Below are 56328 nucleotides of genomic sequence, written 5' to 3'. Positions count from 1 at the left end.
CTTTAACAACATCAGAAATTATCAGTATTGATCTTAACAGGGGAATTATTCGGCTTACTTTTATTGACGCGAACGACAGCACTCCCGTATTGGATATAAAGCCATATACGCCGAGTTTTGACAGAGTGGAGACCCCCGGCGTTCCCGTATGGTGCAGTGAATGGCCGAGAAGCACAGAAGCGTCCGGCTACTTTAATTTGGAACAAGTATTCAATTTCTAAGAGGGCTTTATGAAACTACAAGATTATATTCAGAACAAACCGATACTTGATACAGAAAGGCTCCTATTACGTCCTTTGCAGTATGATGATATTGATGATTTGAAAGAATGGTTGGGTGACAAATCGTTGTATCAATATTGGGGGAAACGTCCCGGAAAAAGTGACTTAAACCCGGAATTGTTATTTCAAAAAAAGGAACGACCTACAAAGAGCTTTCATTGGGGAATTGTTTATAAAAAGGACAATAAAGTAATTGGTGAGATGTGGGTATATCTCATTGAAAATGATCGTATGGCAAAGGTGGCGTTCCGGCTTTCCCCGATTTATCAAGGAAACGGTTTTATGGCAGAAGCATTAACTGAAGTAGTGATTTTCTGTTTTGAAAAAACAGAATTGCGACGATTATGGACTGATGTCCATGTTCTAAATATCGCGTCATATAAAACACTGGAAAAAGCAGGGTTTAAGCGTGAGGGACATATCCGCGACGGTAAAATGGTGAATACCTATTGCGATTACTATTTATATGGTATGACGAGAACCGATTATTATGAAACAAAGGGTATGGCACAGCTGCAAAACGGGTAATAGAAAAACCGTTGTTGTGGTGACGGGATTTTCATGCGCCCAAACAAAATAAAGGTAGCCTACAGCAGCCCTCTTTTCATGCCACATTTACCGAGTATGTACTATACCATGTAAATCAACTTCATAATACTTCTATATTCGCCCGATTGGCCTACGACCTGCCGGGCGAAATTTGTTGTTTTCTGCGGTCTGCTCTATACCCTGAAAATCATTTCAAAAAATTTCCCCAGAGGAGGCGTTTAGCGGGCAGGCAGACATCGTGTCCTCTCTAATCCTATTACGGATTTTTCTCCCACAAAGAAAGAATATGAGCCATTCCATATTACTTGTTACTCCCATCTGAAAAAGCGAAAAGACACACCGATACAAATGACAGCAAGTACCGCCATGACAATAAGCGGAACAAAAATATTTTCGATTGGAAGTCCTAACGAAGCAGCTTTCAAAATCTTTATCCCCTGTGTCAAAGGCAGAATATCCGCTATCTTTTGCAATGCACTCGGCATTTCCTCATACGGCAGGGTTGCTCCAGAAAAAATAAGCATTGGGAAATAGAGCAGGCTTGCAATTACGCTCGCTGTCTGAGAGTTGGGAGATATTCCCCCAACCATCATTCCGATGCTGAATATGGAGAGCATTACCAATATATATCCGCCAAGGAAAGCAGGCAGAGAACCAAGCAGGTGGAAGCCAAAAAAGAGCGTTGATACTATATAGAGCAATGCAAGCGATGCAACGGAATAAATTATGTAAATCGCCACCTGCACCGTTAAAATCATTACGGGGCTGACAGGAGTGACCTTAAAGCGTTTCAATATCTTTCTGCTTCGGTAATCGGATACCACAAGAGGCAACCCCATAACGCCGCCTGAACAAATCGCAATCGTTGACAACGCTCCAAAGGACTGATCGAGAAATGTGTACTCTGCACCTTCAAAAGCTGGTTTGTCGCCGTAAATAACGCCAAGTATAATCAAAACCACGAGTGGAATACAGATTGCAAATATGACCATGTTCATATCCCTCAGGGACAGTTTCATTTCGTTTTTCAGTATTGTTTTAAATGTTCTCATTTTCGCTTACCCCCTCGTCAGAATACCATAAGTACGCATCTTCAAATTTGTCATAAGGACTGCCTGCAATGGCTTCTTCTACTGTTCCATAAAAGACGGCTTTCCCCCTTTTTAGTATGCAGATTGTGTCGCATAATGCTTCTACCTCATCCATAAAATGCGAGGTCAGAAAAATGGTCAGTCCTTTTTCTTTGAGGTCAGATAAGATTTTCCATACCTCTCGTCTGGCTTTTGCGTCAAGCCCCGTGGTCAGCTCGTCCAGAAAAACAACTTTAGGCTGCGGTATCAAAGCCAAAACAATAAACAGCTTTTGCCGCTGTCCTCCTGAAAGCTCCTTTACCATACTTTTTGCTTTATCAAAGATGCCAAACTGTTTCAGAAGTTCCCCATAATCTGCAGCATTCTTATAGAGTGACTGTGTTACTTCGCACAATTCGGAAACCGTCACTTTATCTTGATAATTCGCTTCCTGGAATTGAACACCGACATTTTCAAAAAGCTGTTTTCTTTGCAGGAGTGGGTCCATCCCTAAAATGGAAACCGTACCTGCATCGGGTTTTCTTGTGCCTAACATACATTCGATTGTGGTGCTTTTTCCTGCACCGTTTGCCCCAAGCAACCCGAAGACCGAACCTTGTGTTACTGACAAATCCAGGCCCTGCACGGCATTCAATCTGCCATAAGATTTTGAAAGTTGTTTTACGCTGATGATTTCTTCCATCAACCTGTCCTCCTTTTTCGTTTTTACTACATTATTTTAGCAGTTCAAAAAAGGTTGGTGTAAAGGTGGAGGGTTAGGAAAATATACTTTTCATATCATTAAGAATGCCTATCATTTTCTTGGCATTTTCCGCTGCCTTTTGCAATGAGATAATCAGTCTGTCGCATACGGATATAATATCCGTATCGTCTTTTGGAGTATTAAGTACCCGTTTTATATTGGTATGAGGGTCGTCTGAGAGCGCATGGAGCATACGCAGGATTGCTTCCAATGAATAATTGGCACACCGAAGTGATCTTATTATTTTTAATCGCTTTATGTCTTCGTCTGTGTAATAGCGATAGCCATTTTGTTTACGTTTTATTCGCATCAGCCCGTTTAGTTCCCAATTTCGGAGTGTATCCATGGAAATATTCAGATATTCCGAAACTTCTTTACGTTTCAAGCAAAGCGGCGGTGTTTCGGATATTGCTCTTCCCTCTAAAATCTGCCGTGTTATAGCAATGGCTTCTTCCGCATTTCTTACTTCCTTTTGTATCTGACTCAGATATTCATTTGCCAAAACAAGTGCTTGATCAAAGTCTTTCTTTGCTGAAACCTTAACCGTTTCCACAATCTTTTTTCTCAGTCCGTTCTGAAGGACCTCTATTTGAAATGCGGTACGGGCAAGCCGAAACTGTTCGATATGAAAATCGGTAAATACACGATAACCGTTTGCTTTACGTTCTGCCTTTGGTATCAATTCCCATTCTTCATAAAGCCGTACAGTATTCGGATGTATGCCTATAATCTTTGCTACTTCCGAAGTAGTATATGTATTCATTTGTAACCACCTCCGTTCTGTTAAGCATACCATATATAAAAAGTATGGTGTTAAAGTGGAGGGTTTATTATAGCAAAATTTCTTTGTATTCGCAAATATGCCAACGCCGACAAATGGTTCAACTCACAAGTCCACTGATTCTGTATCTTTGCATCTGGCTCGGATTCAGCCCATGGAAACAGGCCCCTCAAGGCGCAAAAAAACGGTGCAATCATCAGACTGCACCGCTTTTTCATTCTACTTTAGAACATTGGATCAGAAGCGTATTCTGCTTCTCCCTGATTCTCCTGATACTGCGGGTTTTCCTGTGCCTGTGCTGTTCGCTGGCTGCCCGGATGATATTGGTTTGCATACCATGCACCCAGCCATGCTGAATAGTGCAGTCTTGTCGTAAGCAGCAGTTCACTGAATGTTTCAAATGTCATACTGACTGCCACATGATTTTCCGGCTTGCTTCCGAACTTGGGAACGATTAAACCTTTCTGATCTGTTTCACCAGGCCCGCTGTCCGCTACAAACAAGAAATCCGATTTGCTTCCTGCCAATAGCTGTGCTGTTCTGGACAGGCTTTTTCCATCTGCCCGAGAACGCCCGTATTTTGCAAGCTTTTCGGCAGAAGTGCCACCTAGGCACTGATAAAGCGGTGTTTTTTCCCCACTTGTCTTCTTATTCTTCAGCAGATAACGAAGTTCCCCGCCTTCCAGCTTGCGGCATAATTCCAGAAACTCGTCCACCGCAATGTAAATATGGATGTTGTTTGTCTGCCGTTGTCCAATCGGACGGCTCAGATCGTAGGTCGCAAAAGCAAGATGGATTCTCCCAATCTCAAAAGCGTCATTCAGGCTCTCCACAAAGCAGTTGCGAGCATCCTTTCGGATAATCTGATGCTGGTTACGATCCTCATTCATTTGCTCTACCGCCTTCCTTTATGGGCGCCATCTGCAGCAGTGCAGTGATTTCCCGGACATTCTTTTCAAACTGCGGCAGAAATTCCTGATCAGTTTCATAATGCAGATATAAGCCGACAAAAGCCGCTGTCCATGACAGCTCCATGATACGCCCACTGGCCGTCTTTTCCGCTTCACGGAAAAACTGCCCGAATTCCATGATTGCCTGCTGCCACTTGACAAAAAACTCATCCTCCAGTGACATTCCAAACTCTCCAAGCCATTCCCGCACCGTATGGGTTTCAGCATTATCACCGCACCCAGGATTGGTAAAAATATACTGTATCTGGCTTGCTGAAATTTTCTCTGAAGGATTTGAATCCTTTTCAAACATCAGGCATCTTCCTATCGGGAACAGAGCACATACCGCCGGTTTTGCCTTATGGACAGAGCATTTTCTGTCTTTCAGCAGCGGGCATCTTTTTATGGATCCACGGGGCTTCAATCTAACTATGGGCATACGGGAATCGCAGCCGACATAAGTTTCGCAGTAGGTTTTAAACAGTTTTGCGGTCGTTATCCCAAGCTCCTTTGCCATGTTATAGATATCTCGCGGCGTCAAAAGGATATCCTCCCGATTGATGCAGCATTTGCCGCACATGGTGCAATGAAACGGAAACGGCTCATCCACACCGATTTTCATTGCCTCAAAATTGTCTACGATATTTTTTAATCTTTCATCCATGGTATTTCCTCCTAAAAATAATTAAGGCGCCGGATTCCGACGCCTTGTTGTTGTGTCATACTGACTTGAAAATTTAGTTGTCTTTGTCATCCGCCATTTTGCGCAGAACCTCCAGCAGCTTATCGTTATTGTTTTTAAACTGTGGAAGGAAAGACTTATCCAGATCGTAATCCGAATACTTGTAGAAAAGGAACATCATCACGGCCCTTGTCCGGTTATGCTCAGGAATCTTCTTCAGTAATTTTTCTATCTCCTGTGCTGAACCGATATCCGTGTTCAAAAATTCAAAATCCTGTTTACTACAGCGCTTTTGAATCCATTTTTTCACGGACATCTGCGGACCCGAATAGTGATGTGGCTGCTCCATACTGAGATACTGTTCATACCCGCCAAGTTCATATGGTCCGACAGCAATGGGATATGTACGGCACGCCCGCGGATGAACAGAATGAATCGTACACCGATTATCCTTCAGAAAAATGCACGCATCATCCGCTCCAACCGTTTTCAGCATAAATACCGTATATCCGTTTTCACTAAGTAAGACAGGCTCTGCGTAGGCAGCAAGCACATCTTCCACACAGCTCACGTTTTCACCTTTGTCCCTCAGATGTTTGGCAAGCCGAAAAGCATCCAGACTCTCCAGCGGCACGCTTTCCCTGACATGCCGGCAGCAAGCGCCGCACATCCTGCACTTGAATGGAAATCGGTCTGACAGATTGACAGGAACCATTTTTGTCATGAATTCTTTCATACGTCCTCCTCGCTTACCAGATATCCCGGCACGGAACAAACTCCACAACGGTATCTTCGGCAATCGGCGTATCCGGCTCTCCATCAAACTCATTGTTGTATTTCGTACAAATATTCGGTTTCCAGCCTTTGCGTGGATCCACATCCACATACAGCCGGCCTTCCGATTCATAAACCGGTCTGTCCCAGCTGTCGCGCCCTTTATAGTTCAATATCAGTTTCTTCATGATTGTATCCTTTCTGCGCCCTACAGGCGCCCCAAATCAGCTTTTTCCTTTTCAAACGCAATCTCCTCAAACCCGAACCGGTCGCAGAAGTAAAACCTGCTTTCCTTTTCAGAACGGATGACCTCGACTACATCCGACATGGTCATAGACCGTCCACGGAAGCCTTCCGGATGCGATACGTTAAAACGTACATATACCGCTTCCAGTTCGGCAAGTTCTTGATCCATTTTGTTTTTGGCATTCCGAGACACAGCGATGTCCAGATCCCCGCTGAATACTGCTTCGTAAATCTCAGCCGGAACATGTCCGCCGCTTGCCGCCCGGATGCTTCTCAAATCGCTGAATATCAAGTATCTGTTTTCCGGTTCCGGGATGATTTGATACAACGTGATTTTCATGATGGTATCCCCCTTTCTACGCAGAGCTCATCTGTCTTCAAGAGCTGCAGACAGTATGGGAGTATACAATCTCCTTCCCCTGGGAAGATATTGTTCGCATCCGGTAAGATGACCCGCAAAACCTTGCGCCCGGTTTCCTCATACTCATCCAAGCGCACATCGCAGTCTTCATAAATTCCGGAAACCATATCTCCAGACTGGAAGCGTTCTCCAGACTGAACTCTTAGCCCCAAAGTATTGAGGATTCGTCCAATCTCTTCCGTCGGCAAAAAAAGTACCATTTGGAAATCCAAGTGCCCATAGCGTTCCAGCCCGTGGGTGTGGGCATTGCACATATAGGGCAAAAAGTCTGTTTCTACCTCACCACATTCATCACAGGCGCCATTGGCCACCAGATGGATGAGCCAGTCAATTTTCTGATCCATGATGCTCCTCCTCTCTGCGGTAAAATGCCATCATCCCCCGCATGGCGGAGCGTAAATCCTGGTCGAAGCTATCCCACTCCGTTATGAGATTCTCCATAGATTCTCTGTCACACATTTTGGCATCGTCCAGACAAAGCAGCTCATAGTCCACCTTATCTGCATCGTCATAAGGAAGAGCCAGAACGCCTTCCTTTACGAGAACGAAAAACGTGCCAAGATGCAGCCCATCAGAGATTGGATAGTTCCAGCAGAGTTCGTTGTGATACCGCTCCCTGTAATCCGCGCAGAAATCCATCAGCGTGGAATGCGTTGGACCGTTTTCGTGGAGATAAGCAATCAATTCACTTTTGCTCCTAAGATTATCCAAGCAAATATCATGCGGGCTGATCTCAACAATCCGTTTATAGACTGCCGGCCGTTTTTCCCGGACGTTGACCAGCCAAAGAGCCAATTCCGTGGTACTCTCATGGCACCATGACAGTCTTAAAGCTTTTTCCAACAGAGCACGGGACAAACGCTCTCCGATTGCGGCTGATTTGTCTGAATCCTGAGGAATTGCTTCTTGCTGCATCTCCTCATCCCCATTAACAAACCGGATAAGCTTGTCTATTTCGGCAATGGTAAAACGACCAGTGGTCGCCTGAAAGCCCCAGTAATGATCATCCTCATAACCCGCTGTGCCATGAATGGTTCTGTCTAAAATTTTGCCTGCACATTCTGCGATCAGTCTGGACACTTCTTTCCAGTCCAATTTGAGTGTGCGGCAGTATATGTAATTACTCATTTGATTCCCTTTCTGCCATATATGGCTTGTAATAAACTGTGTCTTCCTTGTCAGACTGGTAAGCTCCAATGCAGACCTCGTGGCAGGGGCCGCGCTCAGGGTTGTATTCTGCAAAACAGATTGGCCCATCAATCTCCGGCTTTTCTGTATCCCAGTAAACATTGATTGCAGGAAAATTCTCATCGTCGATTGCAACTGCCCTAAGACTGCTTCCATCCGGCAGAGGCAGTACGATGGTCGGATATTTCGGCAGGGAAGCATACTGTTCGTCCGACAGCGAAAACCTTTTCTTGTAAGACCGGGTATATCGCTTCTGTGCTCTGTCCAGTTCATCCCGCAATGTAGCAAAAATCTGCTGTACCTGCTCTTGCGTAAAAGCATATACGGCAGGATTGGAACAATTTCCAAGCAGTCTTACCATTTTGATAATCTTGTTGACCCGGGCTTCTGCCACACGGCGGAAGCGGTCTGGCCTTGACTCTCTCATGCTGTGACACCTCCGTTCTGTACGCATTCGATTTCAAATGCGTATCCTGAAAAGAAATTTTGATTGCTGTCCAAATAGTCCTGTGCCGCCTTTTCGGTCTTGAACTTCCGAATCATCTGTGATTTCGGCTTTTGAAACCTTGCAAACCAGATCTTTCGGCTGCTCCGCTTCACAAAATACCCCTGCGCTGCCCGCAGCACATAAAACTCCGGCAGTGTGCCGAAATCAAAGGGCGTTCCCTTGCGCCGCATGGGCGGGTGGGTAACATGGCGGTCGTCCCAGAAAGATACTGTAATGCTGTGGCCTGAAAGCTCCTTGATCTTATCCAGCAATTCCTCTGTCGTAGACACACAGTGCCTTTGCCAATAGTCACGCTCATAATCAACTACTGTCACGGTATTCCCGTGTTTTCTGTAGTCCTCCACGGTATGTGCCGATTTCATCCCTGCCAGGATCCAGCGCCCAAACTCGCCTTCTTCAAAAGACCGATTTCGGCTTTTGCGTGTCCCGCCCCGGTTATTCCTATTGGCTTCCTCATGGACGGCTGCTATCTCCTGCATTTCTTCTGCAGTAAACAGCATCCTCCCTGTATGAGGGTAGTTCAGAACCGACCAATGCTTTTCTGGGATCTCACGGCCCCGACTATCAAAGTCAAAGCAGTTTGACGAGCCATGATTTACAACGGGGATATATTTCTCCCCGACAAGGATGAATGCCTTGTCATAAAAAATTTCACTGCTCATGCCGTCACCTCCTGCCGGATAAGATGCAGGCGGTAGTTGGTATTACAGGTCTCAAAACGGATCTCATCAGGAGAAATCCTCACCATCCGAAGAACATTACTTGTCCTGCGTATCCCACCATTTTCTGCGATAAAAGCTGCAGTTCCAACAGACAGTGGACAGATAAGCCTGCCAGTGATTTCAAGATTCTTTTTTTGTGGGTTCATATCCATTGCCTCCTTTATATAAATCTAATTTCCAGTGCAGCGATTTCATCGTCCTGCTGATATGCGAACATCCCATAGCCGCCATCACCATACCCAGACGAGCTGTAAAAGCCATCTTCTGTAAGCCAGGCGTCTCCACGGGAGATTCTGTCGCAAAAAGCACTCCACTCTTCATCGCTGTAATCCGGTTTGTTATGGAAGAATCCGGCAAGTCCCGCGTCAACGCCAATACTGCCGATTTCCTTCATTGATTTTTGCGTAGGGATTACGCCGTTAAGATAGATACCGATGATTCCAACCAGTCTATATGAATATGGCTTTCCGTCACACTCACCTTTGTCAGCTTGATACCAGACCATGCAGGTATACTGCCCCTCTTTGATCTTCACATCGTTCATCCGGCACCAGGTATCCCTGTCGTAACAAGAATCCGTGATATCCACGCTGCCATGAAAATCCATAATGCCAATTTTCTTGCGTCTCATGTTGTCGCCCCTTTCTGTCCCTCAGGCTGATTTCTAAACTCACGTCCCACTGCGCTGAAACCACAATCGGCACAATCCCAGATGTCATTCTCATCAGGATAATGCGTAACCTCCACGCACTCATTTAGAGATTCCAGAAAGGTTCCGTTACAGTCAATCTTCCAGTCCTGCGTGACATGAGCTGTCACCTCAAAGCTTTCTGCTCCGCAAGCAGGACAGCGATATTTTGAATTCATCTTCTTTTCCTTTCTATAAAAAGCGAAAAGCGGAGCAGAAAATCTGCCCCGCCACTGTTATTCCGGCGAATTTACGCCAGCATTGCTTCAAATTCTTCCTCCGTCAGTGTTCTGATACCGAGCTGCTGCGCTTTCGCAAGCTTACTGCCGGCCTTTTCACCAACAATCAGATAATCGGTCTTTTTCGTTACCGAACTTGCCGGTTTTGCCCCCAGCTGTATCAGCTTCATCTGGATGCCGTCACGGGTGTAATTCTCCAGTTTGCCGGTTGCCACTACGGTCTTGCCATAGAAGAGATTTGCTGTATTTGTATTCATATCAAAATTCTCCTTTTCAAATTCAATTTTTTCAAGCAGCGGGCGCCAGAGTTTTTCTTCCTCTGTATCCGCATACCATGTATAAATGTTGTTGTGCATCGTCTCGCCGAAATCAGGAAGCTGTGTGAAGTCGAAGCCATCCTGAATCGCCTGTTCAAACGCTTCCCACGATCCATGGAAATAACTGTCCAAATCACGCCCGGCATGTCTGCCGACCATGGGGATCCCCAGACCGGCAATGAACTTCGCCAGCGTGCAGTGGCGGCTTTTCTCAATGGATGCCTGTAGACGTTCAAAGGATTTCTCCCCAAAGCCTTCCGTCTGGATAATCTCATCACGGTGTTGATCCAGCGCATAAAGATCTGCAAACGTCCGAATCCAGCCATGACTTACAAACTGCTCCAGAGTTTTTTCCGACAGGCCCTCGATATTCATCCTCGTTTTCTCACAAAAGTGGACAAATTTTCGCACCAGTTTGGCAGAACAATGCGGATTTTCACAGAACAGCTGGCGAATACCGCCGCTGCTTTTCCGGAAATTCAGCATCTTGCCACAGCAGGGACAATTGAGCGGAACACAGCAGGTTCCGGTCTTATTGAGGTTCTCTGCAATCTGCGGAATGATCATGTTCGCCTTATACACGCGGATTTTATCACCACGCCCTAAGGCAAGGTCCAAATAATTCTCGTAGTTATGCAGATACGCCCGGCTGACTTGAGTACCGTCAATAGACACCGGCTCAAAGATGCCTGTCAGACTGACCATCCCAGTGCGAGTGACTGCCACATCCAGACCAATGAATGTGGTTTCATACAGTTCATCTTCCCACTTCAATGCAATCAAACGGTTTTCATGATGCCCTGTGGCTCCCAGACCTTTTCCATAGACAACATCATCATATTCCATGATAATTCCGTCTACCGGGTAAGGGAACTTCTTCGGATCCATAGCAGAAATTGCATCACGCACCATTGTTTCATCGTGAACCGCATCCAGATAGATGTAGGGCACAACAGAAAAACCGTTATGTACCAAAAACTGCTGCTGAGCAAGCTTACTCTCCGGCTCCAGATAATCGCTCACAAGCTCAAATGCCCAAAACTCAAGCAATCGCTTTTTAGCTTCGCCGGCGTCAAGCTTACGCGTGCTGCCGGATGCGAGATTTCTCGGGTGAGTATAGGGCTCCTCCAGACCGGAATTGATTTTCTCAAAGTTTGCCCATGAGATGACACCTTCGCCACGAACTTCAAACGAATCCTTAGTGGGTATGGCAAGAGGCACATTAAGAAAATTACGCACGGTATGCGTTACATCCTCTCCAATGATTCCTTCACGCCCACGGGTGATAGCCTGAACCAGTTCTCCGTGCTCATAACGAAGTACCAGTGTCAGACCGTCCATTTTCCAGCTTATCAGCACCGGCTGCTTGGCAGCAAACTTCACCAGATCCTCAACAGATTTTGTTTTATCCGCTGAAAGCATAGGTTTACTGTGGCGTACCTCGGCCAGGCTTTCCAATATTTCTCCAGACACCTTTTGGGTCGGGGAACCGGAAAGAACCAACCCGGTTCGACTCTCAATATCTTTCAATTCGTCCATCAGGATATCGTAATCCCGGTCTGTCATAATGGGATTATCATCCCGATAATAGGCAATATCTGCCTTTGTGAGCTGCTCGATCAGCTCAAGCATACGCTCATGGTTTGTTTTATATTTCGCACTCATGTGCATTCTCCTTTCAGTCAATTCTGTACATCAATTCCCGAATCGCCTCATACCGAAACTGAAGATCTTTTTCCATCTCTTCCGTCCGTTCCTTTGAGTCAAAATCAAGAATTTCCGCATACAACTCAGTTTCTGTTTTTGTGCTGTAGATTTCTTCTACCCTGCCTCCCTTTACAATGATAAACAGCTTATCCATTTCCGCTCACCTCCTTGGGCGTGCAGACCTGAAACTGGGAACACCGGCCGCATATCGGGCATGTAATCCCTAAAGCATTTCCGGCAGACTGTTCCAGCTGCTCCTGTGTAATTTGCCCGGGTATCCCACAGCATTCTGTTTGAACCCATACCAGTCTGGCAGATTCCAGAACCTCCGGCCGATACTTCCGGTTGAACGGGATATAGGCCACCCAGAGCGGATCATCAAAAATTCTGGCCATATGAAGTTCCAGTGCAGTCATCTCCATCTCTTTTGGGGAACTCTTGCAATAATTATGCTCCTGCTCCCACTCCAGCAGATTTTTCTGCAGCTGCTGCTCTCCGCTTTTCAGAATCAGACCCGTGGCCAGCTGTATCCAATCTTTTTCCTCTAGGTCTCCCAGATCTGTCTTAACGCCTTTTCGGTAGCCGTAAACATTCCTTCTATACTCCTGTCTGATCAGGAAAGCACGTCCGGTTCCGTAATGGACTCGCAGATCAGCAAAGGTCAAATGGTCCAAGGATTTTTTTGTACTATCCACTTGTCGCCGCCCCTTTCTCTGTGCTATTGACAGCGCATTCCCTTTTTATGAAAGGAACAGACGCCAACGGAGTGTACCATCGGGACCATTCTTTCATTGCTAAGGTGTCGCCATGAATGACCACCGCAGGAATTCCATACAGACTGAGCTGGATATATGCCATCCACACACAGCGGATGTCAATATCCTGGGCAACAAAAAAACTCTTGTGCCGAAAATCGAAATCTTTCTGCTTCATGGCCCATACTGCACCAATCACCATCGTACCCGAACCGCAAGTAGGCTCGTTGATCATGATGGGATCTTCCGCTTCAGGACGCTCATCCACTGGGTTTACAAGCTGCGCCATCATCCGGCAAACATTATCGGGAGTGAAATACTGTCCGTTCCACTCGTTATTTAAGCGAAGCTCATGATAGATACTGCCAAGAATATCGCAGGGATCCTCCTCATGCTCATGAATAGCAAGAGCCAGCAGAGCGAGCATATGTGCATAGCAGTTGAGGGTTTTAGGATCCATAGCAGATGTCATTTCCTCATACCGCTTCTCGCGTTCTTCTGCGTTTGACGGATCTATCTCTGCAGAGATACAGGTTGCTGAAATCTCCAAAAAAGTAGTGAAGACATGATTCAGCCCTTGTGACTGCCCCAGACCCCTGATTTCATCAACCAGCTCGCCTCTGTACGTTTTTTTCTTACCCATAGACGCCACTTCCTTCCGCACTGCCGCCTTCACTGACCCGTTCAAAATGAAACGGAATCCCGGCTTGATATGGATAAAGTGTAAAGTCATGGTCACTCCATATACGCATTGCATGGCCGCCCTTGAATTTTGAAATCAGGACCCGCTTACTCTTGTCGAACAGCATGTCCATCTGTGCCGGACTATACCGGCTTACATACTCAAGCAATTCAAAAATATATGACTTCTCCGTTTCCTTTACTGACATAACAATCCGGTATCGGTCAAATATTCCGTTATCGTGTTCGGCGATATATTTTCCGCTTTTCAACATGCGATCACCTCACCACTTTCGTTCTGACAAACAATGTTTCCATGTAAAATCGGAGCTTCAAACGCCAATCGTCTGCCATCGTCTTCAAATTCCATCGAAGTGATACAGATATTGGGAGGAGTATCGCTTTCAGAATACAAACCGATATCGGTTATTTTCATATCCTGCAGCTGCTCCAGTCTGCCATTGGCATAGACCTCTCCAAAATACACCCCTTTGTATCGGGCACTGAAACCGTCGTCAGCCCGCCCAATATCACTTTCATCCCAATTAAGGGATGCGGTTTCTCTGTTTGCCAATTCCACCTCAATATAGTCAATCATCAGATCCTTGACGGTAGTTCTGGCATCCAAATAAAGAATCATAGGCATTTCCTTTCTGCATTCCTGCGTGGTTTTATCTATATACACGGGTATGCCGAAAGGCTCCCCGGAACAAAGATTAGGGGAGCCGTAAAAGCTCCGATCTATATAAAAAAAGCACCCAAAGAACTGAAATTCTCTGAGTGCCTTTATTGCCCGAGGGCCTGATATGAAATTGTAGCAGATGGGCGGAGGGCTTGTGCCTCCGGACTCCCCATTCTGTGCTTCTTGGAAAAGAAGCAGAAGAAACAAAAAAAGTGCCTGAAAGTATATACTCTCAGACACTGTGCAACCGGAAAAACTCTAATCGCTCGAAAGCAATTACTGATACTGATGTAGATAGTATAACATATCTATTTCAGATTTTCAAGTGGTGATATATGCTCTAAGTGACTTCTTAATCATGGTTTTTCTCATGGTTACTGAAAACACTTAGAGCATTTTTCATGCAAGGATGACGCGAATATGAGAAACGAGAAAATCACCCCATTGTACGAGCGATTAAGCCATTAAACGAGTTTGTCGAGAAAATCCTTGTGCATGAACGCGCCCGCAAGGGCAGCATTGAAACCACGCAGGAGGTTGAAATCTATTTTAACTTTGTGGGCCGATATGTGCCTCCCCACTTCGGAGAAGTAAACCTCACCCTGGAGGAACAGGAGGCCCTACGGAAGAAAGAGGAACGCAAGAACAGACTGCACCAGAACTATCTACGCCGCAAAGCTAATGGAAAACAACGCGAGTATGAGGACAGGATAAAGACCGAGAAGCGGCGGCAGATGGAGGCCAAGAAAGCAGCTTTACGAGCCGAGGACATGGCCAATGGTGTGTATGCCCTCACTAGCAGCCTACAGAGGAAAGAACCACAAAAAGGCATTCTATCAGCCCGAAGCGCTGTTATTTGAGTAAAAATGTGCCGCAACACGAATGCAACCTATAATTGCGTAATAGTTGGTAGCTGCAACACGACAATTTTGATAAAATAAAGCCATAACAAAGAAGAAAGGAGGCGTACCCATATGAAATCTTCTATAACGTCTATTTTGGTTGGTGTAATCTTTATCGGCGTGTTTGTTACTTTGTTTGTTCTCATTGTTCGTGCTTTCCTGAAATATCTGAAATCGAGTAATGTTCGTAAAGAGAAAGCTGCCGTGAGTCAATCTCTCGGAGAAACATTAAAAGCGCACCGAACCCGTTGTCAAATGACACAAGAGTTTGTGGCAGAAACAATAGGGGTCAGCAGACAAGCAGTATCAAAATGGGAAAATGGAACATCCGACCCAAGTACTTCAAACTTGTTTGCATTAGCAAAGCTATATGGTATATCGGTAGAAGAATTAATAAAAGATGTAAAATAACTTCAATAGTTGCCGCACGACGGCAAAGAAAAAAAGCCGTCGTGTAGCAACTATATTTCCACGCACCTTATTAGTTTCGGCGGCTTTGAAATAATCAAGGCCTCTTTTTTATGCGGCCAGTGGAGGGCCGCAATGAGCAAATATCCCTTTTGACGCGCCTTTTACATGGGCGACAAGCCACAATAAAATAGCGAAAACGTCCACCACGGCGCAAGTGAAAAGCCAATCACTTGCGCCCTTTTTTTATGCGACAATACATGAGCTATTCCGTTGCGGTTCGTCTGCGATTGCAGACGAGTGCCGGGGATATTTGCAGAAATTCAGAGCCTTTGTTTTTACCGGGCCTCCAGTTTACAAGAAAATAAAAAAATTCGGCGCAGGAGGGCCGGAAATCTCTCTTTTTCAGACGGTAAAATTCGGGTCAAGTTGGCCCGATGTTCGGCACTGTTGCCGCTCTCCGCTCCCCCCGTTTCGATTCGCACCAACCCCAATTGAAACGGAGGAAAGGCAGATGGAAGTCATCATCAAAATAAACGGACAAGCCCTGTCCGTGGAAGTCAGCGTCGAGGTCTATGAGTTCCTTGACCGGGCCGACCACAAGGAGGAAAACCTATCCCATGAGCAGCGGCGGCATTGGGACATAAGGGAGTTTGACGAGTACATAGTCGCCGCCGAGGGCCGCACCTACCAAGAAACGCCAGAGCAATACGTTTGCCGGAGGGAAACGCTGGACGAACTGCTTTCCATGTTGGAGAGCTGCACCGCCACACAGCGCCGCCGGTTCCTGCTCTACGCGCTGGACGGATTGAGCTATGAGCAGATCGCCCGGCTGGACGGCTGCTCCAAGTACACCGTGAGGGATTCCGTGGAGGCGGCCAGAAAAAAGTTTCAGGATTTTTTCAAAAACAGACCCCACGAAACGCGATTTTCAGGCTAACCAAGTGAGGGGAACAATCTCCATCACCGAGAGGGACAGGCAGTAGCAAGCTGCTTTTCCCTCTCGCCATTTTAGGAGGTCAGCCCATGACAGTAATCAATTTGAAACGCTACTACTATCCCCTTGTAAAAACGGACATGTTTGTGGTGGTGACAATTTGATGCTACTGGATATTTTTGCGCTTTTAAGCATTTTAGGTCAGCAGAGAGGCTTTGGAAATCGTTTTACCATCGTTCTTTTACAAGTCGTTGAGAATCATCTTTCCACCTGTAAGCCCATCGCTGCTAAAATTGCCGCAATTATTCAAATCCACTTCTATAAAAATCGTAAGGTTAGATCACTATGGAAATGAAACGTAATCTGCACTTGATATAGGAGCAGAGAGTTTTCATTACGAATTATCGGGGAAACGCACCTTTTTTCGTAATAGCATCCCCTCAATTCAATCCATTATTCTATTTTCTTCTGAATCCGTTACTCTTCCGGCTTTAATACGCCAAGCAATACAAACCTGGCATTGTTAAACTCGTAGCTGCAGGTAGATAACGTCAGAATCCGGTCTGTGACTGCCGGAGTAATTCCGCTGGTGAAGCACGAGCGTTCTTTTGTCTTATCCAGCCACTCTGTAAAATCCGGGTCTGAGGGGAAAGCCAATTCCCAGGCTTTATCCTGGACACTGGCCACATATCCGGCAAAAAATTCTATCTCATAATTTTTATCCGGTGTCAGCAGCAAAGCCACAGAATGTGAATCATAAAACTCCTGCTTCTTATATTCCGTAAGCCCGGAAAACATGCTGCCATTTTTCATATGATGTCCATAAATGATGCTGTGCCGGTCTAAGAAATCCACTCTGTTTCTGCTGTCCAGAAAGATGCAGCCAGATCCGTTCCACTCACCGCTGAACAAATGCTTCAAGTAATACTGGTTATCGTTACCTTGCACAACCGGATAATTGATTTCTGTCCCTTCAATATAAATCCATCCTACAATATCCGGATTGATTTCCTGCAGGGAAGCAAAATCTACAGCCGGCCACTCCCGTCCCCCAGACTCAGTTTCATCATCCACTGGGGATGACGAAGGCGCCTCCGGTTCCTCCGGCAGCTTCACATAGTCCTCCAAATCAGTATAGGAGTCCTCGCCTTCAGAATACTCATGGTACTGCTTATATAACTGAATGGCGCCTATCACAATGCCGCTAGTAAATATTAAAATCAGCATGATGCAAATAATCTTTTTTTTCTTCATGTCCATTCGCCTCCTTATTTTCATTACACGATTCGGCAGGACAATCTACAACCTCTTAAATTAAAAAAGCCCACACAAAACATATGATTTGTACGAGCCTTTAAAGCTGTATTGCATTCGATTTTTTGTAAAGATTTATTAAATTGTATTTGATTGTATAGAATTGTACTTAAAGTTTTCCATAAAGTTAGCCCCCTTAAAGCACTTTCTAGGATCTAAAACATCATTCTACAACATAACAGATTTCAATAAACCTTAATACATCTTGTCGTCCTCGCTATCTTTTGAACGATTGTTAGAATTTCTCTTTTGATTATACTTCTTCATAATTACAAGTTTAAGTAAACCAACGACAATCAAAACCACAACAATGATAATCCACCAGTATTGTTCCATAACCTACTTCCCTCCTTTCCCTTTCAATAGTCTTAAATCATCTTCCCTGTCCTATGTAGAATAGAGAAGTTCATTCGCATTAACATGTACCATACAATGTTTACATTGTGGAAAGTTGTTTTCAATCGTTTGATGGACTGCCTCAGCAATTCCATGAGCGTCATAAAGAGCTAAATTACCATCAGCTAATATTTCAATATCTACATACATTTTCGTTCCAAACATGCGGGTTTTTAATTCATCAATACCATCAACCCCTTGCTGCTGAAGCACAACTTCCCTAATCTTTGTTTCAGTAGCATTGTCACAACTATGGTCTACCATTTTGTTAATGCTTTCTTTGAAAATGTCCAAAGCAGCTTTTAAGATACAACCACAAATCACAACGCTTGCAATAGGATCGAGAATAGCATAGCCTAAACGCGCCCCTAAAATGCCAATTAAGGAACCAACTGACGAGAGTGCATCAGAGCGGTGGTGCCATGCGTCAGCCATAAGCGCATCAGAATTTGTATGCTTTGCAGCATTTCTTGTAAACCAGTACATCCACTCTTTTATAACAATGGATAAGACTGCCGCCGTAAGTGCGATTCCACTAGGGATAGAAAGCGTATTGTACTGTCCTGAAAAGATTTTCTTGATCCCTGAATATCCTATTCCAGCACCCGTTATAGCCAAGGCAACAGAGAGAATAATGGAAGCCACACATTCCATACGTTCATGCCCATAAGGATGTTCTTTATCAGGCTGTTTTTCTGATATTTTAATTCCAACCATCACAACGATTGTGCTTAATACATCAGAAGCCGAGTGTACAGAGTCCGACAGCATAGCACTTGACTTCCCTATATATCCGGCAGTAAATTTAAGTAGCGATAAACCCATGTTGATGATTAGTGTAATTTTGGAAACCTGAATAGCCTTATTTACATTTTTGTTTTGCAGAAGTCTACCTTTTTCCATAATATGCCTCCTTATCCTGCCAGCTTCCGAAACAGATGTTTTGCAAGGAAGTAGTACCAGACTAAAGCTACCACCAATCCTATGGAGAAATAAAGAACCGCTTCATTCTGCATGGCTTTTGCTACCCAAAATGACGGAAGGAAGCCAACCGCGAACTGGTAGTAACTGTCAATAAAAAAGGGGGCTGGTATTCCGAGTAATGTAAGTGCAGCTAGTTTTGTAACTGCCATACCCTCTAATTTATTGCTTGATAATGTGATAATCATAAGTGAAACAATAATTGCCTGTACTGAGCCGAGAAGCGCCAAACATATTGTCATTCCAATGGACAACTTTTCTAATGAAAAAAGCAACAGTACAATAAAAGCGATGACCGCCGAAATAATTGAGGGTACTCCCAACCTTGTAAAGAGATACCCCGACTTACCAAGAGGGGTAATCGAAAAGTACCGTGACACTTTATCGTCAATTTCCTCTAACGTAATCATTGCAAATGCAAAGCAGAGCAATACAGGAGCCATGATAGAAAGTAATAAATCAAAAATCGGATAGTATTCTTGCAAAGAACAATCTGTTATCCTTTCAAGAAACGGAATACCGAATTTAATCAAAGCTCCCATGACAAAAGGCGTAAAACAAGCTGCAAACATCATAGGGTCGCTCTTGATTTGCTTAAATATCTGCATGGTACTGGATAATACCCTTTTCATATCTTTACACCTCCCAAACTTTTCCACATATGCCGAACTGTACGTCGCGCAACTATGTAGAGAATAATCAACGTAGCAATTACAAGTACCATATCAAACGATAGTAAACTGTTTTTCCCGGTTATAAGGTTCATGCAGGCGGTAAAAGGGAAAAAGCGGAATATATCTGGTAACTTTACAAACAGACCAACGATTGGTGGAACAAAGCAAACAATCTCTATGGGCATAATCACAATGAGAAATTGGTTCAAGTTTGAAATTCTTGTAGCTGCAATTATTCCAAGCATAGTAAAGATCGCTGATGTCAAGGCTGTTCCAACTGCGATACCAAGTAAATGATTACTGCCGGAAACTAATCCTAATATCATTGCAATTATCGTAGATATGGCAATCAACGCAACTGTTTTTGAAAGTATATACTCCGACACTTTTACAGGCGATACCACCATAGCATTTAATACCTTTTGGCTTTTTTCTAAAAGGACAATCGCCCCCATAAAAAATAGTCCCATAGCTGCCGGGTCAGAATAAATCATAATAGCTGCAATATTATTTTTCCAATGCTCTGGCAAGGCAGCAATCGCGCACACATACAGAAGCGTCAAGATAAAGTAAATAAAATAGAAACCATATTTCCATTGGAAATGTATATCTCCACGAATTAAGCGTCCTAATCTCATTGAAGTGTCCTCCCCGTAATATCAACGAAAATGTCATTTAACGTAGGTTCACTACTATGGATAGAAAGCAGACGATTTTCTGAAATTAAATTTTTTAACATCTTATCCTCTGCGGTTCTATCAAGCAGACATTCCCCGGTTTTTTCGCCGTTGTCATAATAGGTATATTGTATTTTTGCAGCACCCCTTGACATGATTAAATTATGTGGGCTGTCTAACGCGCTGACTTTTCCCGCAACAATAAAAGCTACCTGATCGCATAGCTCCGTTGCGTCATACATATTGTGAGTGGTGATTATGATAGTTTTTCCGCGCTTCTTCTCTGCAAGGATAATATCTTTCATCAAGCGATTATTTGTAGGGTCAAGGCCGCTTGTTGGTTCATCAAGAAATAATATATCGGGGTCATGGATTAACGCTTTGATAAAATTCAAGCGAGAACGCATACCTTTGGAAAAGTCGGCAACCTTTTTGTCTCCGTCATTTTCCAAGCCTACCATATGCAATAATTCATCAATAGACCGGGGCTGCTTTTCATACAGCGAAGCGAAATAGGCAAGGTTTTGTCGTGCCGTAAATTTCTCATAACAGGTAGAAAATTCAAAGTCCACTCCAATATTCTCATAAAACCGATTTGTACGTTCCCTTATTTCAATACCTGCAACTTTTACGCTGCCTTTATATTTTGTATTAAGCCCAGTCAATACTTTTTGTATGGTTGACTTCCCAGCTCCAGAGGGTCCTAAAAAGCCGAAAATTTCTCCACGTCCAACATGGAAACTCACATCTTCAACAAAGGGCTTTTCAGTATAGCTGAAATACAGTTTTTTTACATCAATCATTATTTTTCCTCCTTTAACCTTATGACGTTTATAGATATATAGTCATATAAAATGTAAAAAATTTGTTTGGCTACCTGCCTGTCAAATAACCAAACAAAATTGTTACTCTGCTACTACTTGCTGAATAATCCCATTCACTAAAAGGTTTTGTATCATATTCAGTTCTTCATCCTCTTTGAATTGTTCCAAACAGGACAAAACAGAATACAGGGATTTTATAATAACCGTATGCGGAACCAAAAATACAACCCCTAGATCTTCCAGTATCTCCAATATACGAATATCATTGTGCATATGGCTTTCAAAAATATCCGGTGATAATTTTCTTTGCAGATAGTCCATTATAGATAGGTCAATCTGCGAAAGAATAGGTGAAGTAATCAAACCCGTTAAACTTAGCATAATAACGTCTTTTGCTAAATCTCTATGGTTCTTATATTTTTTCTTTTTAATTGTTGCTTCTATACTTTCAAATAGCTCTTTTTGTAAGCGAAAATTGATTTCCACATATAGATGTTCTTTACTGGGATAAAAAGCATAGAAAGATCCCTTTGATATATTTACGGCGGCCACTAAATCATCAACCGTTACTTTTTTCAAACCGTGTAATGCAAACAGCTTTTCTCCCTCTATCAAAAGTTTATTGCTGATGATCTCTTTCTCTTGTTCTGTAAATCGTGGCAATTCTCATAACCTCCTTATGACTAAATTGTTATTATCGTCACGAAAAGTATAACATTTACTGCTCATATTATCAATATACTATCCGAGATATTTATGCAATGTAGGTTCCAATGCGTTTATCGTCGTGTCTGTATCCTCATTAAAAATCATGTGACGATTAAGTTCTAAAGTAAGCAATTCCTTTTGCGGCGCATGAATTAAATCAAATACTTTGCTGGTATAATCAAAGCTAAAAAGCGGATCACCTTTGGCAGTAATTAAAATAACAGGACATTGTATAGACCCATTCTCCAGACACGATAAGTCAGCATTGAATAAACTGGCGACAAATCTTAAAGGATAATAGGGTAAAAGCATAGGGTCATTTAAGCAATCGTGTTTTGCCTGTTCACTATAAAATACTTTGTTATAGTCTAAATAAGCATCTCCCGGTACCTTATAGTTAGGGAACAACTTTCCGCCCACGCGAAAGCCCCATTGTATCAGCCCCATAAAACGGTGTGTCCATACGGGATATTTTGTTAGGCTCATAGTTTCTTTTAATGTAGTCAGCATGATATTATGTGGAAAAACAGCTTTTAACCTTGTGTCCCTACCCGCCGCCATTGCAGCTAAAATCCCTCCTTGACTGGAACCCATGACAGCTATGTTTTTACCGAAATTTTCTATTCCGTAAGTCGTTGCGTCATATACATTATGCAACATATCTTCCATTATATAATTTTTCTTGATTTTAGGGCTTTTTCCGTGTGAAAGATAGTGAACGCCTATTATATTAAATCCTCTTTCACTCAATCCGCATAGAAAATTCTCATACATGAGAGGGTGTGACATAGTACCCGGCAAAAAAACAATAGTAGGACTGCTTCTTTCTGTATACCAGATAGAAAGTGTTATCGGAACATTATTTGAAGAAATTCCAACTTCTTCATACATACCTTATACCTCCTATATGACTAAATTGATTTTATAGTCATATTATAGCTTGTTGCAAGCGGAAAGTCAATAGCTATAAATATATGATTTATGTATAAAAATGAAAAAACGAAAAAGTGTATCCGGAAATCATTCTGACATTTTTAGCAAAACCCTTGATATTATTCCGCAAACCGAATATAATATATAAAGTTAAGGGGGCGATAAATTATGAAATTTATTTCAACAACGGAAGCCGGCAAAAAGTGGGGACTTTCTTCTCGCCGTGTAGGTATCCTCTGCAGCGAGGGTCGTATCCCCGGAACTCAGAAGACCGGTAACACATGGCTTATTCCTGAAGATGCAGAAAAGCCAGCCGATGCACGCATTAAAAGCGGTAAATATATAAAGAAATGCGAGGAACAAAGCAATGCCTGAGATGCAGATTATAGAATGGAAAGAAATTTGGAAAGATGACTATCTGGCATGGATCTGTGGTTTTGCGAATGCACAGGGCGGCACGCTTTACATCGGCAAAAACGATAATGGCGAAACCGTAGGCCTGTCTAATTCCCATAAGCTGCTTGAGGATCTTCCGAATAAAATCCGTGATGCTATGGGTATTATTGTGCCTGTCAACCTTCATACAGATGGCGAAACCGAGTATATTGAAATTTCTGTACAGCCCTATCCTATTGCTATCTCATACAAAGGCGTTTATTATTACCGCAGTGGCAGTACGAATCAGAAATTAACCGGATTGGAACTGGAGAGCTTTTTGCTCCGTAAACAGGGCGCAACCTGGGACAACCTTCCTTTGCCGTCCTTCACAATCTCTGATATTGATAATGGTGTTGTTAAGCGTTTTATAAAGTGGGCGGCCAAAAAGGGACGTATTGATGAGAGCGCTTTAGATGAGCAAAAAGAGACGCTGATGAAAAAGCTGCACTTAATGAATAATGACTACTTAACAAATGCTGCCATGCTCCTTTTTGCAAACGATCCCGAAGAGTGGCAGCTTGGTGCTTTTACAAAAATCGGTTATTTTGAAAGTGATTCTGAACTTCGGTATCAGGATGAAATACATGGTTCACTGCTTGACCAGATTGATCGGATTATCGAAACTATCCATCTGAAGTATATGAAAGCAAAGATCACATACGAAGGAATGCAGCGGATCGAGCGTTATTTCGTCCCAGATGCGGCACTGCGCGAGGCTCTCTTGAATGCCCTGTGCCATAAGGACTATGCCCGTGGCATACCGATTCAGGTAAGTGTATATAATGACAGATTATATATTGCAAACTGCGGCCGACTGCCTGAAAACTGGTCTGCAGAGAAGCTCATGGAAAAGCACTCGTCTGAGCCCTTTAACCCTAATATTGCCCATGTATATTATCTTGCCGGTTTTATTGAAAGCTGGGGGCGCGGCATAGAAAAGATCTGTGATGCCTGCCGTGAAGATGGTGTACCATTGCCGGAATACGATATTACCGGAAATTCGGTTATGATCAAATTTATTGCACCAAAAGATCGGATTGTATATGGACCAGGGGAAACTGCAAATGGAACTGTAAATGGAACTGTAAACGGAACTGTAAATTTAAGTGACAAAGAAAAAGAGATTCTTGCTCTTCTTTCTGAGGATCCTGCTTACACCTATCAAAATCTTGCTGATAAATTGAATATCGGAAGGAAAGCTGTATTTGGGAGAATCAAAAACTTAAAGGAAAAAGGTATTATTGAAAGAATCGGCTCAGATAAAAATGGTTATTGGCAAATAAACGAATAAAGGTGGTGAACAGATGCCAAGACAATTCAAACAGGCACGGCTGATCAACAAATTAAAGATGACAGAGGCTGCCGAAAAACTCGGCATCTCTCAGCCAACCCTAAGCGCATGGGAGGGAGAACGCAAGTCTCCTTCCATTGACGGACTTGAGAAAATGTCTGTTCTCTATGGTGTAACAACGGATTTTCTCCTCGGACGGTCAGAGCAGGGGATCTCGGTCCAATCTGTACCAATTGCTCCGGAAACCCTTCCAATCTTTCACGGAAAACCAGTCTGGTCTGCGGAGTATGGATGGATGCTGGTTGATGCCGGCAATCATACTCTATTGCTCCCAAATGGACAGACCGTTCCGTTTGCTGACGCCAAAAGGCTGTTTACGCTGCCCCAGTTATTTTCCGAACCGAGCCTGCCATCCGGAAAACCGCTAATCTTATCTGAGATCCAGCAGTTTACCCGGATATGGCTGGAGCCAATCTCTCCAGACTCAGATTTGCGGACTGAATTGCGGGGCTGGTATCAGGTCAAAAAGCATTTTGTCCAAAATGAGTATGGGAATCGGTTTTATTTGGATACCTATAGAGCAAAATGGCTTGCCTTTCATCCTGAACAGCAATGAAGAAAGCACCGATACCCGATATAATATCAGGCATCGGTGCATTTGTTGTTTACGCTTTTGAACAGGCCGCCAAACAATATTCAGTTGTAAGACTTGCGTTCAACCAAGGACAACAGTGTAAGGAGAATTCTTTCCCTCTATAAGGATACTGCACCTCCTCCCCTTCAATTTACCTGACTAAGCAGTGGACTTCTTCCATTTGCTATGATTGAGTAAATTGTACCAGGGAGGATTCTGCTTTCTTTCCCGATGTATCCTGCTATTGTCCTAATTTTTGTGAATTTTTAAAGGCGTAAACAGTAAAGATTTTATAGTTTCATAGGCAGGTGAATACTGACAATCAATCCATGTGGGATCGCACCAGAAAATAAAACATCCCCATGATGTGCTTTCACAATCTGCCGCACAATTTTAAGACCCAAACCATGTTCTGCTTCATCTGTCTGTTTTTGTGTACTGGAAATATCCTCGTCACTGTTCAATGCGTTTAATTGCAGTTCACTCACTCCATGCCCATTATCCATAACGGAAAAAGTACAGCTTGCATCATTACTGCCAACAGAAATCTGTATTTTACACCCATTGGGATTATGGACAATACAATTTCTTATCAAATTATTCAGCATCCGATTAAGCAAAACCTGGTCCCCGAGAATCGAGATGTTTTTACCGGGATTATCTTCTGATAATTCCAACTCGTAAGGTTCTGATAGGCCATCATTCAATACTTCACTGACAACCTGACGTGCTAACTCTATCGGGTCAAGGCTTTGTTTTTGCATAGGCTGCATAGAATATTCTAATTTAGTTGACAAATTCAAATCAGCCACTAAATCTTTTAGCCGTTCACTGTGTCTCCGGATTATCCCAGCCTGGTTTCGGACAGCTTCCGGCAAAGAAGAAGTGTCTTCTATTTCGCTTGCATATCCCAAAATCACAGAAAGCGGTGTGCGTATATCATGGGAAATTCCCCTGATCCAGTCTGCACGGGTATTATCCTTTTTCAGCAAATAGTCACCGGCCTTATTCAAACCAGCATTGATTTCTGCTAACTCGCCGGTTTCTTCCAGATGGACAGGCTTTCCAACTGATAGATGCCGAATGCCTCTCAAAATCGGCGCCATAGCTTTTTCTACCCGGCGGGCATTGCGGATAAACAAATATATCATCAAAAAAATATTGATACAGAATACCGCCGTTAATCCGAATAGCATAGGCCAAATATATTGCGCCTTGAAAGAAAAATAGTAATTCACAACGCTTTCTGGAGGCAAGCCGATCACCAAAAGCCCATCCTGTCGTTTTGCAATATTGGTCGGATAATCATCAAGATACCAGCGACTAAACATGGCAATATCCATTGAGGAATAATGGCGTGGTAATTCTTCCGGCAGATTTTCTTCCCAAACGACAGTGCCATCATCATCTAGGATCATAGCCCACGCTTCAAAATTATTCAGCATTTCTTTCGCTTGTGTATCTGCACTGAATTCCCCATCTGTTGCCATGATATGATTTGAAAAATCCTCGATTGGAAATTTGGATGTTGCCACATTACCTAAATAAGCTATTACAAAATAGGAAGCTACTAACAGTGCATTGACAGCCAGAAAAAGAACTATAATCCTAACTGTGGAAAATATATAACGGCGAAAAAATCGTTCTGATGTGTTCACGTCTGCGCCCCCTTAATATTCAGGCGGTACCCGATCCCCTTGATCGTCACAAGGGCAATCGGCTTTGAGGGATTTTCTTCAATCTTTTCCCTCAAATGCCGGATATGGGTTGCTAACGTACTCTCATATCCCTGCCAGAAGTCGCCGCAAATCGCCTGGCACAGTGCGCCGGTAGTGACGATTCGGCCTGCGTTTTCATACAGCTTTTCAAAAAGTTGGAACTCTTTGGCCGTCAGTGAGATGCTTTCCCCATTTCGTTGAACCATTGCTTTTTCCAAATCAACGGTTGCTGTATCAAAGAACACTTTGCGATCCTTCCCAGGATAGGCCCGCTTCAATATGGCCTGCACCCGGAATAATAATTCCTTCGGCAGAAATGGTTTCAACAGGTAATCGTCCGCTCCATTTTCAAAACCCGCAAATTTGTCCTCCGCTTCACCGCGAGCTGTCAGCATGAGAACCGGGATTTTGCTTATCTTTCGCAATTCTTTTAGTGTGGCAAATCCATCCATGCCTGGCATCATAACATCAAGGATCACCATATCCGGCTGCTTCTCTTTACATACTTTCAGAGCAGCTTCACCAGAGGATACCGTCAACACTTGCGTAAAGCCGGCTCTCATAAAAATGGATCTCACCATTTCCAACAGCTCAGTTTCATCGTCTACCACAAGAATCATTCTATCGTTCATAAGTCACCACCTTTTTTCTGTTTATATTATACCGCTAGATGGACAGATTGACTATTCTGGCCTTGAAATCTCAAAGTAAATTCAAAGTTGGCTCAAAGTTATCTCAAAGTTGATGTGCTATGCTGATAACGAAAACAAAAAGGAGGCGCAAGCTATATGAGTGATTACATTATTGAAACGCATGATCTGACGAAAAAATACGGAAATCAGAACAGCGTTTCCCATCTGAATATTCATGTAAAAAAAGGTCGTATCTATGGACTTCTGGGACGCAATGGTGCAGGCAAGACAACGACCATGCGGATGCTGCTGGGACTGACAGCTCCCACGTCCGGTGAAGTGGAGATTTTCGGTAAGCCAATTCATGGCAATGAAAAGGAAATCCTGCCCCGAATTGGCTGTCTGATCGAGTCACCGGGTTTTTATCCCAATTTGACAGGAACGGAAAACCTGAAAATTTTTGCCGACCTGCGGGGATTGAAAAGCCCGCAATACATCAAAAATGCTTTGGAAGTTGTCAACCTGCCTTACCGGGACAAGAAATTATTTTCGCAATATTCTCTCGGTATGAAGCAGCGTTTAGCTATTGCATTGGCCATCATCCACAATCCCGAACTGTTGATTTTGGATGAACCGATCAACGGCCTTGACCCCATCGGTATTGCAGAGGTGCGCGATTTTATCCGGGAATTGTGCGATGCCACAGGGAAAACGATCTTGATTTCCAGCCACATCCTTTCGGAAATTTCCCTGTTGGCTGATGATGTTGGAATTATCGACCACGGTAATTTGCTGGAGGAAGAAAGCCTAAAAGCGCTGGAGAGTAAAAACGCGAAGTACATCCATTTTTGCGTATCGGATGCACAAAAGGCTGCACAGATTATTGCCGCAACGTTTCAGAGCAAAAACATCCAGCTTATGGATGGCAATAATCTGTATCTTTATGATACGGCCCTGCCTGTAGCGAGAATTAACCGCACATTTATTGAAGCTGGCATTGATGTTTGGGAAGCCCATCTCTGCGAGGATACTTTGGAGGATTACTTCAAGAGAATTACAGGGGGTGAGGGGATTGCTTAAACTGATCCAATGCGAAATGCGGAAGTTAAAGCGGAAACACTTTGTATCATTTGTGATTTTCGCCGCACTTCTGTTCCCAATTCCGTTTACGGCTCTTGTACTGGCTGGAAGCATGGGTAACTTTACCGGCTTTGAAGCAGTTTTTGGCTTGCTGGTTACTATGGGTATGCCCATCATGCTTCCGGCTGTTTTAGGTATCATTGCGGCCATGCTATTTTTCATGGAACGGGATAACGATACTTTGAAAAACCTACGCATTATCCCTACCTCCCCAGCTAAGATTGCTACCGCAAAAATCGCTGTACTTTATATTTTGGGACTGATCTTTGCCTTTGCCACCATGGTTTCGTCAATGGTTGGCGGCCTGATTGCCGGAAGCGAGTTGACAAATATTGGGGGAAACTTTGGGATTGCAATTATCACAGCATTGCTTTACACAACAAGTATTTTGCCGGTTGTCATTGCGATTGTCGGATTTAACCGCTCCTATATCTTTTCGGTTATTCTAACCTTTTTTTATACAATGTTCGACTTTATGCTTGCGTATGGAGGACTATTTGCCACAACAGACCCAATGATGAAGATGATCACAAACATCATGCCAGCACCTATTATTTACCGTTGGCAGGCGGTGCGGTTTGTTGATCCCGGAACCCCGGCTTATTCTGTAATGGAGCCGTATTTTTTACCTCTGTGGCTTGTTGCATTAACCGTCGTTATTATTGGGGTGCTGTCTTATCTGGCGATTGTCAGAATTTATAGCAAACGCGAAAGTTGAGGTGAGAAAAAATGGTAAGTATTATAAAAACAGAATTTAGCAAAATGAAGCGGTACTCCGTAATCTGGATCGGCGTAGCAACGATGTTTACTGTCGTGCTGCTTGCCCGGTTTATGGCAACAGCCTCTGACGGGGCGACCCATACGCTCATGAACTTTTCTTCCAGCGTAATTTGGAACAATTTAGTTCTGATATATCCTGCAACAATCGCATTGATTGCCGGATATATCATTGACCGGGAGCGTACAGACGACACGCTGAAAAATATTCTCACAATCCCTGTTTCCTTTCGGAAAATGCTGATTGGGAAACTGATTGCTGTTGGATGTATGGCGGCAGCGCTTTCCGTTATCGAATTCCTGTTCACACTCATTGTTTTCTTTGCCAGCGGATTTCCCGGATTTTCTATCGGCGGTATGATACAGGTGCTTTTTCAGATGATCGGTATCAATATGATTTCCTATATTGCGGTCATGCCTGTTATTGCCTTTACTGCTCAAAGAAGCGGCAGCTTTATGGCCGGTGTTGGCTTTGCTTTCTTTTATGGTTTTGTGGGAATGATGGCCTCCGGCCACGGCCTGCGTGATCTATATCCTATTACAGCAGGCCTTACCGTAATTGGTTATCAGGATGGAAGCAGTGATCCAACAGGAAACATCTTGTTGAGCGTAGCATCTATCCTGTTTATACTGGCCGTGACATTCATTATCGTTTTCACAGCGAAAAATCGTGAAGTAACCACCGCAAAGAAAAAGAAGAAAAATTCTGGGAAAACGGTTCAAAAAAGAAATCATAGTGCAAGGTAGCCAGTTATGAAAAAAGCGATGATTGTATTGGGTATTATTTTTGCCTCAATTCTGCTCTTTGTTAAAATGGGCAGCAAAGAAAAAGAAATTTCATAGGAGGATTTTCAAATGAAATCAAAAAAAGTTGTAGTAGGCATTATTGCAGCAATATTAGTTGTCGTCTGCATGGGGGGCGCTTTTCTTGCGACCCAAAATGACGACTACTATACGCAAATAGATAACAGATGGGTACAGGAAATCGCTCCGCATGGAGCAATGAATTATAAATACACGCTGGCGGCCTACGATAAGAACGGAAATGAAAAGGACGTTGTGTTTGAAACAAGCCGTATTTTGACCGATGATGCGTTCCTATGTCTGAAAGTCAATTTTATTCGGGGTGTGGTGACCTGGGCGGAAGTAAAATATGAGGAATTGCCTGCTAAGGTTCAGCAGTATTATAACCAGTAGTTCAGAGGCCCTTCCAAACGGAGATAAATCAAATGAAAAAATATTTATCACTTTTTCTGTGTTTGGTATGCCTTATGCTAATGACGGGTTGCTCCAATACATGCAGAGATTTAGCATATGACACAGACATTGTTATTGAGAATTTAGTGGAAGCAAAAGACAATTTTTTTGATAGTCTTGCAGAAGCAACGGACAATATATTCCGTTTACTTGCGAACTTCTTTCATGGCTCTAATTGATGAGAACCATAAATAGCATCAAATACGTATTTGCGGTGACTTTGACAAAATCAAGGTCACCGCATTTTCTACTTTTCAAAAATCAAGTCAATCTTTCTGATGCAGCCGTTTGCCCCAACTTCCGTAGGGACAAAACCGACGTATCGAAAGCCTTTCTCCGCGTAACTGTCTATGATTTCCCTATGCTTTTCAACATAAGAAAACACCACTCCTTTTGCCGAATATTCGATATTAACATACTCATATTTTTTCATAGCAACCTCTCCTTACAATTCTTGTTTCAAAAAAATCCGATAACTGATCTGATACATTCCATAACCCCAAACCAACGCGATAAGCGGGGAACAGCATAAAAGGATAAACACCGTCTGATCCGTCAGCTCCACGCCCAGTATTGCAAGCAGCTTATATGCCCCAAAACAAATTGCTGCTGGAATGAGGAACGATACCAATAGTAAAACGCGCCCTTTTTCGGCTCCAAATTTAAACACCAGCGGGATTGACATACTTCCAAAAATGAGGGAAATTACCGTTGCCGCTAAGGTTAAAAACAGCAGTTCCACAATAGCGGCAGGACTGAATGTAATTTTGCCTGCTATGCCTCCGCCGACCAAGCCTATAGCCAAGCCGAATACACTTCCAATCGCACAAAAGATTGCTAAGACAATAAACTTTCCAATCACTAAATCTCTTTTTGAAATGGGCATTATCATAGCATATCGCGTCCATTTGGAGTTATCGTCAAAAGAAAAAGTGGTTACGATCATCATACTGCATAAGATGCCGCAGATGAAAATATATGCTCCCACACCAGAGGTAGGAATAAAAGCCACAGCAAACACCGCAAGTATAAACAGCATAGATTTTGTATTGTGTCCGATATTATATAAATCTTTCAATATAAGACTTTTCATTTCGCCCGCTCTCCTTTCACATACAGCAGCAGAATATCGTCAATCGTAGCATCATCAACGACGGCCGCTTTATATTTTTTCCTGGCCTTTTCTTTATCAGCTACCAGCACATTCCACTGGTAATCGTCTTTGCGGTAAGCGAGGATCTCCGCTTTATCAATCTGGTCGAAAACGGCTGCACCGCAGCGGATGATTCCATATTTGTAGCGCAGTTCATCCTTTGTCTTGCAAAACAGGACTTTTCCCTGATGAATAAAAGTAATATAGTCGGCAACCTTTTCCAAATCCGTGGTGATATGGGAGGACATCAGGATTGAATGGTTTTCATCCTGCACGAAATCCAAAAAGACATCAAGAATATCATCCCGCATAACCGGGTCAAGACCGCTGGTCGCCTCATCCAAAATCAACAGCTTCGGTTTATGGGAAAGCGCCACAGCGATACACAATTTCATTTTCATGCCTTTGGAAAGTGTTTTGATCTCTTTATCCAACGGAAGCCCGAAACGTTTCAGATAATCCCGGTACAGGTATTCATCCCATTGTTTATAGGCCGCTCCGGAGATCTTACCCACTTTCGCAGGCGTCAATGTTTCATAGAAATTGATTCCATCGAACACAACGCCTATGTCCTCTTTCAGCTGTTTTGATGAGGCTAATTCCTGTCCCCAAAAAGTAACCGTACCGTCATCTTTCTTAATCAGATCAAGAATTGCATTGATCGTTGTACTCTTTCCGGCTCCATTCTCGCCAATCAGTCCCATAATCGTTCCTTTCGGAAGGTCAAACGAAACGTGGTCCAGCTGAAAGCCTTCATACTGTTTCGTTAAATTTTTCACCTGTAAGATTGTATCCATAGTCACTCCTCCTCTTGATAAAACATAGTCAAAAGCTCAACTAATTTTCCCAGCGAAATTCCACTGGTTCTGCCAATACCAGCGGCCTCCTGTAAATGCTCTTCCGCTAACCGCTGCTGTTCCTCTTGATAAAAGTCTTTATTCTGTGCCGCTACAAAACTTCCACGCCCGACTGTTGTCTCGATAAATCCGTCCCTTTGCAGATCCTCATATGCCTTTTGAACGGTAATAACGCTTACATGGATTGACTTTGCCAATGCCCGCATAGAAGGAATAGGATCGCCCGTCTGCAGTTCACCGCTCATAATCATAGCTTTTATCTGTGAGGTAATCTGCTCATAAATGGGTTTACTCGTATTACTGCTTATTATAATTTCCACAGGATCCCTCCATCCGTCATATAATGTACTTATTGAACAAGTACATTATAGCAACTTCAGTCACAATTGTCAATAAGGTAATGGCAAGTGGCAAAATTCTTATGAGAACAATAACAAATGGGATCTGTTCTCTGGAAAAGGGGCATAAGCAAAACAAGACCACAAGGGAAGTAAAATCCTTGTGATCTTTGTTATGGTATTTCAAATTTATAACCTACACCGACAATATTTTTGATATATTCCAGGCCATCCGGTGTTATCTTCAATTTCTTCCGCAGATTGCTCATATGATTGCTTACCGCTTTTCGTGAGTAAAAGGTAACATCCTCGTTCCAGACCAGCTCCATGATCAGCTCGTAGGTGAACACCCGCTGAGGGTGTGTGATCAGCAGGGCAAGAATATCAAATTCTTTCGCCGTCAGTTCGACCACTTGCCCGTCCACCCGCACCAACCGCTGCTCCATGCAAAAGTATAAGTCACCCATATGAATCTCTGTGAAGATACCTTCATTCTCTGTTAACAGCTTATAAGCTCCGGAGCGGATACACAGAATATCAGCTGAACCGCCATTCTGCTTTTCTTTACCAAGAAGATAGTTTGCTTATTGAACTTCTAATGCTCAACAAGAGTTACCAAATCATACGGGAAACGCTTGCAGACTTTACCACCAATCGGGAATAGCGCCCTGCCCCGAAGACACATTTAATCAGTCGATAATCTAACTATACGCATAAAACGCTTAGGTTTCTATATATTGGCCTGTTTTCGGAAATGCTGTTTATGGTGATGATAACATACATACACGGTTATTTATAAGGTTCCTTATTTCATAACATATTCTGCAAGATACTTTTCCGCCTCGTCTGATGAGAAAAAATCATGTTGCTCTCCGGTTATATATCGAACAGCATCATTCCATTCTTTCACGCTGAAAGTATCAGGGGGCAGCTCTCTCAGTGCATGATGTACAGCCAAAAAGTTGTTTGCCTGATGTAGATCAGACAAATACATGCAGCCTGCTTTTGCAGACAAGTAATCCAATAATTTCATTGATTCCACCAAATGTGTTACCTCCTGCTTGTTCAAATTAGGGCTCCCCAGCTGGCGCCGGTGAGGCATCCGTTTCAGACATTTGCAGAGAATCCTCTTCCGACACAGACTCCGATTCCGTTTCAGGAACTGTTTCCTCCGAAGTCGGTTCAGGTATTGTCTCATCAGACTGGGACTCAGTTTCAGAATCTGATTTCTCTGGCATAGACTCCGATTCAAAGTCCGAAACAGGTTCATCCGGGATCTCCTGAACCGGCTCACCCGACCCAGACACAACGATTCTAGAACCGTTTGGAATAAGGCTGGCGTGAACTGTTAAAACACCGTTTACCAGCTCATAAATAAGTGCTTCACCATTGTTTATCGTCACCGTAACATGTGTGGGTAACGTAAAACCTTCGTCGGCAGTAAATATTACTTGCAGTCCATCTGAATCCAGAATACTGCTTTGCTGTGTCATATTCTGCAGATCATACTCTGCTTCAGACGGTAACTGTATCGGTGCATTTCCAATGACATCCCCGGCATGGACGTACTGAATTTCTTCCTGTTTGCCCTCTAATGCGGCGATTTGCCAATCCCCCCAATGTGTTTCTATAGAGAAAATATCTGCCTGCAGATCTCCCGCAACTGTCATCCGCTCCGTCACACCATTCTGATAGGTAAAAACAAATGCGGAATCAGCTGTGATTTGATCCGTATAGTACACCATTTGCCGTTCATTTACCGCATCCCAGAACTTTAAGATGCAGTAACCGGTTGTAGCAGTGCCCGATATTGAAATCTTTACTTCATATGTGCTATTGGCCACAAGAGAGAATTCCGCTGGCTCACCACTCACGCTGCGCCGGGTATCGGAAAAATCAGTATCTGCCGATATCACCGAAACGTCGCAGGAGAAGTCTGCCATACTGACATTTTCCAAGACCCCCAGTGCCGCATCAGTATACCAAGCCCAGCTAGCTCCTATAAAAAAACTGAGGCTTAGCACAATGCCAATAATAGAAGGCAGTAAAAGCTGTATATATTTTCCGCCTGGCATTGCCTTTCTAAGCTTTTGATTCCATTGTGCATTGTTAATTAGGTACATGATGTAAAACCTCCCATTTGTTCCTTGTATTATACCCAAATGAAGCTATCAAAAGGCATAGAAACAAGACAGTTCCTATACCCTTTGACAGCCCCTCTCCCTAAAGGGAGAGAAACCTGAGATGCTTTACAGTTTCGCTGTTACACCATCAATAATAATCGTACAGCCCTTGAGGTTTTCGGTATCCGGTTCGGTGTCGTCTAACATGCTGGTTATATTGGATGCCGTAAGCTTAGTGCCATTGAAATAGCAGTTGTTAATGGTAATGGTAAATCCGGTTGCACCTGCGCCCATTCGGAAATCACCATCAAAAGTGCAATTGGTCAGCGTCGTGTCACAGTAGGGACGCAGAAAATCATAACCGGCCGTTCCCTTGCCAAACTCCGTGTTATCAAAGTAAGCGCCATTGGCCATCTCGCCGTAAGACGTCCAGCCGAGCAGCTTGGAATCCTTAACATACAGGCCTAAATCTCCACTGCCGGCATTGAAGGTATAGACTGCATCGATATCGCAATTATTCACATAGATATCGCCGCCCTTGCTTTGGGAGTAGATACCGCGGTAAGCGCCGCTAATTGTAGAGTTGGATATCTTGAAAGTCTCACCGGCCGCTAATTTTTCTACGAGGATAGACGAATTATTTATGCCGGAACTGCCTCCAGTGATTACTGCATTTCTAATCTCCGCGCCATCTGCTTCGATATTGATGACACTGTTGAAGCCAGACGCTGTGATGTTCTGTCCGCTGATGGTCATATTGCTGATGGTAACATTTTTATTTGTAACTTTGTACCCATCCCCCGCAGCAGAAAGTGTTGTGTCATCGCCATCTACAATTAGTTTTGTCACACCGGTACCTCTACCGGTAATCATAACGCCTTCAGGAATGATCTCAGTGAGAGACATTTCTGAAGCCGTGATTTCCAGAGTGTCACCTGCCTGTGCCTGAGTCAGAACATCCCTAAATTCTGTCTGTGAACCAACCAGAGTTGTATATTTAGCCTCTGCGTCATACTGATTGTCTTTGCTGTCGTGTTCTTCCGCGTACTGAGTAGCCATAACAGTAATAGCAATACCACTGACGGTCAGGCCCTGATACTCATTGCCGGCACTTTCTTTCATATGACCAGAAAGCACAATGGCTTCTGTGCTCTGCCCGGCTGCGGAAAGATGCCCTTCAAAATCTGTCAGATCAGTTTCTTCTCCGCCCACGGTAATCTTCCAGTCAATAGCCTCCAGAAGCTTGGCATCACCATCAATCCCAGACACGGCCAGCTTGTACTTGAGCGCAAGGTTTCCGTTGTTCTTTACATAGACCTCTGGCAGATTGTATGTAACTCCCGGTTCCCAAAGAATAGTTTCCTCCTCACTGCCTTCGGCTTTCACAAAGTCCAATGTTTTCCCAACAAGAGAGTCTCCTTCTTTATTTACCAGTTCTACATTTAACGTACCGGCTTCAATGGAGTTTACATTGGTACTCGCATTGTCTGTAAACCATGCGAAGGTAGCGCCAATGAGCATGGCTACACACAGAAGCAAGGACATCACGCTCATCAGCAATGTACGTTTTGGATTTCTACTTTTCATCATTCTAAATAATCTCCTTGAATTTTGATGACGCTTGTTCGCAACATTCTCCATACGAGGGCGGAAGGCCAACGATAGGATTTACTTACTAAATATTGTTTCACCATCAATATTGATGGTGATTCCGGTCACGTTGTAAACCGAAATTGGTGCGTCATCTGCTGTTACCTCATTACCATTCACCTTCAAGATACAGCCGTTCATATTAATGGTGCAGGCTGAGCGCAGGGAGAATAGATATTGCTTATTCCCTGTGGTTTCATTGGCCTCGATAATGCAGTTATTGAAAGTCCATTCAGACCCACCGGCAAGCTCATTCACAACTATGGTAGCAAAGTTATTCCAACCTTCCGCATTGTAGGTCTTGTCATTGTTGCCGATTAGCTTGCAGTTTTCAAAAGTCACCTTGGTATTGGGGGAATGAGTTTGTGCCGCACACCAACCGGTCAACGTAGTATTTTTGATGACAGCGTTCACCTTCTGATTCTCGCTGGCAATATTCAGGGCATAGTAGTTTGCAGACACTGAGCAATTATCTACGACAATGGTAACATCGCTATTCGCATAAACTGAGATGCCCCGTGTATAGGTTCCGCTTGTAGGACCTACAACATTTACGCCAGAAAGTGTCATGGTGACAGGTTCATTCTGATTATTTATGTCAATGACACGCTTGTTGTCACCATTTTCAATCGACAGTGATCCGTTCTCACTACCATAAATGGTCACATTCCCTGCAACCTTAATGGATTCCGGCAACACGATGGATTGAGTCAGGATAACATCTTCCCCTTTTGCAAGTGCTGCCAAAAGTTCTTCCTGGGAAGAAACAGGCGTACCGTATTTGGCGTTTTCATCATATGCATTATTGAAGCTATCGCTTTCAACAGTATCCTGCGTAGCTGCAACAGTAATATAAATACCATTTAGCGTCAGCCCCTGATACTCGTTACCAGCACTTTCCCGCATATGACCGCTGATTGTGAGGGAAGACAGTTCCTTATCCACCGTGGGAGAACCTGACTCCTGCATGCCTGCAATATGGCCTTCATAAGTCGTGAGGTCTACCATCTCTTCACCGTTTTTCAGTGTAAAGTCAATTGCATTCAGCAACTCTGCGTTTCCGTCAAGGCCGCTGATTTGGATTTTGTACTTTAATGCCAGGTTACCCTTGTTCACAACGCGGAGCAGCGGCAGATTGTATGTAACACCCGGCTCCCAAAGGACCTCTTCGCCTTCAGCCGCTTTTTGGAAAGCAAGGCTCTCATTTTTTCCAACCGCCGTCCAAGTTTCTCCGTTGTCCTCAGACTTCTGCAGCTCGATATCCAAAGTACCGGCCTGAATTAAGTTTACTCCTGTACTGGCATTGTCGGTGAACCATGCGAAAGTGGTACCGATGAGCATAGCTACGCACAATACGATGGACAGCATACTAAAAGATAATGCTCGTTTTTGATTTTTGTTCTCCATTATTTCTTCCCCCGCCTTATTGTTCGGAAAGATTACTTCCCGTAATCTTAACACCAGGTTTAATTACAGACTGATCTAATTCCACTTTCGGAGCATTTTTATACTCTCCTTCTCCTGCAAAGGTGCCACCAGTGATTGTAATATCGAATTGCTTACAATTACTGCCATTCGCCGTTGTTTTATAATAAAGTCCTGCTCTTGTACCTGTAAAAGTACCGCCAGTTACATTAAATGAAATTTCAGTACTATCTTTTGATTCAGCGCCAAGTTTTGCACCATCCTTAGCTGAGAAAGAACCACCAGAAATATGAACTGTTCCATTTTTCTGATAGATACCAGCTCCATTACTCCCTCCGGTAAAAGTACCGTCTTCCACCTTCAGAGTGCCGTGACCAGCCCAGTAAACAGCACAACTATCCCACTCGCTCCCACTCGAGGCATATGTTCCTCCCTTGATTGTTATCATCATATCCGGGTTAGAAAAGGCTGCAGCTGTGGATATGGCATGTCCCCCTGCCGTAACATTTGTATTCTCAACCGTTACTTTACTGCTCCAATAGCATGCAAAGCCATATGTATTAGACTTAACCGTGGAATTCTTTATAAAACAATTACCATACACCGCCACTGCATAAGCCTTGCTATCACTGTTTGCTTCGATATTGACACTTTCCAATGTTGCAAAAGCATTGGTTTTAACACACACTGCAGAATTAGCTGATTCCGATTTGTTCGATACGATTGTGCCGTTTCTAATCATAGCCATATCGCTTCCGGTAACATTTACTGTTCCTGTAAGCGTTTTTCCACCGAGATCCAAGGTTACTGCTTTGGAAAGTTCAAACGTCTCTTCACTCATATCTACGTCTTGTGTAAGCGAAATAATATCACCCGACTGTGCAGTGTTTATAGCCTCTTCCAATTCACTCGGCTTGCTAACAAAGACTATATTCTCATAATCTGCATTTTGGTCATAATTATTGTCATTGCTGTCATGTTCAACAGTATCCTGCGTAGCTGCAACAGTAATATAAATACCATTTAGCGCCAGCCCCTGATACTCGTTACCAGCACTTTCCCGCATATGACCGCTGATTGTGAGGGAAGACAGTTCCTTATCCACCGTGGGAGAACCTGACTCCTGCATGCCTGCAATATGGCCTTCATAAGTCGTGAGATCTACCATCTCTTCACCGTTTTTCAGTGTAAAGTCAATTGCATTCAGCAACTCTGCGTTTCCGTCAAGGCCGCTGATTTGGATTTTGTACTTTAATGCCAGGTTACCCTTGTTCACAACGCGGAGCAGCGGCAGATTGTATGTAACACCCGGCTCCCAAAGGATCTCTTCGCCTTCAGCCGCTTTTTGGAAAGCAAGGCTCTCATTTTCTTCAACCGTCGTCCAGGTTTTTCCGTTGTCCTCAGACTTCTGCAGCTCGACATCCAGTGTACCGGCCTGAATTAAGTTTACTCCAGTACTTGCGTTGTCGGTGAACCATGCGAAAGTGGTACCGATGAGCATAGCTACGCACAATACGATGGACAGCATACTAAAAGATAATGCTCGTTTTTGATTTTTGTTTTCCATTATATGACCTCCCTTTATATTTATGAGCACGCTACGGTCCGACGGCAATCAGTTTGCCCTCTGAACCGTAGGTGACCCGCTCTATCTATGTAATGGCAAATATCAAAGCTGTAAAGCTCTATTGCTCTATTGATTTATGACTGCGCCTTCTTCCACAATAAGTTTATCCGCACTGTAAGCTGATTCCTTTATGGTCAGTTCCGCATCCTTTGCAACGCAAATTGTACCTGTTATAGTGCAATTACTCAGTGTAACCTTACTGCCACTTAAACATTGCAGCGCCTGCTCACCATTGATTGCCATATGCTCCAGTACCAGCTCACTACTTCTGACTTTTATGGCAGAATCACTGATGTTATTTGCGGAAATCGAACCGTTCCGAATCGTGCTGCTTCCGCTGCTGAGTAAAATACCGTTTGTGCTGCCTGTGCCATTTACAGTGAATTCAAAGCCTTTCAGGTCAATAACAGCGTCATAATCTATCGTGAGAACAGGCTCTGATCCAGATGCTTCTGCCGCAAAGCTGCCGCTAAATTCAATATTTGGTATACATACTCCCAATATGGCTGCCAACTCTGCCGGAGTTTTTGCATCTGCCAAATATTCTGCATTCAGGTCGTAATCAGGGCCGGTGATATCTGATTCATGACTAGCCTGTGCCACCGCCACTTTAATACCAATACCTCCCACCTCCTTTCCCTGCAATGAATTATCGGCATCTGCACGCATGGACCCCACCAGCACATATAAATCACTCTCGGTTTCACCTTTGAGAATAGGATTCGTTTCAAAAATAACAGGGTTCGCAGTTCTGTAATTAATCTCGTCTGCTTTCACAAGTCGAAAATAGATGCTCTCCAAATCCGACTTATTCTGATTTTCAAAAACGAGGAAGAGACGATATTTAAAGGCCAATGTTCCTGTGTTAGATACCCGGAATGGCTTAGTGTAATAGGTGGCTCCTGGTTCCCAAAGAACCTGCTTGCCCGCGTCTCCGGCTTGTTGGAACGAAAGTGGAATGTTTCGGATGGAACCCCCATCGGCATCCACCAAATCAACGCAAAAGGTTCCGGCTTCAATATTTCCTATAGGTGTCGTTGCATTGTCCCGAAACCACGCCCATGTCGTACCCGCAAGCAAGCTGATACAAAGCAGCATGGAAATGCAGCTCATGATTAATGATTCTTTTATGTACCTAAGATCCCTCATCGGCATACTCCCCTAATGTTCAGCTTCCTTGGTGAGCCCCATTTCCGCCCGCATTTGCTCAAGCTCCTGTATCATGCGCTGCGCTTCCGCACGCTCGGCAGCAATGCTGTCCCGTTCTTTCTGCATCTCCTCCTGCTGCTGTCGTTTATACTGTCGATATAGATATACTGTGTTGATCCCCTGCACTGCAATCAACAAAAGAAAGGGAATCAGAATACAGAAGATATAGCCTGGTATTGTTTTTAGAAATAGGAAGAAGTTTCCGATGCCTGCCAGTCTATATGAATACTTGCCTTGAACATACTCGTAAGTGACAGGAATTTCATCATCGGTATCGGTAGTTGTACCATAGGTGATAAAGGCTGGAGCTCCCTTTGAATCTGTAGTTATTGATCGAATTTTATGGGTAACTGTTTCTCCAAAGCTATCGGTTGCTGTTGACTGGTATGCTATGATGTCTCCCACCTGTAATGTGGCAGGATCCACGTCCTTTACAAGAATGAGATCGCCGGCTTCAAAATCCGTCGCACTCATGGAATCCGAACGCACAATAAACGCCTTATAACCAAAGAGGTCTCTGTCATTTCGATCAAAAGTAGTTACAGATACAATGGTGAAAACCATCATTGACACAGCCGCAATGACCAAAAGCAAGATAAAAGTATTTTTTATGATATGTAAAATCCTTACACCGGGCCTTATGTTTCTTTTGCTTACAGAAGCCCCCTTATCTGTTCTTTGTTTCAGTTTAGTATTCATGATATTATTCAAACTCCATTCCTTTGTTATTCTTGGTCTGCACAGCTATTGCGGACAGTTCAAAGGTCAAGGATCCGCTCTGCATAGAATTACCGGCCGTTTCTGGAAAATGAAAACGAATCTTCAAATTCTGCCGCTGATCAACCTTCAATACACTCTTAATCGCAGGAGTATTCCCCTTCGTTAAATCCGCCGGTTTGCCGGAAAGCAGCACCTCGCCATCTTCATTTAAAATCGTCACATGCAATACATGGCCCAGATTTCCTTCGACTTGATTGAAGTACAGCTTATAATACACAGCCCATGTTCCGTTGTTCTGGATATAAAAGGACTTCTCCACTGTCATACCCGGCTCGAAAAGAAATTCATCGGCCGTGATGACAGGTTCGCCATGATTGAAATCGATTCCTATGCCTCCGGTTTGGAAACAGTTGTCATCCACCTTTAACACGGCGTAAGCCAGAGCAAAACTGGTAATACACAGGCAGAGACACAATAGCACCATTGTCGCCACGCTGATAGACAGTTTCTTTTTCTTATTCACACCCAGCATCCTCCTTTTTCCGTTTGAAAAATAACAGGAGGAGCAGACCTGCCATAGAGACTGCGCACAATTCAATATACAGTTCAATATTGGATTCGTCACCTGTCTTAGGATTATCCGGTTTATACGGCTTATCTGGATCAATCGGTTCATCAGGTTCACCCGGCGAGCCTTTCGTGGTATTTACAAAACGAGGAAGGGTGGCATACGCCTTGCCATCCTGTTCATAGGAAACGGTTGTCTGGTAAAAGCTGCCCTCCTGCATTACGGTAATTTCCACCTTATAGCGAACCGGATCATAGCTGATTTTGGAATCAGTAAACGCCTGCTCTGATATGTAATAGATATAGGTCCCCGAATTTTTAAAATGTAGGACACTAAACTCAATAAGCCCATCGGTATTTTTCACAGTTTGAACTGTATTACCCGAATCATCCTGAAGCAAGAAAGTAAATGCACTGCCGCGAGGGTATTGACCATCCAGCACTTTTTCCGCAGCCAGTTTAATCACTGCCGAACCGGGTTCCTCCAAATACCACCAGCGAAAATCCGCTGTCAGCTCCTGGTACATATACCGTCTGCCGTCCGTGTCTATCTCGTTAATATTTCCAACACTGGTATCCAGATACACCGTGATACGATAAATAAGGCTTTGTTCACTGGATTCCATCCCATATTGAACAGAGTTTGGCATATCCCGCATTAGACCATTATATAGTGTCTCGCCTTTATCAGGCAGTTCAATTTTTATGTTTAATACTTCCGCCAGGACTTCAAAGCCGGGGCGGATATCTGCATGATAATAAAGGGTGATTGCCCTTTTGTGAGATACCTCAATAATAAAATCTTTTGATACAGAATCTCCCGGAAACATATTTGTAATACTAAAGGGGATGTTCCCGCTGATATCTGCCTCACTAAGCCGCACGGTAGTTTCACAGCCGTCCGCCGCGAAGGCCGTTGACGCTATTCCAAGTGTAAGCAGAAGAATCAGCAGTAAACAGCTTATTTGCTGCATGATTTTAGTTCTTTTCATACACAAATCTCCCATCTATAAAAGCGTCCCATCCTGAACACCTTTTTTCAGTCTTCTCTTTAGATTGGATCCCGCCTTAAAGATGACCACATACTTCGGCGCCTTTGGCGTCCGCGGAGACCCCGGCGGCAAAATCTGTTCTCGCCTCTTAACTAAAAAGACGCCGAAATCCTGGCCAAAATCGACGCTATGGCCTTTCTCAAACTCATTGCAGAGATAGCTGAGAAGGGCATTTGCAACAGAGGACACGGTTTCCCCATCCTGTCCAGTTGCCTCACAACAAAATTTTATGATGTCCTGTTGCACTCATCTCACCTCATTATAATTGAACAAAACAAAGCCCCGTCAGGTCTGGCAGGGAAAATGTACTCTCTTTCACCGGCTGCCATATGATTTACATTAAGGCCCTTAGCTTTGCGGATTCCATCTTTCGATGGGCTTGCATTTGAAATCTTCATATACAGTTTGGTTTCCTGCCTGCATTCCATACAGGCGAGGTACATAATTTACATTATGTAGTGAACTACAGCTGAAATCTTTGCAAAAGAAAAACGGCGAACAGGCATCATACTAAAAAAAGGCGCACGAAAGCACGCTCTCGGCTATTTTTTCTAAATTAGCATGGAGAGCGTACTTGTGCTGCCTTTATAAGAACTACTGCTATTTATTATGTTATTGGGAACATTTTGTCAGCGAAAATCGCTTGATTTTTATAGGTTTAGGTGATATAATGCGAGTTATATCATATATGTATTTCTAATACGGACAGCAAGTTCACTACATAATGTAAATTATGTGGTGTTTTTTTTGACTTTTCCGCTAAACTACAAGCCCCAGCCGCTCAATTTTACGTCGGTGTTCCATTCCTGTGGTCATGATATAGATTCGGGTAGTTTCGATATTACTGTGACCAAGGATGTCCGCTAGCTTAGCAATATCCTTTTCAATTCCATAAAAAGTCCTTGCAAAAAGCTTGCGTAAATTATGAGGGAAAACTTTACTGGCTTTTACGTTCGCCATCTGACATAGCTTTTTCATTTCAGCCCATATATTACTTCGATTCATGGGCTTTCCGCTTTTGGTACGGAAAATTACGCCGCTTTGTATGCCGTATTTATTTGTAAAGTCAAACAGCTTCTTTCTTAAGCTTCCCGGGACAAGAATGGTTCGTGTCTTTCCTTTGCAGGAAATCACAACCTCCCCCTGCTGTACTGCTTCCACGGTAAAATACTGAAGTTCGGATACCCGGATGCCGCTACTACAAATCGTTTGTAGCAGCAAGCAGAGCCGGGGGTTGTTCCGTGCGGCCTCTACCAACCTATAATATTCCGCCTTGGTCAGCTCCCGGTCCTCCGCAGAATAAATCCGGCGCTGTGTTTTCAAAGTTTTCACGCGGCACTCGGTGCATTTCAAAAAACCAAGTAGGTTATTGATAGATGCCAGCATGGAATTAATGCTGCGTACAGCATACCCCTTTTCAACAAGCCCCTGCTTATATTCCAATACCTTTTCTTTTGTGATAGACTGACCCTCCAAGAAAAGATAAAAAGCATGTGCATCACGGAAATACTTTTCCACTGTTGCTGAGCTCTTTTCTTCTTGAATCAAGTTTTCACGAAAACGTTCTATATCCATTTTGGATAATTCTCTCTTTCTCATAGCCATTACCTCCGTTGACCGTAATTGGATCTCCGCTTATATGTTCCACCATTATTTTATCCAATTTACATATTTAGCAGTCATAAAAATGACAGAGATACACGGAGGCTCAGACTTCTTTTGCATACAGATTTTAATGGGCAGATCAACAAATGAAAACAAGAAAATAACATTTGTATTCCTGTTTTTTATTTCCCCAGAATCACCTGCTCCCCTTCCGCTGCAACAACAGCGCTTCTCCTCTCCTTATCGTACTGCACCGTTCCTCCGCTTATGCTCCGGATTTCAGGAACATTGTTAAGTACATATGTTATCCTTTCATTTCTCCCACAACTAGACAGATATATCTTATCTTTATCCGCATATCCCCTCACATTCAGCACAATATTACCTTCTTTGTCGGGGATCCGGCATTCTGCTTTCTGTCCCTCCCGCAATTCATAGATACCGATCTGCACATTTTCAGCGAAAGAATACCCGGCTGTTTTTTCATTGCTCCCCATCGGGAGAAGCGAATTCTCGGCCACAAATAAAGGCAGAGAATGATAATCGTATATTTCCCGGTACCAGCGTCCTCCTTCTTTCCGTTCTCCGTTCAGAAGGTGCGTCCACACACCTTTCGGCAGATAATATTCCCCGATCCCCTCTTTATTAAAAATCGGAGCTACCAGAAGACGGTCTCCAAGCATATACTGCATATCGAGATATTTCACTGCAGGGTCATTTTCAAATTCCAGGATCATTGGCCGCATCACAGGAATTCCCGTTTTGTGTGACTCCACCGCCATACTGTAGATGTATGGCATCAGCTTCAATTTGAGTTTCGTAAACTCTCTGCACACTTCCACAGATTCTTCGTCGAACAACCATGGCACCCTGTAGCTCTTGGAGCCATGTAGTCTGCTGTGAGTGGAAAGAAGCCCGAATTGCAGCCATCTTTTGTATACATCGGCATCGGCTGCCCGTTCAAATCCACCGATATCATGGCTCCAGTAACTGAAGCCGGAGAGCATAAAGGAAAGGCCGCCTCTCAATGATTCTGCCATAGATTCATATGTGCCTGTACAGTCGCCTCCCCAGTGTACGGGGAATCTTTGACCGCCCACCGTCGCACTTCTGGCGAATAAAACTGCCTCCTTTTCTCCTTTTTCTCTCTTTAGCAATTCAAATACCGTCTGATTATACAATAATGTATAATAATTATGCATTCCCCATGCATCCGCTCCGTTTGCATAAGTCACATCAACAGGAATTCTTTCACCGAAATCTGATTTAAAACAATCGACTCCCATATCCAGCAGTTCTTTCAGTTTTTCCTGATACCAGATCACAGCCTCAGGGTTCGTAAAATCAATGACTGCCATTCCAGGCTGCCAGTTATCCACCTGCTTTACGCCCAAACCATCTGCGCGCATTAGAAAATACCCTTTTTTCAACCCTTCCCTGAAGAATACCGTTCCCTGTGCTACATAGGGATTAATCCATACGCATATTTTCAACCCTTTGTCTTTATACCGCTTTAGCATTCCCCTTACATCCGGAAATGTTTTCTCATTCCATTTAAAATCGCACCAGTGCAGGCCCCTCATCCAAAAGCAGTCGAAATGGAATACGTCAAACGGAAGATCCCGCGCTTTCATCCCCTCGATAAATGAGTTAACCGTTTTCTCATCATAATCCGTCGTGAAGGAAGAACTCAGCCAGAGTCCGAACGACCATGCCGGAGGAAGTGCCGGTTTGCCCGTCAGACTCGTATAGTGCTCAAGTACTTTTTTCATAGAGCTTCCGCCAATCACATAATAACGCATCTCCTCTCCTTTTACGGAGACGCCGACTGCTTCTACCTTTTCGCTCGCAACCTCAAAGGACACGTCTGTGCTGTGATCCACATAGATTCCGTAATTTTTATTCGTTATATAAAACGGAATATTTTTGTAACTAATCTGCGAAGAGGTTCCCCCATCCTCGTTCCAGCAGTCTACAGTCTGACCGTTTTTTACAAATGCGGTAAACCTTTCACCAAGACCATAGACACATTCTCCTGCTGCCAGCGAAAACTCTGAGACAATGTAAGGATTGTAGTCCTCAGCAAGATAATTCGTCTCCGGATACTTGGTTGAATTTTTTCTGTCATGTCTCATGTATCCCACATTTTTAAACCCACATGATGTCATATCTTTCCCGCTTCTTTTATAGCTGATATAGAACTCTTTGAGCCCCACATGTACACTCACATTCCCTGCTGACATCACCGCCTCATCCTCGCTGATGTCTACATTTACGATACATTTTTCCCTATTCAGCATAAACCGGGGTTCTCTCTTTTCGTATCCTTCAAAATGAAAACATCTTACCGAAATAATATCCTCATCTGCTGAGGTAAACTCAAACGTCAGCGTTCCGACGTCCAATGCGCACGCGCGATTGCAGATGGTCCGGAACGGAGCAGTCACCCTCATGCCGTTTTCTATTTCTTCCACTTCGTACGCCTGTACCGCGTAACATGCGTGAGCGGCCTCGCTCTTTTCCCAGAATCCCTCTGTAAATTTCATGGCTTACTCCTCCTGCTAATGTTCTGTACTACTTCCGCCTTTGCATAAAATCCTCTCGTTCTACCGTCGATTACTGCACTGTCAGATACTTGCAGCTGCTCCTGAAGACGGATATCCCTGCAGGACGCTCCAAGCGAAATGATATAATTCCCCTTTTCCACGAACCATTGCATGTCACGGTCCAGGAAGGCAAACTGAGACACCTTCATCTCAAACCGCACTTTCTTTTCTTCTCCCTTTTTCAATTCCACTCTCGCGAATCCGGCCAGTTCCATTGTCGGACGCACCATCTGCGATACGGCATCTGTAAAATACATCTGGACAACTTCTGTTCCGTCAAAGTCACCTGTATTTTTAATCAGTGCTTCCACCTTGATGACAGACGACGCACTAACGACCTTTTCCTCGATCTTCATATCAGAATACTCAAAAGAAGTATAGCTCAACCCATGTCCGAAATAATAGAGAGGCTCTGCCGTATCATTGATATATCCGTTTTTATTCCGAATCATTCCGGTATGCCCAGCTGCAACATAGCCGCTTCCTCTCGGAAGGCCATAGTAAATCGGAAGCTGTCCTGCATTTCTTGCCACAGTGACGGGAAGACGCCCGGACGGATTCACCTCACCGAAGAGCAATCTGCACAGAGCGCTGCTTCCCATTTCTCCCGGCTGCCATACTTCCACGATAGCATTGAAATGTGACGCGGTAAACTCGTTTGACAGGGGACGTCCGTCATAATGAAGTACGACTGTTTTCTTATGTAATCCGTAAATTTTTCTTGCAAATTCTTCCTGTGCCCCCGGCAGATCAATGTCTGTAGCATCCACGCCCTCCCCAACCGTAGAAGTGCTTCCCCAGCCGTTTTTACCTCCGAGCGTCAGCAAGACTACATCGGCATCGGCCGCAGCACGCACTGCCTCTTCCATTCCGCCAAGTTCAGTTCCCGCACAGTTTATCCCCTTTGCAAACACCACCTCTGTGTTAGGAAGATATTCTTTTAATTTCTGATAAAGTGTTTTTGCTTTCGGAAAATCTTTCTGTATCTGCTTATTTACCCTGGGTGAGGTATCACGAACCTGTCCTATATATTCCTGATCAATATCATAGATAATGACTCCCGGTTCCTCAAAGTCCTGCCCGTCTTCCTCTCTCGACATCGTCATATCGATTACTGCAGGATAAGAAAATGTCCCGAACAAACTTCGGATGTTGTCCGCATGAGGACCAACTACCGCAAGTTTATTTATCTGTTTTGACAGTGGAAGAACATTGTTCTCATTTTTCAATAAAATAAAACTCTCCTCCGCTATCTTCTCATTCAGCCGCTCTGTTTCTTCTAAATGTAATGTCTTTTTTAGTTTTCTTAAGTCCGGATAAGGGTTTTCAAAAATACCCATTTCAAATTTCAGTCTCAGAACTCTCTCCACCGCCTGATCGATCACAGATATGCTCAGCCGGCCGTCATTTACCGCTTCTTTCATGCGGTAATGGAACCCTTTCGGTCTCGGGTACTCTACATCCAGCCCGGCCTCAATTGCCTGAATTCCGGCCTCTTCAAATGTGGCGGCTACTGAAAATGGGTCTACCAGACGGTCCAGGGAGAGATAGTCGGAGACAACAAATCCACGGAAACCAAGCGCATTTCTCAGTATTTCTGTGAGCATCTTTTTCGATCCCACAACCGGTTCCCCATTGATGGAACAATATGAATTCATAACACTCTTCAAATTGGCTTCCGTTATTGCACACTGGAAAGGTTTGCAGTGAATTTCCAGAAGATCTCTCTCCGAAACAAGATTGCGTCCCATATTGATTCCACCCTCTGTGACTCCATGTCCCGCAAAATGTTTCGCTGTTGCCAAAATACCTTTTTTCATATCCTCTGACTGAATCCCTCTGACAAAGGCGCTCGACATCGCCGATACAAGAGCTGCATCTTCTCCGTATGTCTCTGTCATTCTTCCCCACCTCGGATCCCTGTCCACGTCCATCACAGGAGAGAGTGCCTGCCGAAATCCCACATACAACATCTGGCGGCGTATGATGTCCGCCATCTGCTCCACAATCGCCGGGTCAAACGTAGACGCCTGAGCGATTGCACTAGGAAATACATCGGCCTCCGTATACTGTGCCCCTGCACACGCTTCACAATGAATCAGTGCCGGAATTCCGAGCCTTGTCTCATTTACCAGATATCTCTGTAATTTGTCCGCGTACTTCACAATTTCTTCTACACTGTCTGCCACAGTGAATGCGCCAACATTCCCAATACCGTTTGGTACATATTCCTTAAAATCAGGAATCTCCTCCGTGATTGTCACAAGACATGTAATCTGATCGATTTTCTCCTCAAATGTCATTCTCTGCATCAGGTCCTTAAGCCTTTCCTCCACCGGAAGGCTGCTGTCTTTGTAATTCGCCATCTCCTTTTACCTTCTTTCTTGTGCTGTCTTTCTGAATGGACTGCTTTATCGGATCATTTCAGATACTCGTCCACATTTTCTGCTGTGACGATTTTAAACGGAATGCTGACATCCTCGATATCTGCCGGGTCTTTCCCATTTTTCAGGTCCTCGAAAATCTGAACGCCTGCTTCTGCCTGTGCTTTTGCATCCTGCAGAGAAGTCATCGTCATTTCTCCGTTTTTAATAGATTCCAGTGCGTCATCACTTCCGTCCACACCGAGCACCTGAATGCTGTCCAGTTTTCCCGCCGATTTCAATGCCTCAACAACTCCCAGTGCCGCATCGTCATTCTGGCATACGATTGCGTCAAAACTGTCATATGACAACAGACAGTCATCCGCCGTACTCATCCCGAGATCTTTTGCATTTTCCACGTTATATTCACCTAAAATTGTAATATTACTGTCTTTCAACGCATCTGCCAGACCCTGTTTACGGTCAATATACTGCTGGTCGTTCGGTGCTCCTGTGAAGTATAAGATAGATGCTCCTTCCGGAAATGCCTCCCGAAGATATTCACCCTGTGCTTTTCCCGCATCATAGTTCGGAGAACCAACATAAATATATCCGTCATAATCATCCCCGCCCGATACCGTAGTCAAAAATGAAATGTAAGGAAGTCCTGCGCTTTTCGCCGCCTCAAGCGCCGGTATAGATCCGTCCAGATCGTTGCTGATAGCTGACACTACATTTACGTTCTGTACAATAAAATCATCAATCTGTCCGTTCTGTACATTTGTATCTCCCCCTGCATCTGTGACTGTAATATCAATTCCTTTCGCCTCTGCCATCTCTTTTAAATACGTTCTGAATTTTGCACAATAATTGTACGTATCACTGTTGTTTGCAAATCCCACTAAGTACTCTTCACTTTTCTTTCCTGTATCGCCCGTATCACCTGCCTTGTCCGTTCCGCATCCTGTCATTACCGTCATACATGCCATAATTCCCGCCACCATCACTGCTAATTTTTTCTTCATTGTTTTTTCCTCCTTAATTTTTATTTATTTACTTTTTTTATTTTCTTTTGTCTTAATATCAATGATCACTGCCACCGCAATTAACAAACCCTTCACAATCAACTGGTACTGGGTAGATACATGCAGCAGATTCAGTATGTTGTTGATCAATCCTACGATGATCGAACCGATTAAGGCTCCTGTTACCGTTCCGATTCCTCCTAAAAAGCTAGTCCCGCCCACAATCACCGCAGTAATGGCATCAAACTCATACCCTTCTCCCACAGAAGGCATTCCCGCCATCAAACGCGACATCAGCACTACACCTGCCAGTCCTGTCAGCGCACCGCTCAGTGTAAATATCAGCCGCTTTATGCGCTTCGTATTAATGCCCGAGGCAATTGCCGCCTTCTCACATCCTCCGATAGCATAAATATAAGTTCCGAATGTTGTCTTTTTCATCAATATCGCTATGGCTACTACCATAACAAGCGTAATGATAACCGGAACCGGTATTCCAAGAACTGCACCATATCCCAGAGGTCTAGCTTTCTGCACGCCGCCGATTGTCTGCCCGTTTGTATAAATCTGAACAATTCCCTGAAGTACATAGGTCATTGCCAGAGTCGCAATAAATGGCTGTAGCTTATAGTGGGTAATTAAAAATCCGTTCACCCAGCCGCAAAGACATCCGATTGCGATACCCGCCAGTATCGCCAGCGGCAGATTTCCCGTTCCTGCAAGGATTCCCGCCGAAATACACGCTGATGTTGTACACAAAAATCCCGCTGACAAGTCAATCATTCCTGATACGATCAACATCGTCTCGCCACAGGCAATAATGGTAACCACAGAAATCTGTTTTAATATGTTAATCAAATTCTGGGGTTTTAAAAAGTTATGATTAATGACTGCCGATGCAATAAATAAAAAAATCATGATAAGTACGATTCCGTATTTTCTGTATATCTCTCCCGATGATAATCTCGTTTTATTTTTCATCTTTCGCCTCCACAATTATTTTCATAATTTTATCCTGAACCAGATCCTCACGCTCTAAAATTTTCAACAATTTCCCGTCACCGACCACTCCTACTCTATGGCTCATGGAAAGCACCTCCGGCATATCAGAAGAGATGAGAATAATTGCCATGCCCTGCCTCGCAAACTCTGTAATGAGGGAATAGATTTCTTCCTTTGCACCTACATCAATTCCTCTTGTCGGCTCATCTAAAATAAGAAGCTTAATATCCCGCACAAGCCATTTTGCCAATACTACCTTCTGCTGGTTTCCGCCGCTTAGATTCTCTGCCAGTGTACTCATACCCGGTGCTTTCACTGAAAGTTCGGAACAAATAGCATTTCCCTTTTTCTTTACCTGCTTCACATTCCAGAAACCTAGTCTCGCAAATAAATCCCCATTCGGAAGTTTGATATTGTCTTCTATCGGTCTCACACCCACAAATCCGTAAGTCCTTCTGTCCTCCGTCACCATTGCAATCCCATGCCGTATTGCATTTTTGACAGAGCGTATCTTCACCTCTTTTCCCTCCATCAGGATCTCTCCCTTTTCCAGATGATCCAATCCGAATATTGTCTGAACAATCTCACTTCTCCCTGCGCCTACCATACCTGCAAGGCCGAAAATCTCTCCTTCATGAACCCGGAACGAAATGTCTCGAAACACCCCTTCATTCGTCAAATTCTTCACTTCAAGCACAACTCGATCCTGATGTTCTGAAATTGGCGGATAGATATCTTCGATATCCCTCCCGACCATCATAGATATAAGCTGCTCTTCCGTAGTGTTTTTTATTTCCCCCGATGCAATCCACTTTCCGTCGCGCAAAACCGTATATTCATCGCAGAGTGCGAACACTTCTTCCAGCCTGTGAGAGATAAAAACGAATGCAATCCCAGTCTCTTTCAGTTTGCATACTGTCTTAAAAAGAATGCCAGTCTCCGCACTTGTCAGAGATGATGTCGGTTCATCCATAATAATGACTTTACTGTTTCTCGAAATTGCTTTCAGAATTTCAATCATCTGACACTGAGCCACATTCAGATTTCCCATTTTTTCATCGGGCTCATAATCCAGATTCATTATTTTTAATAATTCCTTTGTTTGCTTCTTTCTCTCCTTTTTGTTCAAAAATAATTTTCCTTTTTTCTGTTCTCTCCCTAAAAACAAGTTCTCTGATATCGTCAGCTCAGGTACATAGTTCAATTCCTGTGCGACAATAGAAATTCCATGTGCATAGGCATCCTTCTCTGACTTCATATGAATCTCTTTTCCTTCACAAAAAACTGTTCCGCCATAACCGGTATATGTTCCCGACAATATCTTCATCAGTGTTGACTTGCCGGCTCCGTTTTCACCGACCAGTGCATGAACTGTGGAAGAACGTATCTTCATATTGACCTGATCCAATGCAACTACACCCGGAAACTCTTTGCGTATGTTTTTTAGTTCCACAATTGTACGCCTCACCAAAATGTTCCCTCCTTTTTTGTCTAAACGTTTTAACAATTAGTTTTTTTAACTCTTTGTTTTATGTTGATATTATATCATATTCATTGTATTTCTTCAATAAATAAGGCTTATTTTTGTTTATTTTGTATAATATTACTCGTCAAAACGTTTCAACACTTGTATTTAAACGTTTCAACACTGTTAATAATAAACAGGCATAAATGGTATTATTTTACATACTAAAAGAGCCGGTTCATGCACCGGCTCTTTTATAAAACCATTTTAAATTTTCCTTGTACTGCCCCGAAGTAAAAGTTGTGGTTTATACTCCCTCACGTTCCTTCCCTTTTTTTCTGTGCACTCGATCAGCTCCATAGTGCGTTCTCCTATATACTTCCCTATTTCTTCCACCGGAATACCTATTGTTGTCAGTGGCACCTGCATCACATCCGCGAACGGAACATTATCGAAACCGACCACAGAGACTTCCTCTGGGATGCTGACCCCGTACATTCTCGCCGCACGATAAATACCAAATGCCATCTCGTCATTCATAGAGAAAATAGCCGTCACCTTTTTTCCCATAATATAGGAAAATAACATGTATCCGCTATTCATGGTATAATCCCCATAGACAACCAGTTTTTCATCATAAGAAATCCCAGCTTCCTGAAGAGCCATTTTATATCCTTCCAAACGCTCCTGTGTCACCTGATAATTCTTTTTCCCCGCCACACAGCCAATCCTTCTGTGTCCGTAATCTATGAGATGCTTGGTTGCAATATATCCGCCCTGACGGTAATCAAACACTACATCTGTCCCCTCACATGCAAATCCATAATTATCCATAGTCATTACCGGTACATCTAACTGCAAAATGGCATCATTCAATTTCTTTTTTTCTTCATTCGTATATTTCTCAAGCGATTTCGCCCAGATCAAGGCACTGATATTTCCCGCACCCACGTTCCGAAGTAGATCACACTCCACGGCTCCATCATCTTCTATAATATGGCAGACAAGAGAGTAGCCTCTTTTTTCAACCACATTGTTAATCTCCATGAAAAGCGATGAAATATGGGTATTCCGCAAATCATTAAAGACAATCCCTATCAGCTTACTCTTTTTATTTACAAGGCTTACTGCTGCATTATTCGGCTGATAATTATACTTTCTTGCAACTTCTATTACTTTTGCTTTTGTCTTCTCCGACACCCTCGTTTTCTTTGAAGAGAGTGCCATAGACACCGTTGCCACCGAGACACCACACTCGCGAGCAATATCTTTTATCGTCACCTGCATCACCGTTCCTCCGATATATCTTCCACTCTGTTTCTATCTGTGTTTTTTGTCTATTTTACTATTGTAAAGCAAATCATAATGTCTGACAAGGAATTCCCCCGTACTTTCTTGTCTGGATCTCAAATTCATTTGCTTCTGCCGTCCTTCCCTCCCACTAATTTCCTCTGCAGTCCAATCAAATGGAGCATTATCTCCTGCTTAGGTGATAATGCTCCATTTTTTAAGGCTATCTAATTCCCGACAGCTTCATTCTCCTTTCTAATATTTCACGGGTATCCAGACTTCTACTTCCCCCAAATCTTCTGCTTCATTCCACAAAACATACTTTTCGATGGTGGGCAGCCCACATTTGTCATACTGGCTCTGGGGAAGGAATTCCTGATTGATCTGCTGCCAGAGATTTCCCAGAACATTGTCTGAGATTTTTCCCTTGGCCTGAAAGATCAGCCACGTTGCCGGAGGATATTCATATGTCACAAATCCTTCTACCTCCGGCCCGTCCCAGAGAACGGCACACATATAATCATTACTGCCATCCTCCTGAAATCCGAAGCACAATCCCAAATCAAAAAAACTACCACTGATAGCTTTCATTTTTTCATTGGTTCCATCACTCTTAACCACTGCCCAGGTACCTCCTCCATACGGAGTTGTCATTCTTATTCCCAATACCTGAAAAGCCCCTTTTTCTTCAACTACATACTTCATAATCTCTACTCCTTTCACTGTATTTTAAGATTTAAGCCTGCAGTAAAATACTAGCAGAACAGCTTTTTGTCTTACATCTGATGCGTTGCATCCACTGCATTCTCCTGCCTGCCTTATGCTTAGTATAAGGCTTTCACAGCCTGTCTGCCCGATATATTCCCCACAGAAAATATCGGCACAAAACATATCTCTGGCTTTTTCATCCACTGAAGATTTCGGACAGATGTCAAGAGGTGATTTTAAAAAGTTTATAGGGTGCTAATGACACCCTCGACATAACCTGGCGTCATCTGAACTTCTTCCAATATAAGACATACATTCATATCGGAACGTCTAAAATCAGTGACGGTGAATTGCAAACAGAAATTAATTGATACTACCACAGACAGATTACTCATCTTTCATCCGTTTTTATTATCCCAAGATATTTCACATAGTCGTTACATGAAATCACGTCCCCAACCAATTTCCGGTTCTCCGAATTTCTCAGATTATAGAAATATACTGGCAAATGATCGATTTCTTCGCCCAGGTCATCATATATGGTACAAAACACTTTGTCGTATTCATTTTCTATTCTGCCCTCACCGAAGAAGCCTTCCATCAAATCTACTTCATTCTGGACATCATCCGGCACCTCATGAATCTCACCCAGAACCATCTCATCTCCTATCGTCAGAGCAGGATACGCTTTACCCCTGATAGCATGGAGCGAGCCTTTCACATAAGCATAGCGCCGGAATGTATCATGAGCTTTATAATAGTACTCATAATTATACATACCCACACGAAGTGTCCCATATACAAACACTCTTCTCATCAGTGTGTTGCACCGCCCATCACCTTAATATCCGTAGGTGTGTCTACAATTGCCTCAATTGCGGCTTCAATACCCTCCACC

General features: G+C 43.6%; 66 protein-coding genes and 1 pseudogene (1 of these 67 only partly in view). 13 read left to right on the top strand and 54 right to left on the bottom strand.

From position 1 onward, the window contains the following. Window positions 1–221, top strand: the end of a protein-coding gene (locus MUB35_RS26705) for an SAM-dependent methyltransferase (protein WP_244807116.1). 256 nt of this gene lie to the left of the window's left edge; 221 of the gene's 477 nt are visible here — the last part of the coding sequence; the start codon falls outside the window, past its left edge; it ends in the stop codon at window positions 219–221. A gap of 9 nt (window positions 222–230) precedes the next feature. Further along, window positions 231–809: a GNAT family N-acetyltransferase gene (locus MUB35_RS26700; RefSeq protein ID WP_028529324.1), complete on the top strand. Its 579-nt coding sequence runs from the start codon at window positions 231–233 to the stop codon at window positions 807–809. A gap of 329 nt (window positions 810–1138) precedes the next feature. On the opposite strand, the gene MUB35_RS26695 is transcribed toward MUB35_RS26700, so the two are convergent. From MUB35_RS26695 to MUB35_RS26595, 21 genes are all read right to left on the bottom strand, one after another. Beyond that, on the bottom strand, window positions 1139–1882 hold the full coding sequence (locus tag MUB35_RS26695; RefSeq protein ID WP_028529323.1) for an ABC transporter permease: 744 nt from the start codon (window positions 1880–1882) through the stop codon (window positions 1139–1141). Beyond that, window positions 1869–2603, bottom strand: coding sequence for an ABC transporter ATP-binding protein (locus MUB35_RS26690; RefSeq protein ID WP_028529322.1), 735 nt, complete (start codon window positions 2601–2603; stop codon window positions 1869–1871). Before MUB35_RS26690 ends, MUB35_RS26695 begins: the two co-directional genes overlap by 14 nt. A 73-nt stretch (window positions 2604–2676) precedes the next feature. Further along, window positions 2677–3426 (bottom strand): MerR family transcriptional regulator, encoded by a 750-nt coding sequence (locus MUB35_RS26685; protein WP_054351732.1) that lies wholly within the window; start codon window positions 3424–3426, stop codon window positions 2677–2679. Between the two features lie 242 nt (window positions 3427–3668). After that, entirely contained in the window at window positions 3669–4334 is a 666-nt protein-coding gene (locus tag MUB35_RS26680) for a hypothetical protein (RefSeq protein WP_054351731.1), read from the bottom strand. Further along, window positions 4327–5058 carry a YkgJ family cysteine cluster protein gene (locus MUB35_RS26675; RefSeq protein WP_016295799.1) on the bottom strand — a complete coding sequence of 244 codons (732 nt, stop codon included), beginning with the start codon at window positions 5056–5058 and terminating at the stop codon, window positions 4327–4329. The genes MUB35_RS26680 and MUB35_RS26675 overlap by 8 nt, the downstream gene beginning before the upstream one ends. A 73-nt stretch (window positions 5059–5131) precedes the next feature. Beyond that, window positions 5132–5812 (bottom strand): YkgJ family cysteine cluster protein, encoded by a 681-nt coding sequence (locus MUB35_RS26670; protein ID WP_158587320.1) that lies wholly within the window; start codon window positions 5810–5812, stop codon window positions 5132–5134. A gap of 13 nt (window positions 5813–5825) precedes the next feature. Further along, window positions 5826–6038, bottom strand: a complete 213-nt coding sequence (locus MUB35_RS26665) for a hypothetical protein (RefSeq protein WP_016295797.1) — start codon at window positions 6036–6038, stop codon at window positions 5826–5828. Between the two features lie 20 nt (window positions 6039–6058). Next, on the bottom strand, window positions 6059–6436 hold the full coding sequence (locus MUB35_RS26660) for a YodL domain-containing protein (protein ID WP_103731523.1): 378 nt from the start codon (window positions 6434–6436) through the stop codon (window positions 6059–6061). Further along, window positions 6433–6861: a DUF4262 domain-containing protein gene (locus MUB35_RS26655; protein WP_103731524.1), complete on the bottom strand. Its 429-nt coding sequence runs from the start codon at window positions 6859–6861 to the stop codon at window positions 6433–6435. The genes MUB35_RS26660 and MUB35_RS26655 overlap by 4 nt, the downstream gene beginning before the upstream one ends. Beyond that, entirely contained in the window at window positions 6845–7645 is an 801-nt protein-coding gene (locus tag MUB35_RS26650) for a hypothetical protein (RefSeq protein ID WP_103731525.1), read from the bottom strand. The genes MUB35_RS26655 and MUB35_RS26650 overlap by 17 nt, the downstream gene beginning before the upstream one ends. Beyond that, window positions 7638–8132 (bottom strand): hypothetical protein, encoded by a 495-nt coding sequence (locus MUB35_RS26645; RefSeq protein ID WP_023042578.1) that lies wholly within the window; start codon window positions 8130–8132, stop codon window positions 7638–7640. Before MUB35_RS26645 ends, MUB35_RS26650 begins: the two co-directional genes overlap by 8 nt. Beyond that, window positions 8129–8875, bottom strand: coding sequence for a hypothetical protein (locus MUB35_RS26640; RefSeq protein ID WP_054351726.1), 747 nt, complete (start codon window positions 8873–8875; stop codon window positions 8129–8131). The genes MUB35_RS26645 and MUB35_RS26640 overlap by 4 nt, the downstream gene beginning before the upstream one ends. After that, window positions 8872–9081 (bottom strand): hypothetical protein, encoded by a 210-nt coding sequence (locus MUB35_RS26635; protein WP_054351725.1) that lies wholly within the window; start codon window positions 9079–9081, stop codon window positions 8872–8874. The genes MUB35_RS26640 and MUB35_RS26635 overlap by 4 nt, the downstream gene beginning before the upstream one ends. A gap of 14 nt (window positions 9082–9095) precedes the next feature. Next, window positions 9096–9566: a hypothetical protein gene (locus MUB35_RS26630; protein WP_103731526.1), complete on the bottom strand. Its 471-nt coding sequence runs from the start codon at window positions 9564–9566 to the stop codon at window positions 9096–9098. Continuing rightward, complete coding sequence (locus tag MUB35_RS26625) at window positions 9563–9802, bottom strand: DUF2225 domain-containing protein (RefSeq protein WP_054351723.1); 240 nt, start codon at window positions 9800–9802, stop codon at window positions 9563–9565. Before MUB35_RS26625 ends, MUB35_RS26630 begins: the two co-directional genes overlap by 4 nt. Window positions 9803–9873: 71 nt before the next feature. Beyond that, window positions 9874–11844 carry an NAD-dependent DNA ligase LigA gene (gene ligA, locus MUB35_RS26620; RefSeq protein WP_103731527.1) on the bottom strand — a complete coding sequence of 657 codons (1971 nt, stop codon included), beginning with the start codon at window positions 11842–11844 and terminating at the stop codon, window positions 9874–9876. Between the two features lie 13 nt (window positions 11845–11857). Then, window positions 11858–12040, bottom strand: a complete 183-nt coding sequence (locus MUB35_RS26615) for a hypothetical protein (RefSeq protein WP_054351722.1) — start codon at window positions 12038–12040, stop codon at window positions 11858–11860. Continuing rightward, complete coding sequence (locus MUB35_RS26610; RefSeq protein ID WP_103731528.1) at window positions 12033–12581, bottom strand: hypothetical protein; 549 nt, start codon at window positions 12579–12581, stop codon at window positions 12033–12035. Before MUB35_RS26610 ends, MUB35_RS26615 begins: the two co-directional genes overlap by 8 nt. Further along, window positions 12574–13284, bottom strand: coding sequence for an N-6 DNA methylase (locus tag MUB35_RS26605; protein WP_158587321.1), 711 nt, complete (start codon window positions 13282–13284; stop codon window positions 12574–12576). The genes MUB35_RS26610 and MUB35_RS26605 overlap by 8 nt, the downstream gene beginning before the upstream one ends. Beyond that, entirely contained in the window at window positions 13277–13597 is a 321-nt protein-coding gene (locus MUB35_RS26600) for a hypothetical protein (RefSeq protein WP_016295785.1), read from the bottom strand. Before MUB35_RS26600 ends, MUB35_RS26605 begins: the two co-directional genes overlap by 8 nt. After that, window positions 13591–13962 (bottom strand): hypothetical protein, encoded by a 372-nt coding sequence (locus MUB35_RS26595; protein ID WP_244783643.1) that lies wholly within the window; start codon window positions 13960–13962, stop codon window positions 13591–13593. Before MUB35_RS26595 ends, MUB35_RS26600 begins: the two co-directional genes overlap by 7 nt. Window positions 13963–14459: 497 nt before the next feature. On the opposite strand from MUB35_RS26595, the pseudogene MUB35_RS26590 reads away from it, so the two are divergent. The 3 genes and pseudogenes from MUB35_RS26590 to MUB35_RS26580 form a co-directional block, all read left to right on the top strand. Continuing rightward, window positions 14460–14864 (top strand): annotated as a pseudogene (locus MUB35_RS26590) (DUF4368 domain-containing protein); the annotation flags it as partial. Window positions 14865–14978: 114 nt separating this feature from the next. Then, entirely contained in the window at window positions 14979–15317 is a 339-nt protein-coding gene (locus tag MUB35_RS26585) for a helix-turn-helix transcriptional regulator (RefSeq protein WP_103731532.1), read from the top strand. A gap of 511 nt (window positions 15318–15828) precedes the next feature. Continuing rightward, window positions 15829–16254 (top strand): RNA polymerase sigma factor, encoded by a 426-nt coding sequence (locus MUB35_RS26580; protein ID WP_103731533.1) that lies wholly within the window; start codon window positions 15829–15831, stop codon window positions 16252–16254. Window positions 16255–16728: 474 nt separating this feature from the next. Here the strand turns inward: MUB35_RS26580 and srtB are convergent, their stop codons facing one another. From srtB to MUB35_RS26545, 7 genes are all read right to left on the bottom strand, one after another. Beyond that, window positions 16729–17505, bottom strand: a complete 777-nt coding sequence (srtB, locus tag MUB35_RS26575) for a class B sortase (protein ID WP_054351717.1) — start codon at window positions 17503–17505, stop codon at window positions 16729–16731. 447 nt (window positions 17506–17952) lie between these two features. Continuing rightward, window positions 17953–18864 (bottom strand): cation diffusion facilitator family transporter, encoded by a 912-nt coding sequence (locus MUB35_RS26570; protein WP_103732233.1) that lies wholly within the window; start codon window positions 18862–18864, stop codon window positions 17953–17955. An 11-nt stretch (window positions 18865–18875) separates the two neighbouring features. After that, window positions 18876–19574 carry an ABC transporter permease gene (locus MUB35_RS26565; RefSeq protein WP_103732232.1) on the bottom strand — a complete coding sequence of 233 codons (699 nt, stop codon included), beginning with the start codon at window positions 19572–19574 and terminating at the stop codon, window positions 18876–18878. Beyond that, window positions 19571–20254: a fluoroquinolone export ABC transporter permease subunit gene (locus tag MUB35_RS26560; protein ID WP_103732231.1), complete on the bottom strand. Its 684-nt coding sequence runs from the start codon at window positions 20252–20254 to the stop codon at window positions 19571–19573. Before MUB35_RS26560 ends, MUB35_RS26565 begins: the two co-directional genes overlap by 4 nt. Next, complete coding sequence (locus tag MUB35_RS26555) at window positions 20251–21096, bottom strand: ABC transporter ATP-binding protein (protein ID WP_054351715.1); 846 nt, start codon at window positions 21094–21096, stop codon at window positions 20251–20253. The genes MUB35_RS26560 and MUB35_RS26555 overlap by 4 nt, the downstream gene beginning before the upstream one ends. Before the next feature lie 102 nt (window positions 21097–21198). Further along, window positions 21199–21780, bottom strand: a complete 582-nt coding sequence (locus MUB35_RS26550; RefSeq protein WP_103732230.1) for a TetR/AcrR family transcriptional regulator — start codon at window positions 21778–21780, stop codon at window positions 21199–21201. A gap of 78 nt (window positions 21781–21858) precedes the next feature. Further along, on the bottom strand, window positions 21859–22716 hold the full coding sequence (locus MUB35_RS26545) for an alpha/beta hydrolase (protein ID WP_103732229.1): 858 nt from the start codon (window positions 22714–22716) through the stop codon (window positions 21859–21861). A gap of 210 nt (window positions 22717–22926) precedes the next feature. Between MUB35_RS26545 and MUB35_RS26540 the strand changes: the two genes are divergently transcribed. Genes MUB35_RS26540 through MUB35_RS26530 form a run of 3 tightly spaced genes read left to right on the top strand, consistent with a single transcriptional unit; the run spans window position 22927 to window position 25103 of the window. Continuing rightward, a complete protein-coding gene (locus tag MUB35_RS26540; RefSeq protein WP_016295769.1) occupies window positions 22927–23133 on the top strand; it encodes a hypothetical protein in 207 nt (68 codons plus the stop codon). Beyond that, a complete protein-coding gene (locus tag MUB35_RS26535) occupies window positions 23126–24487 on the top strand; it encodes an ATP-binding protein (RefSeq protein ID WP_023042309.1) in 1362 nt (453 codons plus the stop codon). Before MUB35_RS26540 ends, MUB35_RS26535 begins: the two co-directional genes overlap by 8 nt. A gap of 13 nt (window positions 24488–24500) precedes the next feature. Continuing rightward, window positions 24501–25103: a helix-turn-helix domain-containing protein gene (locus MUB35_RS26530; protein WP_103732227.1), complete on the top strand. Its 603-nt coding sequence runs from the start codon at window positions 24501–24503 to the stop codon at window positions 25101–25103. Window positions 25104–25411: 308 nt separating this feature from the next. Here MUB35_RS26530 and MUB35_RS30730 read toward each other — a convergent pair whose 3' ends face one another. Further along, window positions 25412–26779, bottom strand: coding sequence for a sensor histidine kinase (locus MUB35_RS30730; protein WP_103732226.1), 1368 nt, complete (start codon window positions 26777–26779; stop codon window positions 25412–25414). Then, complete coding sequence (locus MUB35_RS26520) at window positions 26776–27471, bottom strand: response regulator transcription factor (RefSeq protein ID WP_023042593.1); 696 nt, start codon at window positions 27469–27471, stop codon at window positions 26776–26778. Before MUB35_RS26520 ends, MUB35_RS30730 begins: the two co-directional genes overlap by 4 nt. A gap of 156 nt (window positions 27472–27627) precedes the next feature. Between MUB35_RS26520 and MUB35_RS26515 the strand changes: the two genes are divergently transcribed. The 5 genes from MUB35_RS26515 to MUB35_RS26495 all read left to right on the top strand — a co-directional run bounded on the left by MUB35_RS26515 (window position 27628) and on the right by MUB35_RS26495 (window position 30824). Next, entirely contained in the window at window positions 27628–28551 is a 924-nt protein-coding gene (locus MUB35_RS26515; protein WP_054351712.1) for an ABC transporter ATP-binding protein, read from the top strand. After that, window positions 28544–29329 carry an ABC transporter permease gene (locus tag MUB35_RS26510; RefSeq protein ID WP_054351711.1) on the top strand — a complete coding sequence of 262 codons (786 nt, stop codon included), beginning with the start codon at window positions 28544–28546 and terminating at the stop codon, window positions 29327–29329. Before MUB35_RS26515 ends, MUB35_RS26510 begins: the two co-directional genes overlap by 8 nt. Window positions 29330–29340: 11 nt before the next feature. Continuing rightward, the gene (locus MUB35_RS26505; RefSeq protein ID WP_103732911.1) at window positions 29341–30135 is read left to right on the top strand and encodes an ABC transporter permease; all 795 of its coding nucleotides are present in this window, start codon (window positions 29341–29343) and stop codon (window positions 30133–30135) included. A gap of 108 nt (window positions 30136–30243) precedes the next feature. Continuing rightward, window positions 30244–30585 (top strand): YxeA family protein, encoded by a 342-nt coding sequence (locus MUB35_RS26500; RefSeq protein WP_023042598.1) that lies wholly within the window; start codon window positions 30244–30246, stop codon window positions 30583–30585. Window positions 30586–30617: 32 nt separating this feature from the next. Continuing rightward, entirely contained in the window at window positions 30618–30824 is a 207-nt protein-coding gene (locus MUB35_RS26495; RefSeq protein WP_103732910.1) for a hypothetical protein, read from the top strand. 68 nt (window positions 30825–30892) lie between these two features. Here the strand turns inward: MUB35_RS26495 and MUB35_RS26490 are convergent, their stop codons facing one another. From MUB35_RS26490 to MUB35_RS26380, 24 genes are all read right to left on the bottom strand, one after another. Beyond that, a complete protein-coding gene (locus MUB35_RS26490) occupies window positions 30893–31078 on the bottom strand; it encodes a DUF4177 domain-containing protein (RefSeq protein ID WP_023042600.1) in 186 nt (61 codons plus the stop codon). A 12-nt stretch (window positions 31079–31090) separates the two neighbouring features. Continuing rightward, window positions 31091–31738: an ABC-2 transporter permease gene (locus MUB35_RS26485; RefSeq protein ID WP_054351708.1), complete on the bottom strand. Its 648-nt coding sequence runs from the start codon at window positions 31736–31738 to the stop codon at window positions 31091–31093. Continuing rightward, window positions 31735–32595, bottom strand: a complete 861-nt coding sequence (locus MUB35_RS26480) for an ABC transporter ATP-binding protein (protein WP_054351707.1) — start codon at window positions 32593–32595, stop codon at window positions 31735–31737. The genes MUB35_RS26485 and MUB35_RS26480 overlap by 4 nt, the downstream gene beginning before the upstream one ends. 2 nt (window positions 32596–32597) lie before the next feature. Further along, complete coding sequence (locus MUB35_RS26475) at window positions 32598–32975, bottom strand: GntR family transcriptional regulator (RefSeq protein ID WP_033140107.1); 378 nt, start codon at window positions 32973–32975, stop codon at window positions 32598–32600. Between the two features lie 191 nt (window positions 32976–33166). Continuing rightward, the gene (locus MUB35_RS26470) at window positions 33167–33460 is read right to left on the bottom strand and encodes a winged helix-turn-helix domain-containing protein (RefSeq protein WP_330425226.1); all 294 of its coding nucleotides are present in this window, start codon (window positions 33458–33460) and stop codon (window positions 33167–33169) included. 338 nt (window positions 33461–33798) lie between these two features. Next, complete coding sequence (locus tag MUB35_RS26465; protein WP_081960180.1) at window positions 33799–34038, bottom strand: hypothetical protein; 240 nt, start codon at window positions 34036–34038, stop codon at window positions 33799–33801. 25 nt (window positions 34039–34063) lie between these two features. Next, on the bottom strand, window positions 34064–35116 hold the full coding sequence (locus tag MUB35_RS26460) for a hypothetical protein (protein ID WP_103731665.1): 1053 nt from the start codon (window positions 35114–35116) through the stop codon (window positions 34064–34066). A 126-nt stretch (window positions 35117–35242) separates the two neighbouring features. Next, entirely contained in the window at window positions 35243–36706 is a 1464-nt protein-coding gene (locus MUB35_RS26455; RefSeq protein WP_054351704.1) for a TasA family protein, read from the bottom strand. Between the two features lie 78 nt (window positions 36707–36784). Beyond that, window positions 36785–38173, bottom strand: a complete 1389-nt coding sequence (locus MUB35_RS26450) for a TasA family protein (protein WP_054351703.1) — start codon at window positions 38171–38173, stop codon at window positions 36785–36787. A 16-nt stretch (window positions 38174–38189) separates the two neighbouring features. After that, window positions 38190–39758 carry a TasA family protein gene (locus MUB35_RS26445; RefSeq protein WP_118594084.1) on the bottom strand — a complete coding sequence of 523 codons (1569 nt, stop codon included), beginning with the start codon at window positions 39756–39758 and terminating at the stop codon, window positions 38190–38192. Between the two features lie 126 nt (window positions 39759–39884). Next, window positions 39885–40967, bottom strand: a complete 1083-nt coding sequence (locus MUB35_RS26440) for a hypothetical protein (RefSeq protein WP_033140110.1) — start codon at window positions 40965–40967, stop codon at window positions 39885–39887. 12 nt (window positions 40968–40979) lie between these two features. Beyond that, window positions 40980–41726, bottom strand: a complete 747-nt coding sequence (locus MUB35_RS26435) for a signal peptidase I (protein ID WP_033140111.1) — start codon at window positions 41724–41726, stop codon at window positions 40980–40982. 4 nt (window positions 41727–41730) lie between these two features. Next, window positions 41731–42270 carry a TasA family protein gene (locus MUB35_RS26430; RefSeq protein ID WP_146051681.1) on the bottom strand — a complete coding sequence of 180 codons (540 nt, stop codon included), beginning with the start codon at window positions 42268–42270 and terminating at the stop codon, window positions 41731–41733. Further along, entirely contained in the window at window positions 42263–43306 is a 1044-nt protein-coding gene (locus MUB35_RS26425; protein ID WP_158587322.1) for a Spy0128 family protein, read from the bottom strand. Before MUB35_RS26425 ends, MUB35_RS26430 begins: the two co-directional genes overlap by 8 nt. Before the next feature lie 15 nt (window positions 43307–43321). Continuing rightward, window positions 43322–43612 (bottom strand): HU family DNA-binding protein, encoded by a 291-nt coding sequence (locus tag MUB35_RS31090; RefSeq protein ID WP_033140114.1) that lies wholly within the window; start codon window positions 43610–43612, stop codon window positions 43322–43324. Between the two features lie 513 nt (window positions 43613–44125). Next, the gene (locus tag MUB35_RS26420; RefSeq protein ID WP_033140115.1) at window positions 44126–44965 is read right to left on the bottom strand and encodes a tyrosine-type recombinase/integrase; all 840 of its coding nucleotides are present in this window, start codon (window positions 44963–44965) and stop codon (window positions 44126–44128) included. Window positions 44966–45153: 188 nt separating this feature from the next. Continuing rightward, entirely contained in the window at window positions 45154–47517 is a 2364-nt protein-coding gene (yicI, locus tag MUB35_RS26415; RefSeq protein ID WP_118618110.1) for an alpha-xylosidase, read from the bottom strand. Further along, window positions 47514–49943, bottom strand: a complete 2430-nt coding sequence (locus MUB35_RS26410; RefSeq protein ID WP_103731671.1) for a beta-glucosidase family protein — start codon at window positions 49941–49943, stop codon at window positions 47514–47516. The genes yicI and MUB35_RS26410 overlap by 4 nt, the downstream gene beginning before the upstream one ends. A gap of 53 nt (window positions 49944–49996) precedes the next feature. Beyond that, the gene (locus tag MUB35_RS26405) at window positions 49997–50965 is read right to left on the bottom strand and encodes a sugar ABC transporter substrate-binding protein (RefSeq protein WP_103731672.1); all 969 of its coding nucleotides are present in this window, start codon (window positions 50963–50965) and stop codon (window positions 49997–49999) included. A 24-nt stretch (window positions 50966–50989) separates the two neighbouring features. Then, a complete protein-coding gene (locus MUB35_RS26400; protein WP_118594085.1) occupies window positions 50990–51946 on the bottom strand; it encodes an ABC transporter permease in 957 nt (318 codons plus the stop codon). Next, a complete protein-coding gene (locus tag MUB35_RS26395) occupies window positions 51936–53435 on the bottom strand; it encodes a sugar ABC transporter ATP-binding protein (protein ID WP_052099161.1) in 1500 nt (499 codons plus the stop codon). Before MUB35_RS26395 ends, MUB35_RS26400 begins: the two co-directional genes overlap by 11 nt. Window positions 53436–53699: 264 nt before the next feature. After that, window positions 53700–54719: a LacI family DNA-binding transcriptional regulator gene (locus tag MUB35_RS26390; protein ID WP_033140119.1), complete on the bottom strand. Its 1020-nt coding sequence runs from the start codon at window positions 54717–54719 to the stop codon at window positions 53700–53702. A 258-nt stretch (window positions 54720–54977) separates the two neighbouring features. Continuing rightward, window positions 54978–55427: a GyrI-like domain-containing protein gene (locus tag MUB35_RS26385; RefSeq protein WP_052099111.1), complete on the bottom strand. Its 450-nt coding sequence runs from the start codon at window positions 55425–55427 to the stop codon at window positions 54978–54980. A gap of 394 nt (window positions 55428–55821) precedes the next feature. Next, a complete protein-coding gene (locus tag MUB35_RS26380; protein WP_054351687.1) occupies window positions 55822–56247 on the bottom strand; it encodes a gamma-glutamylcyclotransferase family protein in 426 nt (141 codons plus the stop codon). Window positions 56248–56328 lie beyond the last annotated feature (81 nt).

This window comes from Blautia sp. NSJ-175 (assembly GCF_022867815.1).
Classification (GTDB): Bacteria; Bacillota; Clostridia; order Lachnospirales; family Lachnospiraceae; genus Blautia; species Blautia celeris.
Note: the sequence above shows the minus strand (reverse complement) of the source record. Positions and strands in the feature narration are given on the sequence as shown.

Excerpts from the sequence above, each read along its gene's own strand:
- MUB35_RS26700 (WP_028529324.1), top strand. The coding sequence starts at position 231 with ATGAAACTACAAGATTATATTCAGAACAAACCGATACTTGATACAGAA.
- MUB35_RS26695 (WP_028529323.1), bottom strand. The coding sequence starts at position 1,882 with ATGAGAACATTTAAAACAATACTGAAAAACGAAATGAAACTGTCCCTG.
- MUB35_RS26690 (WP_028529322.1), bottom strand. The coding sequence starts at position 2,603 with ATGGAAGAAATCATCAGCGTAAAACAACTTTCAAAATCTTATGGCAGA.
- MUB35_RS26685 (WP_054351732.1), bottom strand. The coding sequence starts at position 3,426 with ATGAATACATATACTACTTCGGAAGTAGCAAAGATTATAGGCATACAT.
- MUB35_RS26680 (WP_054351731.1), bottom strand. The coding sequence starts at position 4,334 with ATGAATGAGGATCGTAACCAGCATCAGATTATCCGAAAGGATGCTCGC.
- MUB35_RS26675 (WP_016295799.1), bottom strand. The coding sequence starts at position 5,058 with ATGGATGAAAGATTAAAAAATATCGTAGACAATTTTGAGGCAATGAAA.
- MUB35_RS26670 (WP_158587320.1), bottom strand. The coding sequence starts at position 5,812 with ATGAAAGAATTCATGACAAAAATGGTTCCTGTCAATCTGTCAGACCGA.
- MUB35_RS26665 (WP_016295797.1), bottom strand. The coding sequence starts at position 6,038 with ATGAAGAAACTGATATTGAACTATAAAGGGCGCGACAGCTGGGACAGA.
- MUB35_RS26660 (WP_103731523.1), bottom strand. The coding sequence starts at position 6,436 with ATGAAAATCACGTTGTATCAAATCATCCCGGAACCGGAAAACAGATAC.
- MUB35_RS26655 (WP_103731524.1), bottom strand. The coding sequence starts at position 6,861 with ATGGATCAGAAAATTGACTGGCTCATCCATCTGGTGGCCAATGGCGCC.
- MUB35_RS26650 (WP_103731525.1), bottom strand. The coding sequence starts at position 7,645 with ATGAGTAATTACATATACTGCCGCACACTCAAATTGGACTGGAAAGAA.
- MUB35_RS26645 (WP_023042578.1), bottom strand. The coding sequence starts at position 8,132 with ATGAGAGAGTCAAGGCCAGACCGCTTCCGCCGTGTGGCAGAAGCCCGG.
- MUB35_RS26640 (WP_054351726.1), bottom strand. The coding sequence starts at position 8,875 with ATGAGCAGTGAAATTTTTTATGACAAGGCATTCATCCTTGTCGGGGAG.
- MUB35_RS26635 (WP_054351725.1), bottom strand. The coding sequence starts at position 9,081 with ATGAACCCACAAAAAAAGAATCTTGAAATCACTGGCAGGCTTATCTGT.
- MUB35_RS26630 (WP_103731526.1), bottom strand. The coding sequence starts at position 9,566 with ATGAGACGCAAGAAAATTGGCATTATGGATTTTCATGGCAGCGTGGAT.
- MUB35_RS26625 (WP_054351723.1), bottom strand. The coding sequence starts at position 9,802 with ATGAATTCAAAATATCGCTGTCCTGCTTGCGGAGCAGAAAGCTTTGAG.
- ligA (WP_103731527.1), bottom strand. The coding sequence starts at position 11,844 with ATGAGTGCGAAATATAAAACAAACCATGAGCGTATGCTTGAGCTGATC.
- MUB35_RS26615 (WP_054351722.1), bottom strand. The coding sequence starts at position 12,040 with ATGGATAAGCTGTTTATCATTGTAAAGGGAGGCAGGGTAGAAGAAATC.
- MUB35_RS26605 (WP_158587321.1), bottom strand. The coding sequence starts at position 13,284 with ATGGGTAAGAAAAAAACGTACAGAGGCGAGCTGGTTGATGAAATCAGG.
- MUB35_RS26600 (WP_016295785.1), bottom strand. The coding sequence starts at position 13,597 with ATGTTGAAAAGCGGAAAATATATCGCCGAACACGATAACGGAATATTT.
- MUB35_RS26595 (WP_244783643.1), bottom strand. The coding sequence starts at position 13,962 with ATGATTCTTTATTTGGATGCCAGAACTACCGTCAAGGATCTGATGATT.
- MUB35_RS26585 (WP_103731532.1), top strand. The coding sequence starts at position 14,979 with ATGAAATCTTCTATAACGTCTATTTTGGTTGGTGTAATCTTTATCGGC.
- MUB35_RS26580 (WP_103731533.1), top strand. The coding sequence starts at position 15,829 with ATGGAAGTCATCATCAAAATAAACGGACAAGCCCTGTCCGTGGAAGTC.
- srtB (WP_054351717.1), bottom strand. The coding sequence starts at position 17,505 with ATGAAGAAAAAAAAGATTATTTGCATCATGCTGATTTTAATATTTACT.
- MUB35_RS26570 (WP_103732233.1), bottom strand. The coding sequence starts at position 18,864 with ATGGAAAAAGGTAGACTTCTGCAAAACAAAAATGTAAATAAGGCTATT.
- MUB35_RS26565 (WP_103732232.1), bottom strand. The coding sequence starts at position 19,574 with ATGAAAAGGGTATTATCCAGTACCATGCAGATATTTAAGCAAATCAAG.
- MUB35_RS26560 (WP_103732231.1), bottom strand. The coding sequence starts at position 20,254 with ATGAGATTAGGACGCTTAATTCGTGGAGATATACATTTCCAATGGAAA.
- MUB35_RS26555 (WP_054351715.1), bottom strand. The coding sequence starts at position 21,096 with ATGATTGATGTAAAAAAACTGTATTTCAGCTATACTGAAAAGCCCTTT.
- MUB35_RS26545 (WP_103732229.1), bottom strand. The coding sequence starts at position 22,716 with ATGTATGAAGAAGTTGGAATTTCTTCAAATAATGTTCCGATAACACTT.
- MUB35_RS26540 (WP_016295769.1), top strand. The coding sequence starts at position 22,927 with ATGAAATTTATTTCAACAACGGAAGCCGGCAAAAAGTGGGGACTTTCT.
- MUB35_RS26535 (WP_023042309.1), top strand. The coding sequence starts at position 23,126 with ATGCCTGAGATGCAGATTATAGAATGGAAAGAAATTTGGAAAGATGAC.
- MUB35_RS26530 (WP_103732227.1), top strand. The coding sequence starts at position 24,501 with ATGCCAAGACAATTCAAACAGGCACGGCTGATCAACAAATTAAAGATG.
- MUB35_RS26520 (WP_023042593.1), bottom strand. The coding sequence starts at position 27,471 with ATGAACGATAGAATGATTCTTGTGGTAGACGATGAAACTGAGCTGTTG.
- MUB35_RS26515 (WP_054351712.1), top strand. The coding sequence starts at position 27,628 with ATGAGTGATTACATTATTGAAACGCATGATCTGACGAAAAAATACGGA.
- MUB35_RS26505 (WP_103732911.1), top strand. The coding sequence starts at position 29,341 with ATGGTAAGTATTATAAAAACAGAATTTAGCAAAATGAAGCGGTACTCC.
- MUB35_RS26500 (WP_023042598.1), top strand. The coding sequence starts at position 30,244 with ATGAAATCAAAAAAAGTTGTAGTAGGCATTATTGCAGCAATATTAGTT.
- MUB35_RS26495 (WP_103732910.1), top strand. The coding sequence starts at position 30,618 with ATGAAAAAATATTTATCACTTTTTCTGTGTTTGGTATGCCTTATGCTA.
- MUB35_RS26490 (WP_023042600.1), bottom strand. The coding sequence starts at position 31,078 with ATGAAAAAATATGAGTATGTTAATATCGAATATTCGGCAAAAGGAGTG.
- MUB35_RS26485 (WP_054351708.1), bottom strand. The coding sequence starts at position 31,738 with ATGAAAAGTCTTATATTGAAAGATTTATATAATATCGGACACAATACA.
- MUB35_RS26480 (WP_054351707.1), bottom strand. The coding sequence starts at position 32,595 with ATGGATACAATCTTACAGGTGAAAAATTTAACGAAACAGTATGAAGGC.
- MUB35_RS26470 (WP_330425226.1), bottom strand. The coding sequence starts at position 33,460 with ATGGGTGACTTATACTTTTGCATGGAGCAGCGGTTGGTGCGGGTGGAC.
- MUB35_RS26460 (WP_103731665.1), bottom strand. The coding sequence starts at position 35,116 with ATGTACCTAATTAACAATGCACAATGGAATCAAAAGCTTAGAAAGGCA.
- MUB35_RS26455 (WP_054351704.1), bottom strand. The coding sequence starts at position 36,706 with ATGATGAAAAGTAGAAATCCAAAACGTACATTGCTGATGAGCGTGATG.
- MUB35_RS26450 (WP_054351703.1), bottom strand. The coding sequence starts at position 38,173 with ATGGAGAACAAAAATCAAAAACGAGCATTATCTTTTAGTATGCTGTCC.
- MUB35_RS26445 (WP_118594084.1), bottom strand. The coding sequence starts at position 39,758 with ATGGAAAACAAAAATCAAAAACGAGCATTATCTTTTAGTATGCTGTCC.
- MUB35_RS26440 (WP_033140110.1), bottom strand. The coding sequence starts at position 40,967 with ATGAGGGATCTTAGGTACATAAAAGAATCATTAATCATGAGCTGCATT.
- MUB35_RS26435 (WP_033140111.1), bottom strand. The coding sequence starts at position 41,726 with ATGAATACTAAACTGAAACAAAGAACAGATAAGGGGGCTTCTGTAAGC.
- MUB35_RS26425 (WP_158587322.1), bottom strand. The coding sequence starts at position 43,306 with ATGAAAAGAACTAAAATCATGCAGCAAATAAGCTGTTTACTGCTGATT.
- MUB35_RS26420 (WP_033140115.1), bottom strand. The coding sequence starts at position 44,965 with ATGAGAAAGAGAGAATTATCCAAAATGGATATAGAACGTTTTCGTGAA.
- yicI (WP_118618110.1), bottom strand. The coding sequence starts at position 47,517 with ATGAAATTTACAGAGGGATTCTGGGAAAAGAGCGAGGCCGCTCACGCA.
- MUB35_RS26410 (WP_103731671.1), bottom strand. The coding sequence starts at position 49,943 with ATGGCGAATTACAAAGACAGCAGCCTTCCGGTGGAGGAAAGGCTTAAG.
- MUB35_RS26405 (WP_103731672.1), bottom strand. The coding sequence starts at position 50,965 with ATGAAGAAAAAATTAGCAGTGATGGTGGCGGGAATTATGGCATGTATG.
- MUB35_RS26400 (WP_118594085.1), bottom strand. The coding sequence starts at position 51,946 with ATGAAAAATAAAACGAGATTATCATCGGGAGAGATATACAGAAAATAC.
- MUB35_RS26390 (WP_033140119.1), bottom strand. The coding sequence starts at position 54,719 with ATGCAGGTGACGATAAAAGATATTGCTCGCGAGTGTGGTGTCTCGGTG.
- MUB35_RS26385 (WP_052099111.1), bottom strand. The coding sequence starts at position 55,427 with ATGAAGTATGTAGTTGAAGAAAAAGGGGCTTTTCAGGTATTGGGAATA.
- MUB35_RS26380 (WP_054351687.1), bottom strand. The coding sequence starts at position 56,247 with ATGAGAAGAGTGTTTGTATATGGGACACTTCGTGTGGGTATGTATAAT.